Annotated in this window: 45 protein-coding genes and 1 CRISPR repeat array (1 of these 46 only partly in view); of the genes, 32 read left to right on the top strand and 13 right to left on the bottom strand. The window is 55.7% G+C overall.

From position 1 onward, the window contains the following. Together OEL83_06260 and OEL83_06255 are read left to right on the top strand one after the other, a co-directional pair. A protein-coding gene (locus OEL83_06260) for a transglycosylase domain-containing protein (protein ID MDK9706637.1) crosses the window boundary here: on the top strand, nucleotides 1-205 show its end. It extends 3,083 nt beyond the left edge of the window; 205 of the gene's 3,288 nt are visible here — the last part of the coding sequence; its start codon lies off the left edge, out of view; the stop codon is at nucleotides 203-205. Nucleotides 206-431: 226 nt separating this feature from the next. Continuing rightward, nucleotides 432-2,060 carry an ATP-binding cassette domain-containing protein gene (locus OEL83_06255; GenBank protein ID MDK9706636.1) on the top strand — a complete coding sequence of 543 codons (1,629 nt, stop codon included), beginning with the start codon at nucleotides 432-434 and terminating at the stop codon, nucleotides 2,058-2,060. Nucleotides 2,061-2,106: 46 nt separating this feature from the next. Here OEL83_06255 and OEL83_06250 read toward each other — a convergent pair whose 3' ends face one another. The 6 genes from OEL83_06250 to OEL83_06225 form a co-directional block, all read right to left on the bottom strand. Further along, on the bottom strand, nucleotides 2,107-2,373 hold the full coding sequence (locus tag OEL83_06250) for a Txe/YoeB family addiction module toxin (protein ID MDK9706635.1): 267 nt from the start codon (nucleotides 2,371-2,373) through the stop codon (nucleotides 2,107-2,109). Continuing rightward, nucleotides 2,370-2,621 carry a type II toxin-antitoxin system Phd/YefM family antitoxin gene (locus OEL83_06245; protein ID MDK9706634.1) on the bottom strand — a complete coding sequence of 84 codons (252 nt, stop codon included), beginning with the start codon at nucleotides 2,619-2,621 and terminating at the stop codon, nucleotides 2,370-2,372. Before OEL83_06245 ends, OEL83_06250 begins: the two co-directional genes overlap by 4 nt. 177 nt (nucleotides 2,622-2,798) lie before the next feature. After that, on the bottom strand, nucleotides 2,799-3,296 hold the full coding sequence (locus OEL83_06240) for a hypothetical protein (protein ID MDK9706633.1): 498 nt from the start codon (nucleotides 3,294-3,296) through the stop codon (nucleotides 2,799-2,801). 59 nt (nucleotides 3,297-3,355) lie between these two features. Further along, nucleotides 3,356-6,574 carry a CusA/CzcA family heavy metal efflux RND transporter gene (locus OEL83_06235; protein ID MDK9706632.1) on the bottom strand — a complete coding sequence of 1,073 codons (3,219 nt, stop codon included), beginning with the start codon at nucleotides 6,572-6,574 and terminating at the stop codon, nucleotides 3,356-3,358. A 20-nt stretch (nucleotides 6,575-6,594) separates the two neighbouring features. Then, a complete protein-coding gene (locus OEL83_06230; protein ID MDK9706631.1) occupies nucleotides 6,595-8,070 on the bottom strand; it encodes an efflux RND transporter periplasmic adaptor subunit in 1,476 nt (491 codons plus the stop codon). A 142-nt stretch (nucleotides 8,071-8,212) separates the two neighbouring features. Then, nucleotides 8,213-9,505 carry a TolC family protein gene (locus OEL83_06225; GenBank protein MDK9706630.1) on the bottom strand — a complete coding sequence of 431 codons (1,293 nt, stop codon included), beginning with the start codon at nucleotides 9,503-9,505 and terminating at the stop codon, nucleotides 8,213-8,215. 12 nt (nucleotides 9,506-9,517) lie between these two features. On the opposite strand from OEL83_06225, the gene OEL83_06220 reads away from it, so the two are divergent. Both OEL83_06220 and OEL83_06215 read left to right on the top strand, forming a co-directional pair. Next, nucleotides 9,518-10,573 (top strand): universal stress protein, encoded by a 1,056-nt coding sequence (locus OEL83_06220; protein ID MDK9706629.1) that lies wholly within the window; start codon nucleotides 9,518-9,520, stop codon nucleotides 10,571-10,573. 18 nt (nucleotides 10,574-10,591) lie between these two features. Next, nucleotides 10,592-11,836, top strand: a complete 1,245-nt coding sequence (locus OEL83_06215; protein ID MDK9706628.1) for a cation:proton antiporter — start codon at nucleotides 10,592-10,594, stop codon at nucleotides 11,834-11,836. 283 nt (nucleotides 11,837-12,119) lie between these two features. On the opposite strand, the gene OEL83_06210 is transcribed toward OEL83_06215, so the two are convergent. Beyond that, the gene (locus OEL83_06210) at nucleotides 12,120-12,419 is read right to left on the bottom strand and encodes a hypothetical protein (protein ID MDK9706627.1); all 300 of its coding nucleotides are present in this window, start codon (nucleotides 12,417-12,419) and stop codon (nucleotides 12,120-12,122) included. 397 nt (nucleotides 12,420-12,816) lie between these two features. On the opposite strand from OEL83_06210, the gene OEL83_06205 reads away from it, so the two are divergent. The 14 genes from OEL83_06205 (at nucleotide 12,817) to OEL83_06140 (ending at nucleotide 34,031) form a co-directional block, all read left to right on the top strand. Beyond that, entirely contained in the window at nucleotides 12,817-13,794 is a 978-nt protein-coding gene (locus tag OEL83_06205) for a WYL domain-containing protein (protein MDK9706626.1), read from the top strand. 73 nt (nucleotides 13,795-13,867) lie between these two features. Then, the gene (locus OEL83_06200; protein ID MDK9706625.1) at nucleotides 13,868-14,401 is read left to right on the top strand and encodes a Fic family protein; all 534 of its coding nucleotides are present in this window, start codon (nucleotides 13,868-13,870) and stop codon (nucleotides 14,399-14,401) included. 22 nt (nucleotides 14,402-14,423) lie between these two features. Beyond that, on the top strand, nucleotides 14,424-16,733 hold the full coding sequence (gene cas3, locus OEL83_06195; GenBank protein MDK9706624.1) for a CRISPR-associated helicase Cas3': 2,310 nt from the start codon (nucleotides 14,424-14,426) through the stop codon (nucleotides 16,731-16,733). Between the two features lie 17 nt (nucleotides 16,734-16,750). Further along, entirely contained in the window at nucleotides 16,751-17,515 is a 765-nt protein-coding gene (gene cas5c, locus OEL83_06190; protein MDK9706623.1) for a type I-C CRISPR-associated protein Cas5c, read from the top strand. After that, on the top strand, nucleotides 17,515-19,287 hold the full coding sequence (gene cas8c / locus OEL83_06185; protein ID MDK9706622.1) for a type I-C CRISPR-associated protein Cas8c/Csd1: 1,773 nt from the start codon (nucleotides 17,515-17,517) through the stop codon (nucleotides 19,285-19,287). Before cas5c ends, cas8c begins: the two co-directional genes overlap by 1 nt. Continuing rightward, nucleotides 19,284-20,234, top strand: a complete 951-nt coding sequence (gene cas7c, locus OEL83_06180; GenBank protein ID MDK9706621.1) for a type I-C CRISPR-associated protein Cas7/Csd2 — start codon at nucleotides 19,284-19,286, stop codon at nucleotides 20,232-20,234. The genes cas8c and cas7c overlap by 4 nt, the downstream gene beginning before the upstream one ends. 54 nt (nucleotides 20,235-20,288) lie before the next feature. Next, on the top strand, nucleotides 20,289-20,999 hold the full coding sequence (gene cas4, locus OEL83_06175; protein ID MDK9706620.1) for a CRISPR-associated protein Cas4: 711 nt from the start codon (nucleotides 20,289-20,291) through the stop codon (nucleotides 20,997-20,999). A gap of 12 nt (nucleotides 21,000-21,011) precedes the next feature. Further along, nucleotides 21,012-21,866: a Bro-N domain-containing protein gene (locus OEL83_06170; protein MDK9706619.1), complete on the top strand. Its 855-nt coding sequence runs from the start codon at nucleotides 21,012-21,014 to the stop codon at nucleotides 21,864-21,866. Between the two features lie 14 nt (nucleotides 21,867-21,880). Further along, entirely contained in the window at nucleotides 21,881-22,912 is a 1,032-nt protein-coding gene (cas1c, locus tag OEL83_06165) for a type I-C CRISPR-associated endonuclease Cas1c (protein ID MDK9706618.1), read from the top strand. A gap of 9 nt (nucleotides 22,913-22,921) precedes the next feature. After that, a complete protein-coding gene (gene cas2, locus OEL83_06160) occupies nucleotides 22,922-23,212 on the top strand; it encodes a CRISPR-associated endonuclease Cas2 (protein ID MDK9706617.1) in 291 nt (96 codons plus the stop codon). A 188-nt stretch (nucleotides 23,213-23,400) separates the two neighbouring features. Next, a CRISPR array of direct repeats spans nucleotides 23,401-27,401; the repeat unit is 32 nt; unit sequence GTCGCCCCCCGCGCGGGGGCGTGGATTGAAAC. A 324-nt stretch (nucleotides 27,402-27,725) separates the two neighbouring features. Beyond that, complete coding sequence (locus tag OEL83_06155) at nucleotides 27,726-29,225, top strand: DUF3365 domain-containing protein (GenBank protein ID MDK9706616.1); 1,500 nt, start codon at nucleotides 27,726-27,728, stop codon at nucleotides 29,223-29,225. Between the two features lie 291 nt (nucleotides 29,226-29,516). Continuing rightward, nucleotides 29,517-30,959, top strand: coding sequence for a diadenylate cyclase (locus OEL83_06150; GenBank protein MDK9706615.1), 1,443 nt, complete (start codon nucleotides 29,517-29,519; stop codon nucleotides 30,957-30,959). A gap of 102 nt (nucleotides 30,960-31,061) precedes the next feature. Then, nucleotides 31,062-32,615, top strand: a complete 1,554-nt coding sequence (locus OEL83_06145; protein ID MDK9706614.1) for a DUF2868 domain-containing protein — start codon at nucleotides 31,062-31,064, stop codon at nucleotides 32,613-32,615. A gap of 15 nt (nucleotides 32,616-32,630) precedes the next feature. Further along, complete coding sequence (locus tag OEL83_06140) at nucleotides 32,631-34,031, top strand: DUF3482 domain-containing protein (protein ID MDK9706613.1); 1,401 nt, start codon at nucleotides 32,631-32,633, stop codon at nucleotides 34,029-34,031. A gap of 81 nt (nucleotides 34,032-34,112) precedes the next feature. Here the strand turns inward: OEL83_06140 and OEL83_06135 are convergent, their stop codons facing one another. The 3 genes from OEL83_06135 to OEL83_06125 form a co-directional block, all read right to left on the bottom strand. After that, on the bottom strand, nucleotides 34,113-36,995 hold the full coding sequence (locus tag OEL83_06135) for a response regulator (protein MDK9706612.1): 2,883 nt from the start codon (nucleotides 36,993-36,995) through the stop codon (nucleotides 34,113-34,115). A 6-nt stretch (nucleotides 36,996-37,001) separates the two neighbouring features. Further along, nucleotides 37,002-37,481 (bottom strand): YfiR family protein, encoded by a 480-nt coding sequence (locus OEL83_06130; protein MDK9706611.1) that lies wholly within the window; start codon nucleotides 37,479-37,481, stop codon nucleotides 37,002-37,004. 88 nt (nucleotides 37,482-37,569) lie between these two features. Further along, the gene (locus tag OEL83_06125; protein ID MDK9706610.1) at nucleotides 37,570-39,594 is read right to left on the bottom strand and encodes a TonB-dependent receptor; all 2,025 of its coding nucleotides are present in this window, start codon (nucleotides 39,592-39,594) and stop codon (nucleotides 37,570-37,572) included. Between the two features lie 448 nt (nucleotides 39,595-40,042). On the opposite strand from OEL83_06125, the gene OEL83_06120 reads away from it, so the two are divergent. Further along, nucleotides 40,043-40,684: a plasmid pRiA4b ORF-3 family protein gene (locus OEL83_06120; GenBank protein ID MDK9706609.1), complete on the top strand. Its 642-nt coding sequence runs from the start codon at nucleotides 40,043-40,045 to the stop codon at nucleotides 40,682-40,684. 184 nt (nucleotides 40,685-40,868) lie between these two features. After that, on the top strand, nucleotides 40,869-41,582 hold the full coding sequence (locus tag OEL83_06115; GenBank protein MDK9706608.1) for a septal ring lytic transglycosylase RlpA family protein: 714 nt from the start codon (nucleotides 40,869-40,871) through the stop codon (nucleotides 41,580-41,582). Between the two features lie 137 nt (nucleotides 41,583-41,719). On the opposite strand, the gene OEL83_06110 is transcribed toward OEL83_06115, so the two are convergent. After that, nucleotides 41,720-44,557, bottom strand: coding sequence for an autotransporter domain-containing protein (locus OEL83_06110; GenBank protein MDK9706607.1), 2,838 nt, complete (start codon nucleotides 44,555-44,557; stop codon nucleotides 41,720-41,722). Nucleotides 44,558-44,596: 39 nt separating this feature from the next. Further along, complete coding sequence (locus OEL83_06105) at nucleotides 44,597-45,736, bottom strand: TIGR03032 family protein (GenBank protein ID MDK9706606.1); 1,140 nt, start codon at nucleotides 45,734-45,736, stop codon at nucleotides 44,597-44,599. Between the two features lie 323 nt (nucleotides 45,737-46,059). On the opposite strand from OEL83_06105, the gene OEL83_06100 reads away from it, so the two are divergent. The 7 genes from OEL83_06100 to OEL83_06070 all read left to right on the top strand — a co-directional run bounded on the left by OEL83_06100 (nucleotide 46,060) and on the right by OEL83_06070 (nucleotide 53,586). Beyond that, nucleotides 46,060-46,725 (top strand): CerR family C-terminal domain-containing protein, encoded by a 666-nt coding sequence (locus tag OEL83_06100; protein MDK9706605.1) that lies wholly within the window; start codon nucleotides 46,060-46,062, stop codon nucleotides 46,723-46,725. Next, nucleotides 46,722-47,912 carry an efflux RND transporter periplasmic adaptor subunit gene (locus OEL83_06095; GenBank protein ID MDK9706604.1) on the top strand — a complete coding sequence of 397 codons (1,191 nt, stop codon included), beginning with the start codon at nucleotides 46,722-46,724 and terminating at the stop codon, nucleotides 47,910-47,912. The genes OEL83_06100 and OEL83_06095 overlap by 4 nt, the downstream gene beginning before the upstream one ends. 33 nt (nucleotides 47,913-47,945) lie before the next feature. Continuing rightward, nucleotides 47,946-49,919 (top strand): ATP-binding cassette domain-containing protein, encoded by a 1,974-nt coding sequence (locus tag OEL83_06090; protein ID MDK9706603.1) that lies wholly within the window; start codon nucleotides 47,946-47,948, stop codon nucleotides 49,917-49,919. Next, on the top strand, nucleotides 49,916-51,049 hold the full coding sequence (locus OEL83_06085; GenBank protein MDK9706602.1) for an ABC transporter permease: 1,134 nt from the start codon (nucleotides 49,916-49,918) through the stop codon (nucleotides 51,047-51,049). Before OEL83_06090 ends, OEL83_06085 begins: the two co-directional genes overlap by 4 nt. Nucleotides 51,050-51,054: 5 nt before the next feature. Next, nucleotides 51,055-52,188 carry an ABC transporter permease gene (locus OEL83_06080; protein MDK9706601.1) on the top strand — a complete coding sequence of 378 codons (1,134 nt, stop codon included), beginning with the start codon at nucleotides 51,055-51,057 and terminating at the stop codon, nucleotides 52,186-52,188. Nucleotides 52,189-52,274: 86 nt separating this feature from the next. Then, nucleotides 52,275-52,715, top strand: a complete 441-nt coding sequence (locus OEL83_06075; GenBank protein ID MDK9706600.1) for a hypothetical protein — start codon at nucleotides 52,275-52,277, stop codon at nucleotides 52,713-52,715. A 190-nt stretch (nucleotides 52,716-52,905) separates the two neighbouring features. Then, the gene (locus tag OEL83_06070; protein ID MDK9706599.1) at nucleotides 52,906-53,586 is read left to right on the top strand and encodes a transposase; all 681 of its coding nucleotides are present in this window, start codon (nucleotides 52,906-52,908) and stop codon (nucleotides 53,584-53,586) included. Here OEL83_06070 and OEL83_06065 read toward each other — a convergent pair. Beyond that, nucleotides 53,573-54,400: a hypothetical protein gene (locus tag OEL83_06065; protein MDK9706598.1), complete on the bottom strand. Its 828-nt coding sequence runs from the start codon at nucleotides 54,398-54,400 to the stop codon at nucleotides 53,573-53,575. The genes OEL83_06070 and OEL83_06065 overlap by 14 nt on opposite strands. 436 nt (nucleotides 54,401-54,836) lie before the next feature. On the opposite strand from OEL83_06065, the gene OEL83_06060 reads away from it, so the two are divergent. From OEL83_06060 to OEL83_06040, 5 genes are all read left to right on the top strand, one after another. Beyond that, a complete protein-coding gene (locus OEL83_06060; GenBank protein ID MDK9706597.1) occupies nucleotides 54,837-55,517 on the top strand; it encodes a transposase in 681 nt (226 codons plus the stop codon). Between the two features lie 237 nt (nucleotides 55,518-55,754). Continuing rightward, nucleotides 55,755-55,952 (top strand): hypothetical protein, encoded by a 198-nt coding sequence (locus OEL83_06055; GenBank protein ID MDK9706596.1) that lies wholly within the window; start codon nucleotides 55,755-55,757, stop codon nucleotides 55,950-55,952. 385 nt (nucleotides 55,953-56,337) lie between these two features. After that, entirely contained in the window at nucleotides 56,338-56,598 is a 261-nt protein-coding gene (locus OEL83_06050) for a DUF1778 domain-containing protein (protein MDK9706595.1), read from the top strand. Then, a complete protein-coding gene (locus OEL83_06045; GenBank protein ID MDK9706594.1) occupies nucleotides 56,595-57,008 on the top strand; it encodes a type II toxin-antitoxin system VapC family toxin in 414 nt (137 codons plus the stop codon). The genes OEL83_06050 and OEL83_06045 overlap by 4 nt, the downstream gene beginning before the upstream one ends. 38 nt (nucleotides 57,009-57,046) lie before the next feature. Beyond that, complete coding sequence (locus OEL83_06040) at nucleotides 57,047-57,397, top strand: MmcQ/YjbR family DNA-binding protein (GenBank protein ID MDK9706593.1); 351 nt, start codon at nucleotides 57,047-57,049, stop codon at nucleotides 57,395-57,397. The last annotated feature ends 274 nt before the right edge of the window (nucleotides 57,398-57,671 follow it).

The following is a 57,671-nucleotide window of genomic DNA, read 5'->3' as shown; positions in this document are numbered from 1 at the left end:
TGTCAGCGGCAAATCGGCCACCGCTTTCAGCTTTACCTCCGCCCTGCCCCTCCAGGTCCTGAAGGGCATGGTGCCGGTCATCCTCCCCTATATCAACGAGACCAACAAACAAAACCAAATCGGCCAGGTGGGTTTCCCCATCAAGCCGAGTCGGCCGGACAGCGCAAACCAATCAAGCCTGCCTCTCAAGTGGCCGCCGCGCTGAATTACAATTAGCCCTTGCATCGACACCGCCTATCGTGTTAACTTCCGGCCTTTTTTGCGCCTTACTCATAAAGAACTGTCAGAAAAACAAGGAAGTGAGTCGGGAAATACTTTATTGATAACACCACCAAGGCACTTATACCACAAGGGTATAAGGGTATGACATCCCTTGGGTTACAGGGGGCAGCCCGTCTCAACACTTTCCCCCCTCACCGACACCGAGAGCCATGATTCATCTTACCAACATCCAGAAACAGCACGGCAGCCGGATTCTCCTGCAAAACGCCAGTCTGCAGATCCTCCCCGCCACCCACACCGGTCTGGTCGGCCCGAACGGCGCCGGCAAGACCACCATCTTCCGCCTTATCACCGGCGAGGAAGAACCGGACAAGGGCGAGATCTCCTGCTCGAAAAAGACCGTTATCGGCTATTTTTCCCAGGATGTCGGTGACATGGCCGGGAGAACGGTTCTCGCCGAGGTCATGTCGGCGGCCGGCGATATCGTCGCTCTGGGTGTGAGAATGCGGGAGATGGAGGCGGCGATGTCCGAACCGATGGACGACGCGGCCATGGCCGAGCTGCTGGAACGCTACGGCGAGGCGGTGGAAATATTTGAGCAGCGCGGTGGCTACGATCTTGAGCCGCGAGCCCAGGCGGTGCTCACCGGTCTCGGGATCTCCCCTGACGATTTTCAAGCGCCGGTTGAGAAATTCAGCGGCGGCTGGAAGATGCGCATCGCCCTGGCCAAGATCCTGACCATCAACCCGGACGTCCTGCTCCTTGACGAACCCACCAACCACCTCGATATCGAATCTATTCTTTGGCTGGAGGAATGGCTGCGCACGGAATTCAAAGGCGCCCTGCTGATGACCTGCCACGACCGGGAGTTTATGAACAAGATCGTCAGCCGCATTGTCGAGGTGGCCAACGGCACGACCACCACCTACAGCGGCAACTTCGATTTTTACGAGCAGGAGCGGGAGATCCGCCGCCAGCAACTCCAGGCGAGCTTCAAACGCCAGCAGGAGATGCTCGCTAAAGAAGAGGAATTCATCGCCCGCTTTGCCGCCCGGGCCTCCCACGCCTCGCAGGTGCAGTCGCGGGTAAAGAAGATCGACAAGATCGAACGCATCGTCCTGCCACCTGAGCAGCGGGTCATGAAATTTGACTTCCCCGTGCCGCCGCGCTCCGGCGACGATGTCCTGCACCTGAAAAACCTCGGCAAGAGTTGGACCGGCCACGATGGCCGGGTCATTCCGGTGTTCAGCGGCCTGCACGGCACGGTGCGGCGGTTGGAGAAGATTGCCGTGGTCGGCGTCAACGGCGCCGGCAAATCGACGCTTCTCAAGGTCATCACCGGCAATACCGAACCGAGCGAAGGCCAGGTACTGATTGGCGCCGGTGTCACGATCGGCTATTTCAGCCAGCACGCCATGGATATCTTAAGCCCTACGCAGACGGTCTTCGAGGCGGTGCAGGAGGTCATGCCTCTTGAGAACATCGGTGTCATCCGCAACCTCTGTGGCGCCTTCCTCTTTACTGGCGACGATGTCGACAAACGCATCAGCACACTGTCTGGCGGCGAAAAGAGCCGGATCATCCTGGCGCGCCTCCTCGGACGCCCCCTTAACTTCCTCATCCTCGACGAACCGACCAACCATCTTGACATCCAGTCGCGGGAGGTCCTCCTCGCCGCCCTGCAGAAATTTGAAGGCACCGTTATTCTCGTCAGCCACGATCGGCATTTCCTTCGGTCGCTGGTGACAAGGGTCATGGAGATCGACCATGGCGAAATGCGCATCCACGAAGGTGACTACGAATCCTATCGCCGCCATGTGCGAGAGCGGATGGTCTGATGTATTTCAGTGTGTCGCAAAGGGAAAACGAGGGAGGCGACGCGCACTACTCCTCGTAGTGCGACCACATCCGCAGGACGTGAATCGTTCGAGCATTTTTGTCGACGGCATAGACAAGTCTGTGCTGAATATTGATTCTTCTGGAATAGAAACCCTGGAGATTGCCCACCAATTTTTCACAGCGGGGAGGCGTGACAAAGGGATCAGTCTGCAGCAGATGCAGCAAGTCCTTCGCTGCAGAGGCAAGACCGGCCTGCTTTAGTTTCTCGATATCCTTGATTGCCTTTTTCGAAAGAATGACCGTCCAGCTCACCAGTCAATCCTTTCAAGGGGCGTCCCTTCAGCGAGCGGTTCCAATGCAGCGGCATGAATGCTTTCCACCAGGCCGGGAACCCGATTAAGATACAGCGTTTCTTCGATAGCTGACCAATCGTCCTCGCCGAGAATAACGAAATTTTCGCCGTTTTTCCGTTTTACCCGCAAAACCTCGTGGTTTTTGATACAGCTATCGACTTTTTCCTTGAGCGTTTTTCGGAACTCATTAGCGGTCGTTTCAAGCATTGTTGCCTCCTTGTCTGGAATAGTCGTCTGGTTTTACAGTACGGCTTTCCAGTACCGTTGTCAATGATGGGCAACCGCCACCTCAGGGAACAGATGGCATGATTTTTTCGGAGGGTGCGTTCCACGCACCATCATCAAAACAGATGACGTGCAAAGCCCCCTCCGACAAACTCCCGCTTACTTCACCGTATACTGAAATTTAAACTGCCGCTTCGCCCCGTCGGCCAGCTTGCTGCCGACTTCCAGGGTGTAGAGGCCCTTGCCGGGCAGACTGATGTCGGCGCCGAACTGACCGGCCATGGCCATCAGGGCCAGCGGCTCACCGGCCTTGGCCTCACCCGGTCCGGTTATCTTCAGGGCGACGCTGCCCTGGGAGATTGCCTTGCCGGTGGCTGCCTCGCTAAAGGCGACCATAAAGTGGTAGTTCTCCTTTTTGCCCATCTTGGCCATCATGGCACCGGTGTCCATCAGGTGGACCATGCCCTTGACACCATCGACGGTAAGCTCCGGAAGCATGATGGCGCCGCCGTGCATCATCGCCTCATGACCGCTCTGGGGGGCGGCCGGGGCAGCCTTACCGCTCTGCCCGCCGTGGGCGCTGTGATCCTGGGCCATGCCATAGGCCGGCAGGGTGAGAAGGGCAAGTAGTGAAAGAATCAAAATTCCGCGTTTCATGTACAACTCCTTGAGATACTTATTAAAGAAAAAACGGTTAAGGGTGCATGAAATGCACCCTACTCCTCCTGGGCGGTCGTGGCCACCGTGCTTTTCTGCAACCGCCAACCCCGCCAGATATAAAATATCACCGGATACACCAGCAATTCCATGAGTCCCGAGGTAACGACTCCACCGACCATCGGCGCGGCGATGCGCTTCATGACATCCGACCCGGCACCGTGGCTCCACATGATTGGCAAAAGACCGGCGATGATGACGGCAATGGTCATCACCTTCGGACGAATCCGCTGCACCGCCCCATAGTGGATGGCCTGCGCCAGATCGCCGCGGGTGACCATCCGCCCCTTGTCCTGCCAGCGTTTATGGGCCAGATCGAGATAGAGAAGCATGACCACGCCGGTCTCGGCATCAAGGCCCGCCAGGGCAATAAGCCCGACCCACACCGCCACCGACAGATGGTAGCCAAGTAGATGGAGGAACCAGAAGGCCCCCACCAAGGAGAACGGTACGGCCAGAAAGACAATGCCGGTCTTCATCAGACTGCCGGTGTTGATGTAGATGATGACGAAGATAATCAGTATCGTCAGCGGAATGATCACCAGCAGTCGCTCCCGGGCCTTCTCCATATATTCGTACTGGCCGCTCCAGACGATATTGTAGCCCTGCGGCAACTTGATATGGCTAGCCACCGCCGCCTTGGCACTTTGCACATAACTGCCGACATCGACATCCTTGATATCGACGTAGACCCAGGCAGTGCGCCGGCCGTTCTCGCTCTTGATGCTGTCCGGATCGCTGCTGACCGAGATACTCGCCAGCTGCTCAAGAGGGATGTGCCGTCCCCCCGCTCCCGGCACCAGGACCCGCTTCAGAGAATCGATATCGCTGCGGAAATCCCTGTCATAGCGGACACTTATCGGATAGCGCTCCAACCCTTCGACCGTCTCGCTGATCGACATGCCGCCCACCGCCGTCTGGATAATCTCTTGAATGGTCCCGACGTTAATGCCGTAACGAGCGGCACTCAGGCGGTCGATGCGGATATCGAGATAACGGCCGCCCACCGCCCGTTCGGCGATAGCCGACAGCGTCCCCGGCACGGTGCGCACCACCGCCTCCACCTCCTCACCGATGCGGCTGAGGGTCGCCAGATCGTTACCCATGATCTTGATGCCCACCGGCGTCTTGATGCCAGTCGACAACATATCGATACGGGTCTTGATCGGCATGGTCCAGGCGTTGGTGAGCCCCGGAAACTGGATGGCGCTGTTCAGGCGGTCGATCAGTTCAGGCACCGTTATCGGCCGATGCTCGGGCCACAGCCAGCGCAGGGGCTTTTTCACTGCCTCCAGCCCCTCCGGCCACTCCGAGAAGAAGCGCTTACTGGCCACCTTGCGCCACTCCGCCTCCGGCTTCAGGGTGATGGTCGTTTCGATCATCATCATCGGCGCCGGATCGGTGGCCGTCTCGGCCCGGCCGATCTTACCGAAGACGTGCTCCACCTCTGGGAACTGGCGGATAATCCGGTCGGTCTGCTGGAGGATCTCCTTGGCCTTGGTCACCGACAGTCCGGGCAGGGTCGTCGGCATATAGAGGAGATCGCCTTCGTAGAGGGCCGGCATGAACTCCGAGCCCATCTTCGACAGCGGCCAGGAAATGGACAGCATGGCGGCAAGCGCCAGCAGGAGCGTCGTCTTTCGCCACTTCAGCACCAGATCGACAAAGGGATGATAGATGGCGATCAACAGCCGGTTAAGTGGGTTGGCCTTTTCCTCCTTGATCCGGCCCCTTATAAACCAGCCCATCAGCACCGGCACCAGGGTGATCGACAGAAAAGCGGCGGCGGCCATGGCGTAGGTCTTGGTGAAGGCCAGCGGCTTGAACATCCGCCCCGACTGCTCGGTCAGGGTAAAGACTGGCACAAAGGACACGGTGATGACCAGGAGCGAGAAAAACAGCGTCGGCCCCACCTCCACCGCCGCATCAAGGATGATTCTCCCGTGCGGCTTCTTGCCGCGGTCGCGCTCCAGGTGTTTATGGGCGTTTTCGATCATGATGATCGCCGCGTCGATCATCGCCCCGATGGCAATGGCGATGCCGCCAAGACTCATGATATTGGCGTTGATCCCCTGGGCGTACATGATGGTGAAGGCCATGAGGATGGCCACCGGCAAGGTGACGATGGCCACCAGGGCGCTCGGCAGATGAAAGAGAAAGAGGGCGATGACCAGGGCAACGACGATGCTTTCCTCAAGAAGTTTTTCCCGCAGGGTAGAAATGGCCCGCTCAATGAGGCCGGAGCGGTCATAGGCGGTGTGAATCGTCACCCCCTCCGGCAGCCCGGTTTTCAGGGTCTCAAGCTTGTCCTTTACCCGCTGAATGGTTGAAAGGGCATTCTCGCCAAAACGCATGACGATGATGCCACCCACCGTCTCCCCTTCGCCGTTCCATTCGGCAACACCGCGGCGCATCTCCGGCCCCAAGCGCACCTCGGCGAGGTTTTTAACGAGCACCGGCGTACCGTCCTTGCTGCTCATGACGACGATATTGCGGATGTCTTCAAGGTTTTTGATATAGCCGTGGCTGCGCACCACAAACTCGGTCTCGCCCATCTCGATGGCGCCGCCGCCGACATCGAGGTTGGCCTTCTGGATGGCCATCATCACCTCGGTGATCGGGATATTGTAAGCCATGAGCTTGTTGGGATCGACAGCCACCTGATATTGTTTGACGAAACCGCCGAGGCTTGCCACCTCGCTGACTCCTTCCAGCGAGGTCAGCTCGTAGCGCAGATACCAGTCTTGAATGGAGCGCAGTTCCTGGAGGTTATGGCGTTTGCTCTGCAGGGTGTATTCGTAAATCCAGCCAACGCCGGTGGCGTCCGGACCGAGGACCGGGGTCACCCCCTGCGGCAATTTGCCGGAGACGTAGTTGAGGTATTCGAGGACCCGCGACCGGGCCCAGTACATGTCGGTGCCGTCCTCGAAGATGATGTAGATAAAGCTGCTGCCGAAAAACGAGTAGCCGCGCACCACCTTGGCGCCGGGGACGGCGAGCATCTGGGTGGTCAGCGGATAGGTGACCTGGTCTTCCACCACCTGCGGCGCCTGGCCCTGGTACTTGGTGTAGATGATGACCTGGACGTCGGAGAGGTCGGGGATGGCATCGACCGGGGTGTTCTTCAGTGAATACAGCCCGGCGATGACCAGAAACAGGGTCATGAGGATGACCATGAAGGTGTTGCGCATCGACCAGCTGATGATTTTTTCAAGCATGACGTTCTCCGCGGTAAACCCTACTTGAAAAGATCATCGAGTTTTTCCGGCGCAGGCGCAGCAGTCGCCGCAGCCGGAGCCGGAGCCGGAGCGGCCACCGGGGCCGCCGTCATCTTGCGCAGCGCCTCACGCAACGAACTCTCCGAATCAAGCATGAACTGGGCCGAGACCACCACCGACTCGCCTTCCGCAAGGCCGCTCTGGACATGGATAAAGCCGTTATCGTCGGTGATACCGGTGGTCACCGGCCGCGGCGCAAACTTGCCGCCCTCCAGGGCGACAAAGACCGTCTGGCCGGCCCCGGAATTGAGCACGGCGTTGCTGGGGATGGCTAAAGCGCCGCTGACTCCCTCAGTGTCGATCTGCACATTGGCGTACATATCCGGCTTCAGCTCAAAACCTGGGTTGGCAAGCTCGATGCGCGCCCGGGCGGTGCGCGTCTCATTTTTCAGGTAGGGGTAGATATAGGTGATCCGGCCGGTATAGACCTTGCCCTGGGCAAAGGGCAGTTCCACCCGTGCCGTCTGCCCGACCTTCACCCAGGGCAGTTCGTATTCGAAAATATCGGCATTGATCCAGATCCGCGAGATATCGGAGATCTGCAGCAGCTCCTCACCGGCCATGACCCGCATCCCCTCCAGGGCCTTCTTCACCGTGACGATGCCGCTGTGCGGGCTGTAGAGGGTGAGGGTCTTGGTCGTCTGCCCGGATTTTTCAATGGCGGCAATCTGCTCATCGCTGATATCCCAGTATTTCAGGCGGGTACGGGCGGCATCGAGGAGGCGCCGGGCGCTTTCCGCAACCTCCGGCACCGGATTTTCCGAAAGTTTCTTGCTGTTGCGCAGAGCCAGCAGATATTCCTGCTGGGCCGCCACCAGCTCCGGGCTGTAGATGGCCAGAAGCGGCTGGCCTTTCTTGATGGTCTGGCCTTCCTGGTTGACGAAGAATTTCTCGATCCAGCCCTCTATCTTGCTGTTCACCGAGAACTGCCGCCCCTCCTCATAGGTCATGAGACCGACGGTACGGACCGTCTTGGCAAGCGTCCGGCGAACCACCGGCTCGGTGCGCACCCCCATATTCTGGGCGGTGACCGGATCGATGGTGATCGCCCCGTCGCCCCCGCCGCCCTCAGTTACCGGCACCAGGTCATGGCCCATATAATCCTTGCCGGGTGCGTCGCGGACATAGGTCGGATCCATCGGTGACCGCCACTGTTTGACCGTGGCCGGCGTCTGGGCCTGCGGCTGCGAACCGGTGGTGCCGGGCTTGACCGGCGTCAGCTCCATATTGCAGATCGGGCAGAGCCCCGGCTCGTCGCGGATGATAAAGGGATGCATGCCGCAGGTATACTGCTGCTTCGCCCCCGTCTCAGCAACCTCCCCGGCGTGATCGTGCCCGCTTTCGGCAGGAGCCCGGCTGGGAGTTTGCTGCAGACCAAACCAGTAGCCGCCACCGAGGGCGACGATAAGGGCGACGAGAATTAGTATTGGTTTCATTATCTTCACTACAAATCTCCTCATGCTATCCAGGCAGTTGCAGGTGCACGGAGTGCACCCTACGTTTAACCATGAACGGCGGCTACAGGTAGGGTGCACTCCGTGCACCTTGTGCTTCAGCTGATAGCATTATCAATACACCCTATTCAAGGCTGCCCGACAAGGCCGTGCCGATCAGGGACTCCAGCACCGCCGTTTGCATCTGATACTCCGCCACCGCATCGTGGTATTCCCGCTCCAGATTAAAAAGGGCCATCTGGCTGTCGAGGACCTTCATAAACTCGGTCTTACCCGCCTGATAGGAGGCGATGGTGGTTTCCAGGACACTGGCCGCCTGGCCGAGAAGGCCATCCTTGTACAGGGCCGCCAAGCGCCGGTTTCGTTCAAGCCGCGCCAGTGATTCAGCCACCGCCAGGCGGATCCGGTTGCGCAGCATCTGTCCTTCCTCATGGAGCATGCGGTTTTCCGCCCCGGCCTCGGCGATCATCGCCAGCCGCCGGCCGTGCTGCACCGGCAGATTAAAAGACAGCGAGACACTGTACATATCGTCACCGGCGCTCATTTCCCCCTGCTCGCGCTGCATATATTCAAGGGACAGGTTGAAATCGGGATAGATCTCCCGGTCGGCCAGATCGCGGTTCGCCTGATTCTTGGCAAGAAGGGCCGCCTGGGCCTGCAGCAGCGGCCGGTTGGCCTCGGCGAGCTTTTCAAGAGCTTCCTGATCAAGGGTCACAGGCCGTATCGCCGACTCCGCGATGGCCGGAATGACCGTCTCCACCGGCCGGTACACCAGGGTATTGAGTACCGAGGTCAGCGAGCGGCGTTTCTGCTGCAGATCGATGCGCATCTCCTCCATCTTCGAGCGCTCCAGCTGAGCCTTGAGGACGTCCTGCTGCAGACCCTTGCCGACGCCGTACATGGTTTCAGAAAAATGCAGCAGATCATCGAGGGCACCGATGTTTTTTTCCAGGACCTCCAGCGCCCGGTCAACCGCCGAGATGCCGTACCAGGCCTCTTTGACCATTCGCCGCAATTCAAGCTTCTGTTCGGCAAGGCGCAGCTTCTCAACATCGACATCACGGCCGGCACCCTGCCGCCGTAGCTCGCGCTTGCCGTAAAAGGGGATGGCCTGACTCACTCCGATGACCTTGGCGGTTTCCGCCTCCCGGTCAAAAGCGAAGGGGTCGCGGATTAGGCCATTCTGCACCTTCAACATCAGCATCGGGTCGTCCAGGGAACCGGCCTGACCGGCCTTTTCCATGGCCATGCTCACCCGTTCCTCACCGGCCTTGATCTCCGGGTTGTCGGCCAGGGCCCTGGCCACGAGGGCCTCAAGGTCTTCGCCCGGTTGCCCCTCGGCCGCGGCAGGCGAAACACCGGCAAAGGCCAGGATAGCGAAAATCATGGCGAGGCCTGCAATTATTGGTCGTATCATGGAAAATTCCTCGTGGCCGCAGACATAATCAGTCAAAGTTACCATCCCTTACACCGACAATATGACATTGTCGAACGAATGTCAAAATTCGCTTGTCGCGAAGTGGGGGAACGACTAGTCTCTTTTCAGTACCCCAACGATGCGGCAACCTCCTGCACCACATCCCCTAACCTCATAAACGCCATGGACTCCAACAGATTAAAAGGCCGCTCTCCCTATCCCTTTGAAACCATTGCCGTGGCCCTGGCCTTCTCCCCCCGGCTCGAAGGGGTACTGAGCGAGGCGCGGCAATTAGCACATACCTTCAAGGCGAAACTGCTCCTCATCCATGTCGGCAAACGCAGTCCGGAAAAGGAGGCGACCCTCAGGGAGCTGTGCGCCAACGGGGGAATGGGCGGCGAGGTACAAATCATCTGGGGCAATGGCGATCCGGTGACCACCCTCCTGGAAATCTGTAAAGGGCATATGGTCGATCTCCTCATCCTCGGGGCCCGGCGGCGGGAAAGCGTCTTCCGCTATTACCTGGGCTCGGTAGCTCGGGGCCTCAGCCGCCGCGCCAAATGTTCCATTCTCCTCCTGACCGAACCGGAAATCAGCGGCACCAGCTTCCGCAAAGTCGTCGTCGACTGCGTCGACCACCCGAAGACTCCGCACACCCTCAATACCGCCGTCTACTTTGCCGGCGGGGTTGGCGCCCCGGAGATTCGCGCGGTCCGCGAGGTTGACCCGGAAGGACTGGCGATGGTTATGGCCGTCGACAGCACCACCGACGAAAACGACCAACTGAAGGCACATCTGGCCGAAAACGGTGAGGCAAAACTCCAGGAACTTCTCGCCGCCACCCCCAAGACCGGGCCGGTGGTGGAGACAGCCGTCCTCTTCGGCAGGCCGGGCTTTGCCATCCGCGGCTATGCCGAAGAATGCGATGCCGATCTCCTGGTCATCAATTCCCCGGACGGCCGCTACCGGCTTATGGACCGGATCTTCACCCACGACCTGGAATACATCCTCGAACACCTGCCCTGCAATATGCTCATTGTCCATAGCCGCCTCGCCGAAGGCTCCTGATTCCCCTGGCGAGTGACAATGGCAAAACTGCACCCAAACGATCTGGTCACCCTCCTCCTGGCGATAAGCACCATGCTTATCCTGTCGCGCATCGCCTCGGAATTCGGCAAAAAGATCGGCCTGCCGATGGTCATGGGCGAACTGATCATCGGCGTGGTACTCGGCCCGACGGTGCTCGGCGCGATTGCCCCCGGATGGTATGCGACGGTCTTCCCCTTTGCCGGAAACCGTGATTTTTCCCTGGCCCTTGATGCCATCTTCTCCCTGTCGGTGGTCCTCCTGCTCTTTGTCGCCGGCCTGGAGCTGCGCTTTTCCCTGTTCCTGCGCCATGGCCGGGTGGCGATAACCACTGGCATCGGCAGCATGACCCTGCCCTTTGCCTCCGGCTTTGCCCTGGCTTGGTATTTTCCCCAGTGGTTTTCCCTGACCGGCAGCGGGCCGGGCCATTTTCTTTTCGCCCTCTTTCTCGGCACCGCCATGGCCATCTCCGCCCTGCCGGTCATCGCCAGGATCCTCCTCGACATGAAGCTGCTGAAGACCGAGATCGGCGCAGTCATTATCGCCTCGGCGGTCTTCAACGATGTCGTCGGCTGGATCGTCTTTTCCTTTATCCTGTCGCTGGTCGGCAAAAGTAACGGCGGCAGCCCGCTGCAAAGCATCCTCTCCATCGCCGCCTTCGCCGCCTTTATGCTCATCGTCGGCCGCTACGTCCTCAACCGCACCTTGCCATGGATGCAGACCAGACTGTCCTGGCCGGGCGGCGTCCTCGCCTTCAGTCTCGGCCTGTGCCTGCTCTGTGCCGCCTTCACCGAATACATCCATATCCACGCCATTCTCGGCGCCTTCATCGCCGGATTGGCCATCGGCGATTCGGTGTACCTGCGCGAACAGGCGAGGGAGATCATGCACCAGTTCGTCACCAACTTCTTTGCCCCGCTGTTCTTTGTCTCGATCGGCCTGCGGGTCGATTTCATCAAGCATTTTGACCCGGCCATCGTCTTCCTGATCCTGCTCCTGGCCTTTGCCGGCAAGGTGATCGGCGCAAGCCTTGGCGCGCGCCTCGGCGGAATGCCCGGCAAAAAGGCCATGGCGGTCGGTTTTGGCCTGAACGCCAGGGGGGCGATGGAGATCATCCTCGGCACCCTGGCTCACGAAGTCGGTCTCATCAGCAACGAGGTCTTTGTCGCCCTCATCGTCATGGCCTTGGTGACAAGTATCACCAGCGCCCCGTTGATGCGTCTTTTTCTTGAAGAAAAACCGTGAAGGTATTCGCTAAAGCATTCAAGATGGCATTTGTTTTTCGTAGGATGCACTCTGTGCACCAACAAAACCAGATGGTGCACAGAGTGCACCCTACTTACGAGCCAACTTGAAAGCTCATTGCAATGAGACCTGCCGGAGAAGGCCATGACCGGCAGGGAATACGAGGGCCCGGTGGTCGGGCCCTGAGGGTGTGGGGCGAAGTGGTTCTCGCGCTGTCCGGGGCGGGGAGACAATCCCCCGGACAGCGCAGTAGTCAAACCTGAGGTTTGCTTGGAAGTTGCGTTTACTTCGCCTCGCAGCCCAATTTGGCAGGATCGGGTGATTTACTGAGACAGGCCAGGGCGGCATCCTGTACTTCCTTGCTGAGCTTGGCCTTATCGCCCATCCTCGCCACAATCGCCGGCCAATCGGCAGCCTTATCGCCTAGTTTGGCACAGATCTTCGGCAGGCCGTGGCACTTGGTGCAGTTGTTCTTAAGGGTCTGCTGACAATCCGCCGGAGCGGCAGCTCCCTGACTGAAAGACAGACTTGCAACGCAGAGGGGAGTGATGACAAGCAGGGCAGAAAGTACGAGTTTCTTCATGGTCTTCTCCTTTGGTGGTTGACGGATAAGCGACTTCGGTATTGGTAGCAGGACCTCCCTCCAACGGGGTGCAATTCCGGCCCGCAAAATACTGTAGCAGACCACGCGCCGATCGTAAAGATGAGAACATATCCCAACTGACAAAGTGTCAAAGAACGCCCACGGCCCGGAAGTTGCTCCATCGGCATATTCGGGAAGGACCTCCTCCTGCAACCGATCCAGCTGAGTTGAGCAGCTTGCCTGCTCAAACGAAATGTATGCCCTCGCGGTATCTAGGATTGCCTCCTAACACAATACCTGGTACTCTCCGGACAATTGCCGCAAGAAAGAGATGCAATTACTTCAATGAGATAGTGCTACATTGACGGATTATCCGACACCATCAAGGGAGGGAAAGATGTCCGACCGGCAGCAGTACGAACGGGTGTGTTGGTTTCATGGCCGGGTCAAGGCCGGAAAATTTCCGAATTCCGGTGACTTGACGCAAAAATTCGAAATCTCCCAGCGAACGGCCTATCGCGACATCGAATTCATGCGCGAGCGGATCAACGCCCCACTCACCTATGACCGCCCGCGCCGCGGCTTTTGCTATTCCGATACCGCCTATGAAATCCCCGGCCATTGGATCAGCGAAACCAACATCCTCGCCCTGTCGCTTGCCGTCCGTCTCGCCTCGACCATCCCCGACCCGGCCTTGAAAGATGACCTGTGCCGGATGATCAACCGGGTGACCGGCATCACCGGCAAACACGAGCAGGCCTGCCTGCAGCAGGTGGAAACGAAGATCTCGGTGAAAAACATCGAATATGCCAGGGTCGACACCGGCACCTTCCGGCAGACCATTGAGGCCCTGTTTGCAGACAAGGCCCTGCACATCACCTACCATTCCCCGCACCGGGGTGCCACCACAACGCGGACCGTCCAGCCTCTCCATCTTTTGCACTATATGGGCAGCTGGCACCTCCTCGCCTGGTGCGATACAAGCCAGGGCCTGCGTGATTTTGCCCTTGCCCGCATCCGCAAGATCGCTCCGGCGGACAGAGCAATTGCCATCCCCACCGACCTTCCCGCCCTCAAAGAACACACCCGCAAGCATTTCGGCATCATGCAGAGCGGCAATACCAGCAGCGTGAAACTCCGCTTTTCCCCCACTGTCGCCCCGTGGATTGCCGAACAGGTCTGGCATCCCGCGCAAAAGACATCCATCGCCCCGGACGGTTCCCTGCACATGGAGTTCCCCACCGCCGACTTCCACGAACTGGTACGGGTTATCCTCAGCCATGGCGCCGAGGTACGTGTCATCGAACCGGAGGAACTGCGAAACCTGGTCGGCAAAGAAATTGCGCGGATGGCTAAAAATTATTTTCTTCCCTGACACGCCACGGCAGGGTGGGTGTGGTAGGGTGGTGCAACGGACAAGACGAAAAACCAACCACGACGAGCATAATATGCATAAATCCGACAACGAAACAGCTTCCATTACCGCGATAATCAATCAATACGCCAAGACATGGACCTTCCTGCTACAATACGATGAGGACAGCCTTGCCCGCCCCAAACAACTGCAACCCGCGCGCATGGCGCTCGAATACGGGAAGGCGACACGGGCTATCGCCCTCATCAAGTCCGAGCTGACCAAACGTGGTGAAGCCGGCGACCTCTTTGGCCTGGAGCGGGAACACCTGTTAGAGGGCATCCTCGGCAATATCTGTCAGACCTTCGACGGCCAGGAGCTTTATCCAAGCGCCGAGGAAAAGGCAGCCAACCTCCTCTACTTTGTCATCAAGGATCACCCTTTTTCCGACGGCAACAAGCGGATTGGTTCTTTCTTGTTTCTGTTGTTTTTAGAGGAGAATGGATTGCTGGAGAAAACCGGGATCAATGACAAAGGGCTGGTGGCTTTGGCGCTGTTGATTGCCGAGAGTGATCCACGGCAGAAAGATTTGCTGGTGAGGTTGGTTTTGAATTTGCTTGCTTCTTAGCCCAAAAATCATTGAGAAAATAATGAATTATTTTGCCCATAGTGAAAACAACTATAAGCACAAACATCTGGCAAAAGGGCATCTTTCCAGTGTATCCGACCTTGCTGCAAAATTTGCTGCAAGCACACGATGGAAAGACGAATCATCCCTCTCCGGAAGGCTTCATGACCTGGGAAAGTATGCTGACCTTTTTCAGAAAAGGTTAAAGGGAGAAGAGAGTGGTCTTGACCATTGGTCACCGGGAATGTGGGTTGCATTGGAGTATCATGCAGTTGCCGCCGCCTTGGCGATCCAAGGCCATCACATTGGACTTCAATCCATCACCAACCTTCGAAATGCAACCCCCGCGAATCTTACAGAAAGACATCCTCTAAACTTGAGACTCAGCGATACTAACATTAATCGTCTAAAAGATAGATTTTCAGAAGATGACCTTAAGGTCAGCAAACCAGATTCTTATGCTGTCGAACCGCAAAAGGGATTTCAGAACCCTGTCGCCTCCATGTTGGATGTGCGAATGCTTTTTTCATGTTTGACCGATGCTGATTTTCTAGACACAGAAGCCCATTTTGAAGGAAATGAGCTGGGGAAGAGATATCGTGCATCCGGACCAACTTTGGATATCCCCAAAGCCATCTATGCATTAGAGCAATTTATGGTTGGCAAAGTTCGTAGCACAAGTCAATCAGATACGATAGTTCGCGACGCCAGAAATTCGCTTTGGAATATGGTTGTTTCCTCTGCGGAGCAAGAACCGGGACTTTTCACGCTCACTGCGCCAACCGGCAGCGGGAAAACACTGGCTATGCTCAAGTTTGCCTTAGATCATGCGGCTTGTAACGGTCTTAAACGATTAGTACTTGTAGTACCTTATCTGTCTATCATCGAACAGACAGCAGCGATTTATCGAGCCATTTTTCAGGAATTTCCGGAAAGCTTTGTGCTTGAGCACCACAGTATGGCTGGCCTTGGCATTGAAGAATCGAAAAATGATGCAGAAGTTATCAAGGAACGTGGCCGCCGACTTCTCTCAGAAAACTGGGACGCTCCGATTATCATTACGACAAATGTGCAATTATTGGAGTCGCTGTTTTCAAACCGACCATCAGCGTGCCGCAAACTTCACAACCTGATGGAATCGGTCATCATGTTTGACGAGGCCCAGACTTTACCTCAATCGCTCGCTGTGCCGACATTAGCAGCCTTATCTCACTTTTCCAAAGCATATCGGACAACAGTGCTCTTTGCCACAGCCACCCAACCGGCATTTGATGCTCTGGATAGTGCTGTTAGAAAATTTGTCCCTGAGGGTTGGTGTCCAATCGAGGTGGCTCCTGATCATGCCTGTCTCTACGATGCATTGCGTCGTTATGAAGTTCAGTGGCCAAAAAATGGCGAGAAGAAAGATTGGGTGACCTTAGCGGAAGAAATTCAAGGCGAAAAACAAGTGCTTTGTGTTGTAAACCTTAAAAGCCATACAGCAGCAATACTGAGGGAAATCAGAGAAACTGCCGCAGTGTTCCATCTCTCCACCAATCTCTGCGCATACCATAGGAGAGTTGTTTTAGATGAGGTCCGTGCCAGACTTAAGAACGGTGATCCCTGCCAACTCATTTCAACCCAATGTATTGAGGCCGGCGTCGATGTGGATTTTCCTGTAACCTACCGGGCGATGGCGCCACTTGATGCCATTGCCCAAGCAGCTGGCCGCTGCAATCGGGAAGGGAGGCTTATAACTGAGTCAGGAAAACGGCGAATGGGCGAAGTGCGGGTGTTTGAACCGTCAATGGAAGGAAGCTGGCGAAGTCTTTACCCGACCTTTGCCTATTATCAGGCAACTAAAGTGACGGAAACCATGCTCATCATAGCAGGTGAGACAGGAATTGACCTGAACGCTCCAGCAGTCTTTCGCGATTTCTACCATCGCCTCTATGATTTAAGTAAGCCGGAGGCCAATAACCAAGAACTTATTGAAGCCTTTTGTGCTGTTGATTTTGTCCGAGTTGCCCGAGAGTATCGTTTAATTGATAGTACAACTATCCAGGTACTTGTACCTTACATGCCGCAAATCGATTTATTTGAAGAATTGCGCCAGGAGCAGGATGTTGCCGGAATAAGTGCCAAATGGATTCGTCGAGCCCAAGGGCTGGCTGTCAGTGTCTTTCGTCCCCAACTGGACCATCCTGCCTGGGGAGTGCTGATTCCGGCAAAATTACGCTATGGAAATGGGGTGTCGGATGAATGGTTTATTCTGGAGGATCATATAGATGGATTATATGACGAAGTTTTCGGACTGTGTTTGCCGCAGTCCCATCAGATTCTAATTGGCTGATAAAAAGGAGGAAAAATGTGAACAGACGAACGCATACGCTGGAAGTCTGGGGGGATTTGGCCTGTTTTACCCGGCCGGAGATGAAAGTTGAACGGTTCAGCTATCCGGTCATTACGCCATCCGCTGCACGAGGCATATTTGATGCCATTTATTGGGAAGGCATTCGGGAAACCGACGGTATGCGTCCATATTTTCATTGGCAGGTCGAACGTATCGAGGTTCTAGAGATGCCACGTTATATTGCCCTACGGCGGAATGAGGTGAAGGACAAAGTTCCAGCAGACCGCACCATCAAAGCATGGATGGATGGCCGATCAGAACCGGAGCCCCTTTGGGCTGATGGTGGTAAAGATGATACGGGCACTGATCAGAAGGGCCGTACCCAACGGCAGACGGTAGCACTAAAAAATGTCCGCTATCGACTCACTGCTAAGATTGTTCCAAAATCCAAGTTTGCAGACCACGAGCACTCTAACAAATACGACAGCATATTCGAACGGCGCGCCAAGCAGGGAAAATGCTTTCAACAACCATACTTCGGATGTAGCGAATTCCCGGCTTTTTTTGAATATGCTAATCCTGGTGATGCGCAAAAAACTACAGCCTCTTTTGATCAGCACCTCGGCTGGATGTTATACGATGTTTTCGACCTGCGGCGAGAGGTGGTCAAGAATGACAAGCCATTTATCTCTCTTTTTGATGCTACCGTGGTCAACGGTGTGTTGGATGTTCCACCTTTTGAAAGCGAGAAGGTACGAAAACCGGAAAGTGGAGGAGTCTGATGCTGAATCAGCTTGTAACCTATGCCAGAAAAAATCTTTCTGGTTCTGAGCCAGGTTTCACTACACGGACAGTTCGGTGGCTGGTGGAAATTTCCGGAGATGGTCAACTTATAAATATCTTGCCATTGGGTGATGATAAAAAGGGTGCGCAGACTTCCAAATGTCCTGAAATGGGCAATATGAATGCCGGAGGCCGTGCCCATTTTCTCGTTGAAACACTTCAGACTGTAACCTTGCTCTGTAAACCGAATGAAGAACCAAAGAAGATTGCTGGCTCACAAGAAAAACAGTCGTTTTTCAAGGGGATGATTCGGCAGGCAGCCGTTGAAGCCTCGTCGCTGGTACCTTTGACGAAGTTTTTAGATGGTGAACAACTCGTTACGCTACGTGACCGATTTTCTCAGGAAAAGGCAAAACCTACCGATTGGCTTTGCTGGCGCATTGCCGGAGTAGACCCCTTACAGGAATCGGCTGTACTCGATTGGTGGCGCTTCTGGAGGGCGTTGGATCAAGAAAAAGGCAAGACTGAGGAAAAGCCCAAAAGAGGCAAAAAAACTGTCGAATCGTCAGCTACTACCAATTCCAAAGAAATGATCTGCTTTTTGAGTGGCGAGGTGCTCATGCCATTACCGACACAGCCGAAAATTACAGGGCTTTCTGGTGTGGGTGGTTTGAGTATGGGTGATGTCATGGCTGGATTTGACAAAGCTGCCTTTTGCTCCTTTGGATTGGAGCAGGCCAGCAATGCAGCCATGGGCGAAAAATCAGCACGCGAATTTATTGATGCTCTCAATCACTTAATCAAGAATCACTCTCGGAAATTGGCCAATACCTTGGTTGTCCATTGGTTTAAGGACACCGTCAGGGTGGAAAGTGATCCCCTGGCTTTTCTTTTCGAACCGCCCGAAATCACTGAAGCAACAGCTTACAACTCAGCCCAGCAAATCCTTGAATCCCTGCGAACTGGCCAGCGATCTGGTTTCGACAACAATCGGTATTTTGCAATAACCATTTCCGGTGCTTCGGGTAGGGTAATGATCCGCGACTGGATGGAAGGGAGTTTTGAGGAGCTGATTACAAGAATCGAGCAATGGTTTTCCGATCTGGAAATTGTTGCTAGGGATGGGAATAATCTCGCCCGTGATCCAAAATTCATGGCTGTCTGTGGAGCATTTGTTCGAGAACTTAAAGATTTATCGGCCCCAACATCAGCAATCCTCTGGCGTGTTGCTTTGACCGGGCAGCCTATTCCTCAGACCTTCGTCGCCCAAGCACTACATCGTTTTCGTTGCGACTTGATTGATGACAAACAATTCAACCACGCCCGCATGGGCTTGATAAAAGCATACTTCATTCGTAAAGGAGGAGATCACAACATGAGTGCTTATCTCAATAAGGAACATCCCGAACCCGCCTACCAATGCGGACGTCTTCTAGCAATGCTGGCTGACCTGCAACGCACGGCGCTGGGCGATGTCGGCGCTGGCGTGGTACAACGTTACTATGTGGCTGCCAGCCAAACGCCTGGGCTGACTCTCGGACGACTTATCTCCAACGCCAAGAATCACCTTAACAAACTAGATGGCGGCCTGGCCTATTGGTATGAAGGCCAGATTGCCGAAATCATGAGCCAGATTGAGGACCGCATACCGGGAACCCTTGATCTCGAAGGGCAGAGCCTTTTTGCTTTGGGCTATTATCAACAAATTGCCGCACGTCGAGCTGGGAAAACAAAAGACAACGACAAATCCACTAAAGGAGATATCCAATGAGCATACAGAACCGTTATGAATTCCTCTTCCTGTTCGATTGTGAAAACGGTAACCCCAACGGCGACCCGGATGCTGGCAATAGCCCTCGCATCGATCCTGAGGATATGCACGGCCTGGTTTCCGATGTGGCACTCAAGCGCCGAGTAAGAAATTTTGTTCAAGAAAAGTTTGGCGCTGATATCATCGCGTCGACGCCGAACGCCATCTATATACAACATGCCAGTAATCTGAACAAATATATCACCAAGGCCCATGAAGAGACGGGCGGTAAACCGGAAGGCGGAGGCAATCGTAATCAGGTAATGAGCGCACGGGACTGGATGTGCAAGACCTTTTTTGATGTCCGAACCTTCGGGGCAGTCATGAGTACCGGCGCTAATGCCGGACAGGTGCGGGGTCCCGTGCAGTTTTCCTTTGCCCGTTCAGTTGACCCAATCCTACCGTTGGATATTTCCATTACCCGTATGGCGGTGGCGGAAAAGGTCAAAGATGCAAAAACAGCTGCTGATTATGAAAGATGGGAAAATGAACAGGAAGAGGACAAACTTCGAACCATGGGTCGCAAGGCCCTTATTCCTTACGGTCTTTATGTGGCTAAAGGATTCATCAGCGCCAATCTTGCCAAGGGAACCGGATTTTCTGACACTGACTTGGCTAATTTATGGGAGGCGCTCTTGAATATGTACGACCACGACCGCTCCGCCAGCAAGGGGATGATGTCTTGTCGTGGGCTGTATGTTTTCAAGCATGTCGGCACCGACAGCGACCAAAACCAGCGGATCAAACAGGCAATGCTAGGCTGCGCACCAGCTCACAAATTACTGGACCGCAATGCTATCGTAGAAATTGTTAGAACATCATCTGGATCACCCCGTGCTTTTGCTGATTACAAAATTACGGTACATAAGGACCGTTTGCCCAGTGGCATTGAATTGCTGGCTATGTGAGGAAAAGCATGTTGGCTCGAATGAGTATGGCCTTCCAATTAAACAGGTGCTGAAGTGTATAACGAAGAAGACTTATTACCAATTTCATTGCTTCAGCATCTTCTTTTTTGTGAGCGTCGTGCCGCCCTCATACAACTCGAAGGCATTTGGGAAGACAATCTTTTCACTGTCGAGGGTTCCCACCTGCACAAGAAGGTCGATGACGATGTGCCCACAGAGTCGCGGAATGATATCCGTATATCTCGTGGGCTTTTATTACGTTCCTCTGAGTTCGGACTTTCCGGCAAAGCCGATGTGGTGGAATTTCACCGGATGAGCGATAAGGCAATTATTTCCTCAATTACAACTGAGGAAAGAGCCATTTCAATTCCGCTGGCAGGCACTGGCGGACTATGGAAACCTTATCCTGTAGATTACAAGCGCGGCAGGATGCGACATGAAGAAGGTTTTGAAGCCCAGCTTTGCGCTCAGGCGATCTGTCTTGAGGAAATGCTTGGCTGTTCCGTGCCGGAAGGGGCAATCTACTACGGCAAGCCCCACAGGCGGTTGGTGGTGCTGTTCGACGACACTCTGCGGAGCAAAACCATTAAAGCAGCCAACCGACTCCATAAATTAGTGACAAGTGGCCGTACGCCACAAGCTCGATACGAAAAGAAATGTGAAAGCTGTTCCCTGCTGTCGGCATGTATGCCAAAGGTAACGGGGTCGAAACGGAGCGCAAAGAGCTACCTGACCACAGCCCTCGATCAAGTGTCGCAACAATAATGAGGTATTGAGTTGGAAACAAAACTGGTTGTTTTTAAAAACAAAGAAATCCGCAGAATCCTACATAACAATGAATGGCATTTTGCCGTCGTTGATGTGGTCGCGGCCTTGACTGACAGCGATAAGCCCCGAGATTACTGGTATCGCATGAAAAAACGGGAGCAGGCTGCAAGCGGAATTGAGTTGTCGACATTTTGTCGACAACTCAAGTTGGAAGCAACAGACGGCAAGAAATATCAAACTGAAGTGGCTGATACCGAAGGGATTTTTAGAATTATCCAGTCGATTCCTTCTCCCAAGGCCGAGCCCTTCAAGCGTTGGCTGGCCAAGGTCGGTCATGAGCGGGTTCAGGAGATTGAGGACCCGGAGCTGGCTACCAAACGGACCAAGGCTCTCTACCGGGCCAAAGGCTATTCGGAGGCCTGGATCGAGAAACGGATGCGCGGCATTGCCGTCCGGGCCGAACTTACCGACGAATGGAAAAATCGAGGTGTCAACGAGGAACCGGAATATGCAATACTGACCACTGAGATTTCAAAAGCTGCGTTCGGCCTGACACCTTCAGAATACAAGGAGTTGAAAGGGCTGGAGCGGGAAAATCTGCGCGATCATATGACCGATCTGGAGTTAATCTTCTCCATGCTTGGCGAGGCGGCCACTACTGAGATTGCCCGAAAACAGGATGCCCAAGGCTTTGGCGAAAACAAAATTGCTTCCCACAAAGGTGGAAGAATTGCCGGCGAGGCGAGAGAGAAACTGGAGAAAGAAACAGGCGAGAGGGTGGTTAGCCGGGATAATTATCTAACTGAGCCGGAGAGCCAGAAACGTTTAACGACACAAAAGACTGCGAGCGCACTAAAGAAATAACACGAGACCAACTTATGCGACATTTGCTGAACTCTCTTTATGTTACAACCCAAGGCGCCTATCTGGCACGGGATGGCGAGACTGTCGCTGTCCGCGTTGAACATGAGACGCGACTTCGAGTGCCGATCCATACCCTTGGCGGCATTGTCTGCTTTGGCCAGGTTTCCTGCTCACCACCGCTTATGCAGTTATGTGCCGAACGGGGCGTAAGGATTGCTTTCTTAAGCGAATACGGGAAGTTTTGGGCGAGGGTTGAAGGACCGGTTTCCGGCAATGTCCTTTTACGAAGGCAACAATACCGGTGGGCCGACGATACCGACAAATCCGCCGAAATTGCTCGTGCCATAGTCATCGCCAAGGTGGCCAACCAGCGAACGGTTCTTCTGCGGGGGGTGCGTGATTATCCGGAAGCGGCTGGGAATCAGGATATGAAAAGTGCGGCCGACTACCTGGAGAAGCAGCTGGGTGTGCTCCGGCAACCGATGTCCCTTGAAAGTGTACGGGGTGTAGAAGGAGATACGGCCAAATGCTATTTTTCAGTACTCGATCATCTGATTGTCGCGGGTAAGGATGAGTTCTTTTTCAATGGACGGAACAGACGCCCGCCACTCGACAACATGAACGCCCTTCTCTCCTTTCTTTATACCCTTTTGGTGCATGATGTCCGCTCTGCGCTGGAAACGGTTGGCCTTGATCCAGCTGTCGGATTTCTCCACCGAGACCGACCGGGCAGACCGAGTCTGGCACTCGATATCATGGAAGAGTTGCGACCGGTGCTTGCCGACCGGCTCGCCCTCTCTCTCGTCAACCGGCGACAGATCAAGGGTAAAGGCTTCAAGACGACGGAAACAGGCGCGGTAGTCATGGATGACGAAACCCGCAAGGAAGTGCTGGTCGCTTACCAAAAACGAAAGCAGGAGGAATTGCAGCATCCGTTTATCAACGAAAAGATTGCTCTCGGCTTGCTGCCCCATGCCCAGTCTCTGCTATTGAGCCGCTATATACGGGGCGATCTGGATGGATATCCACCATATTTTTGGAAATAGGAGACTGAGATGCTGGTACTGGTAACCTATGATGTAAACACGGAAACATCGGAAGGACGAAGACGATTGAGGCGCGTTGCCAAGGCCTGCGTGAATTGTGGCCAACGGGTGCAGTTTTCAGTTTTTGAGTGCCTGCTTGATCCAGCTCAATGGTCCACCCTACGGGCGCGTTTGATCGATGAAATTGATGAGGAATTAGACAGTCTACGTTTTTATTTTCTCGGCAGTAACTGGAAAAATAGAGTGGAGCATGTCGGAGCGAAACCCGCTTATGATCCTGAAGGCCCTTTAATCATCTAAAAAGGAGGTGCGCGAACCCAAAGCAGACACAATTTCCCCGTTCCTTTCGCGACAAGAATAACTACTTTAATTTACGATTAAATTTATCATTCATCTCTATAAGAACGGTTGTTTAAAGCATAATAATTACCTCTTTCGCGCTAAAGGGATAATTATTAGCTGATATGATAAAGCTTTATTGAAGAACAGTCGCCCCCCGCGCGGGGGCGTGGATTGAAACAATAAAAATTGCACCTAATATAATGTTTTAATACGTCGCCCCCCGCGCGGGGGCGTGGATTGAAACTTTACCCCGCTGGTTGGTGGCGCAATCGTTGCCGGTCGCCCCCCGCGCGGGGGCGTGGATTGAAACATGTGATCCATGTCGGCATAGATATAGAGATTAAAGTCGCCCCCCGCGCGGGGGCGTGGATTGAAACTTTCATGCTTCGGCCTCCCTCTCAATTGTTAGCGCGTCGCCCCCCGCGCGGGGGCGTGGATTGAAACGTCCAATTGGTGCCCCAGTATCCCGCCACATGGGTCGCCCCCCGCGCGGGGGCGTGGATTGAAACATCACTACCATCCCAACATTTTTCCGGTGGTGGTGTCGCCCCCCGCGCGGGGGCGTGGATTGAAACTTGCCTTCCAAAACGATGGCGGTAAAATCAAACTGTCGCCCCCCGCGCGGGGGCGTGGATTGAAACCCATTTCATTTATTATTGCAACTACTCCGCTAGGAGTCGCCCCCCGCGCGGGGGCGTGGATTGAAACTAATCAGGATTTATCGGGTGGAGTATGGACACAAGTCGCCCCCCGCGCGGGGGCGTGGATTGAAACTTTAAAATCGTTGGCCGAGGTAACGGCAACAAAAGTCGCCCCCCGCGCGGGGGCGTGGATTGAAACGAGGAACATCTTCGGCACGTAGAGCGGCAGATCATGTCGCCCCCCGCGCGGGGGCGTGGATTGAAACAAATGTCTCGCCGCTTGGGGGATTTATTTCAATTGTCGCCCCCCGCGCGGGGGCGTGGATTGAAACGGATCTATGGTCTGCGCACTTTTAGATACAGAAGGTCGCCCCCCGCGCGGGGGCGTGGATTGAAACGAAAAATACCGCCTTGGTTGGAATCCAGCCCACGTCGCCCCCCGCGCGGGGGCGTGGATTGAAACGATTGCTGGCGTAATGTTGGATACGGCTACTGGCGTCGCCCCCCGCGCGGGGGCGTGGATTGAAACATGCCTTCCGGTACCCAGATCGATTCGTTTACCGTCGCCCCCCGCGCGGGGGCGTGGATTGAAACTGGATAAACGAGCAGGTTAGAAAGCAAACAGGCGTCGCCCCCCGCGCGGGGGCGTGGATTGAAACATATATTGCTACGTCTTTCGTCATCCTTCTGTAATGTCGCCCCCCGCGCGGGGGCGTGGATTGAAACGGATTCAATAGCGATAGTACGAATTTCATTAGACGTCGCCCCCCGCGCGGGGGCGTGGATTGAAACTTGTTGCTCATGCCGCCACCTCCTCAACCGCCAAGTCGCCCCCCGCGCGGGGGCGTGGATTGAAACCCAAAAAGAATCAACGGCCTCGCGAATAACCTCCGTCGCCCCCCGCGCGGGGGCGTGGATTGAAACCGGACGGCAAAGCAAATCATTATTGGGATTGCGCGTCGCCCCCCGCGCGGGGGCGTGGATTGAAACGGTAGTTTTTGGATGGTAGTGGAGTTCAGCTCGAGTCGCCCCCCGCGCGGGGGCGTGGATTGAAACCAGAGGGTTCTGGTGCCGTTGAGGGAGCCCTCCAGTCGCCCCCCGCGCGGGGGCGTGGATTGAAACGCATTTCATATCCTCGAACACCACCCCGGCGACTAGTCGCCCCCCGCGCGGGGGCGTGGATTGAAACGAGAAAATAAATATCGCCTCGATATCGGGGTTGAGTCGCCCCCCGCGCGGGGGCGTGGATTGAAACACCAACAGTCGCTATCATACCGAATACAACAAAAGGTCGCCCCCCGCGCGGGGGCGTGGATTGAAACTCTCTAAGGGCATCAAGATCGCCATGTCCCGCCAGGTCGCCCCCCGCGCGGGGGCGTGGATTGAAACATGAATAAAGAAACTATCCGGTACTTCCTCAAAGGTCGCCCCCCGCGCGGGGGCGTGGATTGAAACACGGATAGTCAGTTGTCTGCCAATGGTGGCACTGTGGTCGCCCCCCGCGCGGGGGCGTGGATTGAAACAACATTCTTTTGCCCGATTTCACTCGTCCATGTTGTCGCCCCCCGCGCGGGGGCGTGGATTGAAACTTGGCGCTTTTAACGGGTATTCTAGTCTATGGTGGTCGCCCCCCGCGCGGGGGCGTGGATTGAAACAGAACGGCCATTCCGTTCTTGTATGAATAAACTGGTCGCCCCCCGCGCGGGGGCGTGGATTGAAACAATACTGTAAGTACAAAATTTTTATGTCTGATAAGTCGCCCCCCGCGCGGGGGCGTGGATTGAAACTGATTCCGGCCTGGCCTGGAATGCCAGCACGAAGTCGCCCCCCGCGCGGGGGCGTGGATTGAAACGATATCGGGGCTGAACATAACCATCACCAATCTGTCGCCCCCCGCGCGGGGGCGTGGATTGAAACATAATCCTGCATGTATTTTTCGTCAGTTGCTGCCGTCGCCCCCCGCGCGGGGGCGTGGATTGAAACCCTTTATCATTCCGCACATCCCCTATGAGGACCAGTCGCCCCCCGCGCGGGGGCGTGGATTGAAACGGCGGAGTCGGCAACTGTGCCTATCCGGTATATGTCGCCCCCCGCGCGGGGGCGTGGATTGAAACTCTGGTATCGACACCGGCAGCACGAACCGCGGCAGTCGCCCCCCGCGCGGGGGCGTGGATTGAAACCCAACAATTTCCCCGGCGAAATCACCGCCCCCGCTGTCGCCCCCCGCGCGGGGGCGTGGATTGAAACAAACGGAAGAACGGCGTTGACGCCTCAGCCTGGGCGTCGCCCCCCGCGCGGGGGCGTGGATTGAAACCAGATCTTGAGCAGCAGATCACCGAGGTGTCAGGGTCGCCCCCCGCGCGGGGGCGTGGATTGAAACCTGTTCCGGGTGGTTCTGGCTGAACATCTACGCAGTCGCCCCCCGCGCGGGGGCGTGGATTGAAACATTCGACGTAAGTATTACGGTCTTGGCCCTGGTTGTCGCCCCCCGCGCGGGGGCGTGGATTGAAACAAACTCTCGCTCTGCTCGACCCGCTATGCTATAGAGTCGCCCCCCGCGCGGGGGCGTGGATTGAAACAAGTTCTCCTATACTCATTTCGAAAACCCGTTCTGTCGCCCCCCGCGCGGGGGCGTGGATTGAAACACTACCAACGGCGGGGCAATCACCGGGCGATGGGTCGCCCCCCGCGCGGGGGCGTGGATTGAAACCGCAATATATATTTAATGATACTGATGGTAGTTGTGTCGCCCCCCGCGCGGGGGCGTGGATTGAAACGAGTGGCAGGTGGAGCGGGCATCGGTGCTTGGTGGTCGCCCCCCGCGCGGGGGCGTGGATTGAAACAAAAGATATTTCATTCAATACACCTACATTTTGCGTCGCCCCCCGCGCGGGGGCGTGGATTGAAACAAACAAAATTGTGAGCGAAAATTTACGTGAGTATGTCGCCCCCCGCGCGGGGGCGTGGATTGAAACATTTTTTGTCATCTGTTTCACGTTTGGGCGGTGGGTCGCCCCCCGCGCGGGGGCGTGGATTGAAACAGGTTGCGGCAAGGGGGTGTGGACATTGCCATTGGTCGCCCCCCGCGCGGGGGCGTGGATTGAAACAAAAGGCAGGCCGGACGGTTGGGAAACCAAGGCCGTCGCCCCCCGCGCGGGGGCGTGGATTGAAACGGTTTGCGGTTGATCGAGATAGGGTAAGCCATGTGTCGCCCCCCGCGCGGGGGCGTGGATTGAAACTACAATGAGTTACCTGAGCCACCAAAGCAGGGCAGGTCGCCCCCCGCGCGGGGGCGTGGATTGAAACACTCCGGGAAGTCATGATTCAAGCTTGGATGGAGAGTCGCCCCCCGCGCGGGGGCGTGGATTGAAACTTACTCTTCTTCCTCTCGTTTTTCACCGGTGATAGTCGCCCCCCGCGCGGGGGCGCGGATTGAAACGGCGAGATCGAACAAGGCCTGTGCACCCTTAAAGTGTCGCCCCCCGCGCGAGGGCGACTATTTAAACAACCCGCGACAGATTGTCACGGAGTGCTGCGGGCCACCGCCACCTCCCCGTACAACCTCAACACATTCTTGCCACCAACCATTTTTTGCCTTGCACTCGACTTGAAAAAAGTCGAACATACCCTTACATGGATACATGAGGCGTGACTGTCCTCAGTATTGATGGCTTCTTTTCTCTTTGGGAAATGATTCCGGCAGAATACAGGTAGAGAGATATTTTACCGCAAGGACATACGTTCCTTGTAAGGCAGGCAAACTGCTCAACGCAGTTCCACAAGAAACCATGACAACCACTGCCGCCCGTGGCATTTTTTAAGACTGACCAATGACTGAGACACCTGCCAAGAATGTCGAACAATCCGTGCTGATCCGCAACTGCCTGATCTCCGCGGCGGCCTGGACGATTATCTGCGTTCTTGCAAGCACTTGGAATGTCATGGAAATTATGGACAAAAGCCTGGGGCTAGCAGAGAAAGAGGCCCGGACAATCATCGACAAGGACCAGGCCCTGCGTTATTGGGCCACCGATCATAACGGGGTGTACGTACCCGTCACTGAAGAAACCCCTCCGAATCCGTACCTCAGCCATCTCCCTGAACGGGATATCGTCACCCCGAGCGGCCGGCAGCTGACCCTGCTCGACCCGGCCTCTTTCTTGCGGCAGGTAAGTGAACGTTTCTCGACGCTTTATAAAGGCCAGGGCCACATCACCAGTCTGAAACTGATCAACCCGCAAAATGCCCCCGATGACTGGGAAAAGGCCATGCTCAGGGAGTTCGAAGCCGGCAAGCAAGAGGCACGGATTTTTACAAAGATTGACGGTGAAGAATATTTCCGCCTCATGATACCGCTGCCCGCCAACCAGGGCTGTTTGCAATGCCACGCCCAACAGGGGTTCAAAGAAGGCGATGTCCGCGGCGGTCTGAGCGTTACCGTCCCTCTTGCGCCGTACCGCAATATGGAGCGGCAATCGCTCCGTCACCTGCAATATACCCACCTGTTTTTCTGGGCGGCTGGGCTTCTCATCATTTGTCTCAGTTTTTACCGCAGCTTGAAGCGCCTGATATTTCGCCAGGACTCCGAAAATCTGCTACGCGAGCAGAGTGAAAAGATCGAGCTCTTCGCTTACTCGGTCGCCCACGACCTTAAAAATCCGGTTATCGCCATCCATGGTCTGGCAAGAATACTCAACAAAAGGCACCTCGAAGGCATGACGGAAAAGGGCCGGCAATACATCGTGCAGATTGAAGAATCGGCAAGACAGGTATCTGCCCTTGTCGATCAGATCAACGCCTTTATCTCTTCAAAAGAACAGCCCATTTATAAAGAAACTCTGAATCTGCTCGATATCTGCCATACGGTCCGGGCAGAAAGCAGCCAGCGGCTCAATGCACGCAATATCGCCTGGTTCGAACCTGAAGAGCCGGTGATTTTTGAGGCCGACAAGATGGTCATCCTGCGGATTCTCAGAAACCTTGTCGACAATGCCTTGAAATATGGTGGCCCGGGCCTTAGTAAAATCACCATCTCCCACGGCGAATCGACCCACTTCCATACCATCATGGTGGCCAATGACGGCAAGGCCATCTCCAAGGAGGATTGCCGCAATATCTTCCTGAAGTTCAAGAGAAACTGCATTGACCACAAGGTCGAGGGCACCGGTCTCGGCCTGGCCATAGTCAAGGAACTGGTAAGCCTGCACGGCGGCCGGATCTGGGCAAGCTCGGATGGCAAGCAGGGGGTGTCCTTCGCCTTTTCCATTGCCAAAAAGACCGACGACGAGGCGGGCCGGAAAAGCCGCTTCGCCCCGCGACAGTCTCCTTGACGGGGGCACTCACTCCCCGTACCTGCCTTTTTGATGGGTGCCGCGCCCGGCATCTTTTTTTTACCGTAAAACTGAGTTGGGCTGCAGGCCTGCGCAAACGAAACCTGCCCTTGCCGTGCAAGAAACACATCACTCTTTGCCCCATGCAAATAATGCTGGGAGAACCCCCCTGGTAGCGAGTATGATCCGCAACGCACCATCTGCCGGACCCCCGCCACAAGGTAGCTCGAAAACAGCCACGCGGGCGGCAGCAAGAACCATTTTTCCCTGTCCCAAGAGGGCGTGCGCCATATGAACAAGATAGCCTTTATCCTCCGCGAATTTCTCACCTGGCAGGCGATGCTCGATATCGCCCTCATTGCCATCGGCCTGTTTTTTCTGTACCGGACCCTGGTGCGTCTCGGCACCTGGAAGATCCTCCTGGGGATCTTCGCCGCGCTCATGGTGTTCACCCTGGCCAATATTCTCAATCTGGAGGGCATAGAGTGGATCTTCCAGAACCTCAGTCATGTTGCGGTCATCGCCATGATCGTCATCTTCCAGCCGGAACTGCGCAAGCTCCTAGAAAAGGTCGCCTCACTGCAGCAGAAAAAGACCCTCTCGGTTGACGACAGCCTGGTGCAGATGGTTGCCATGAGCCTGTGGCAGCTGGCCAAACTAAAGCGGGGGGCGATAATCGTCTATCCCGGCAAGGAACCGATGCAGGAAAAGTTGTCCGGCGGCCACAAACTGGCGGCGGAACCGAGCCTGCCGCTCATCATGAGCATTTTCGACCCCAACTCCCCCGGCCATGACGGGGCAATGATCATCGAGGAAAATCGCCTGACCACCTTCGGCGTCCGTCTGCCGATGTCGCAGACCTCCCGGCTGCCGGAGGAGTACGGAACCCGGCACCACGCCGCCATGGGGCTTGCCGAGCAGACCGACGCCCTGGTCCTGGTGGTGTCGGAGGAGCGAGGCGTCGTTTCGTCTTTTCGCAATGGCGTCATGAAGGCCCTAGGCTCGGTTGAGGAAATCGCTGAGGAAATCAAAAACCACAATATCCAGGAAAACTTTCTCGATATCGAGCGGCTTGCCCTGCTCGACCGCAATACCTTCGTCCCCATGCTGGCCAGCCTGCTGGTCGCCGCGATCTTCTGGACTTCCTTGATGATCGTCAATCGCCAGGTGGTAACAAGAACCCTGTCCCTGCCCCTTGAATACAGCCAGCCCGCCGAAAATCTTCTGCTGGTCGGCGACAAGGCCGAAGAGGTCCGGGTGCAACTGGCCGGCCCGAAGTCGGAGATCGACAGCTTTGTCCTTTCCCAGCCGACAATGAAGGTCGACCTGTCGAACATGGTTGAGGGCAAGCAGACTATCCTCCTCACCGGGGAAAACCTGCAGTTATCGCCGAAGCTGTCCTTCCTCGACAGCAGCCCGGCCCAGATCGAAGTGCATCTCGCGGTCATGGTAAAACGGTCGGTACAGGTCATCCCGCAGCTGGTGGGCACCCTCCCACCCAACCTGAAACTCAAGCAGGCAAAGGTTCTCCCCAAAGAGGTGCAGGTGATGATGCCGCCGCCGAAACGCGGCGACAAGCCATTGACCCTGTCCACCACCCCGGTCTACCTCAACGCCATAGAGGAAGACACCCGGCTCTTCTGCAAGATCATCGCCCCGCCTTCTGTCCACCCTGCCGTCAAACCGTGGCAGGAGGTTGTGGTAATCATCGAAGTAGCCGATTCGGGAAAATAACCGGCTGAGGAAGGAGAGGCGGGGCAAGTCCCGAACGGGCGATTGCCGCCCACGGTCTCGCCCTCTCTTGCCCTGCCGTGGCATTCTGGTATAATGGCGCCCATGAAAACGACCTGGAATTATCAAGACATCATTAATCTCGAATACTTCTTCCACCGGGACAAGGATGGCGAGGAGACCGATTTGCACCGCCGGGACCGGCAGATCTTCCTCGACCATCAGCAGCAGACCGCCGCCAAGGAGCGGCTTTCCCGCCGGGAGATACTCCGTCTGTGGCTGCATGCCCGTATTGCCGAGGAGTTTCCCGGCCCGGAACGGAAAAGCCCCGGCGCCCTGCTGGGCGATACCCTCCGCCTTGCCAAAGGCCTGGCGATTGTTCTGGGAATCCTGCTTGGCGCCGGTACCGGGCTGACCTTCTTCACCTACACCGGAACGACGCCGGTCAATGTCTTTCACTTTCTTCTTTTTTTTGTTCTGTCCCAGCTGCTTCTGGCCGGCCTGGTCTTTGCCACCTGCCTGCTGCGCCTCCTTGTTCCGGCGATGAGCCCGCCGTCCTTTTACTCCCTGCTGTTTAAAAGAGCGGTCGGCCGGCTGGCCGGTGTCCTGCACCGGTCCTGGCTGCAAGGCCTTGACGCCGACAAACGGACCTCGATCGTCTATGCCCTGGACACCTTTCGCACCGGCAATGCCGTCTACGGCGCGCTGTTTTACTGGCCGCTGTTCGGACTGGTGCAGCTCTTTGCCATCTTCTGCAATATTGGCCTGCTGGCGGCAACCATGCTGAAGATCGCCACCAGCGACCTGGCCTTTGGCTGGCAATCGACCCTGCAGATCAGCAGCGACATGCTGCACCGGGGAGTGCAGCTTGCCGCCCTGCCCTGGTCGTGGTTTGTCCCGAAATCTAGCAGCTACCCGTCACTTGCCGAAATTGAGGGCAGCCGGATCATCTTGAAAGACGGCCTGCACCACCTGGCAACCGGCGACCTTGTCGCCTGGTGGCCCTTTCTCGTCCTCTGTCTGGTTTTTTATGGCCTGCTGCTGCGCCTGGCCTTTGCGGTGCTCGGCAGGCTCCTTGAAGAACACGCTTTGGCCCGCCTGGACCTGGGCACCGCCTCCTGCCTCAACCCGATCCGCCGCATGCGCACCCCTCTCGTCACCACCCAAGCGGCCCCGGAGCCGGACCGGCCTGCGGCCCAGGCGACGGGTGGTGGCCGGGACCAAGCCCCGGAGCAAGGGCTCCAGCTCCTACCGCAGATCGTGCTGGTGCCGGATGACATCTTTGGCCTCTGCCCGACCGACAAGCTCACCCCGCTCCTGCAAGAACGCGGCTTTGCCATAGTCAGTGTGCAAAAATTCATGACCGGTTATGATGAGGATGAAGAGCTGAAGGACAACCTCGCCCTGCAGTGCCGCAATCCGCAGGTCGGCCTCTTCATCCTCATGGAGGGCTGGATGCCGCCGCTGGTCGCCTTTCTCACCTACCTGCGGGAGCTGCGCGAGGTCCTGCCGGAGAAGACCATGATCCACCTCGGCCTGGTGGGCCGGCCGGTGCTGCTCGGCTTTGCCCCACTTGCCCCGCAGGACCTGGCAATCTGGCGGAAAAAGCTGGCGGCGGCGCGAGACCCCTACCTGCAGATTCTTTCCCTCCTCCCCTGACCAGAGGAACCAACCATGATACCGGAATTCGCCATACTCGGACACCCCAACGAAGGCAAATCATCGGTGCTCTCCACCCTGGCCGAAGACGACTCGGTGCGCATCAGCCCCATCCCCGGCGAGACCACCGAATGCCGGTCTTTCCCAGTAGTTATCGATGGCCGCGAGGTGCTGCGTTTCACCGATACCCCTGGTTTTCAGAACCCGGGCCGGGTCCTGGTCGAGCTGAAGAAGCGGGTTAAAGGAGGAGACGACAACCCCTTGCGGCAGTTTCGTGAATATGCCGAGGGGGTCCCGGAACTGCACGACGACCGGGAACTCCTCGGCCCGGTCGAACGCGGGGCGGGGATCATCTACGTGGTCGATGGCTCGCGGCCGGTGCGCAATGTTGACAAGGCGGAGATGGAGATCCTCCGGCTCACTGGCAAGCCGCGGATGGCGGTCATCAACTGCAAGGACCAAAGCGACGAATTCCTGGAGGATTGGAAAACCGAATTCCGCAAGAATTTCAACAGCAACCGGGTATTCAACGCCCACCGGGCCACCTACGCCGAACGCCTCCTCCTTCTGGAGGCACTGAAGTCAATCGATCAGGACTGGCACCGCCCGCTGTCGCTGGTGGTGGACGCCTTTCGCAAGGATTGGGCGGCGCGCAACGACACGGCGGTCGAGATTATTACCGGCCTTCTGACCGACAGCCTCGGCCTGCAGCTCAGCGAGAATATCGGCGCAGGCAGTGATGCCCAGTCCTGCCGGGACCGGTTGTTCACCATCTACAGCGACACCCTGGTGCAGAAGGAAAAAATCGCCCACCAGCGGATTCGCAGCCTCTTTAAACACAATATCTTCCAGTATGAGCTGCCGCCGCACTCGGTGCTGCATGCCGACCTTTTCGACGAGCGGACCTGGCAGCTCCTCGGCCTCACCAAGAAGCAGGTGGTGATCGCCGGCGGCCTGAGCGGCGCTGCCATCGGCGCCGGCCTGGAAATGGCGACCCTTGGCCACAGTCTGGGCATCTTCACGGTGGCCGGCACCGTCGCCGGGGCCCTTGGCGCCCTGTTCGGCGGCGAGACCTTCTCCGGCCGCGCCGAGTTCATGGGCATTCCGCTTGGCGGCGAGGTGGTACAGGTCGGCCCGGCCAGGTCCATCGACCTGCTCTTTGTCCTCCTCAACCGGTCGCTGCTCTATTACCGCCACACCATCAATTGGGCGCACGGCCGCAGGGACTATGCCAAGGCCCTGCAACCGGTCCTCCAGACGACGCCCCGACAGGCCTTCACCGACCGCTGGCCTACCGGCAACATTAAGATATGCCAAGAATTTTTCAAATCAATCAGCAAAAAAGACGACGACAGCGCAGCCAGGCGATTTAGAGATTTGCTGCGCTCCACCTTGCAGGAGATATCCGAGGAGTAAGATACTTTTTCTTGGTGGGGATCGAGGCGGCGTAGAGCCGAAAGGCTTGGTTACTGAAGGCAAGCTGCTCCCTTGCCGGAATCAGTGATGGAAACCCTCGATAGCCGACTTCAGTCCCTCGATTGAGAACGGCTTATTCAGTACGCCCTTAAAACCGTAGTCCCGGTAATTGAGTACCACCGGATCCTGCGAGTTGCCGCTGGAAACCAGGATACAGGCGGCGGGATCCATGGCGAAGATCTCCTTGGCCATCTCACAGCCCCCCTTCCCCTTGGTCACCTGCAGATCGGTGATAACCAGCCAATAGGGTGTTTTTTCCTGCAAGGCCTTGCTATAGAGCTTCACGCCTTCTTCACCATTGCCTGCAAAATCAGCTTCATAGCCAAGATATTCAAATAAACCGACAAAAATATCCCTGATTAACGCCTCGTCGTCCATCACGAGGATTTTACCTTTCATCGTTGTCTCTCCACCGTCACGTTGCCAAGCCGCAGGTGTTTGTTCCGTCGGCCCGGCATCCGCGGTTCTTTCCTGCTCATCGACGAGCAGGGCAGTCAATCCAGCCCGCAATGCCGCCAGTTGTTCAGCGAGGTTGCCGGGGGCCTCGCCGCCCGCCTGTTCACAGATCTCCTGCGCCAATTCCGCCCAACCCGAAAGACCGCATTGCAGCAAGGTCCCTTTCAGGTTGTGCACCAGTTTTTCCAACTCCTGGTATCTTTTTTCTCGCAAGGCGAGTTCGCATTTTGCTAGCGATATCGTGATATTCCTGCGGGAGGACGCCAACAGCTGCTCGGCCTGTTCCCTGGTGAGGTGCACCATACGCAGAAGACCTTCCAACACCTCGCTGTCCGTTGCCGGACTTCTTGAGGTCGAAGCAGGAGCAGGTGATGCGGCCGGCAGCGGATTGTTCTTTAGATGCCGCGAGGGCTTATATTTCTCTTGAGCAGACAAACGGCTCAACTCAGCTATATGCGGCCCTTTGATATCGCCAGCGTCGAGGAGGCTGAACAAAATGCTGATCAGTTGTTCGGGCTGAAAAGGTTTTGTTAAATAATCATCCATACCGGCCGCGAGACACATCTCCTGATCGCCGCCCATGGCATGGGCGGTCATGGCAATTACCGGGATATGTTGTCCAAACAGCTTTCCAGCGAGACGCCGTACCAGGCCATCGTCCAGGGCAAAAGGGAGTGCCTCGCCGTTTTCAATGGCGCGAATGATTCTCGTGGCCGACAAGCCATCCATTCCCGGCATCTGTACGTCCATGACGATAACATCAAAATCCCCTTGCCCCGCCAAAACTTCAAGGACCTCCAGCCCGTTCCCGGCGATGGTAACCCGGTGGTCGACCTCCAGCACCATCCTGGCGAGATCACGGTTCACTTCATTGTCATCGACCACGAGTATGGAGAGGCCGTCGAGCTGCTGCAATCCCGAATCGTATACTCTCTTGACCGGCGGGATCATGTCTTCCGTCCCCTCCGCCAGCTGAACGGTGAAATGAAAGGTACTGCCAAGCCCCGGAGAACTCTCGACCCAGATCCTCCCCCCCATCATCTCGGTCAGCTGTCTGCTGATGGTCAAACCCAAACCGGTGCCGCCATATTTGCGAACGTAGGAGTTGTCCGCCTGCTCAAAGACGTTGAAGATCCGCTCCTGCTGCTCCGGGGTTATTCCGATCCCGCTGTCTCGAACGCTGCAATTGAGCAGGCAACACCCTTCCCCAGGGAGGTTGTCCCGCAGCCGTTCGACCTTTACGGTGACCGCGCCGCTCGTGGTGAACTTGATGGCGTTGCCGATCAGATTGAAAAAGATCTGCCGCAAGCGAAGATCATCGCCGACGAAAACCGACTTGTTATCGAAATCATGCACCAGCTCAAGGCACAAGCCCTTCTCGTTCGCTGGTACTGTCATGGTTGAGATGATCGTTTCGAGGAACTGCTTCATCAGAAAGGGTTTATGGCTCAATTGCAGCTGCCCGGCCTCAATCTTTGAAAAATCAAGGATATCGTTGAGAATGCCGAGCAAGCTGTCGGAGGAAGTTTTAACCGTCTGCAGCAGCTTCTGTTGTTTGGGGTCCTGCTGATTTTCAAGAGCCAGCTGCGTCATGCCGATGATCGCATTCATCGGCGTGCGGATCTCATGGCTCATGTTGGCAAGAAAGGAACTTTTGGCCTGGTTGGCGGCCTCAGCCGACTCTTTTGCCTCAAGAAGGTCGCGGGTACGTTTTCTCACCTCATCTTCGAGGGAGGCATCGCGCTGCTCTATCTGGGCAAGCATATCGTTGAATCCAGCCGCTAACAAGCCCAACTCATCCTTACTGTCGACATGACAACGCAGGTCATATTTCTTTTCCTTAGAGATACGATTCATAATCGCCGACAATTTGTCGATGGGGTGAATAATCACCTCCAGCATTTTCCTGGAAAAAAACAAGGTGCTGGTAATGCCGAGAATCAGCATGACGACCATAAACGATCCGAGCAGCATGAGGTTGCGATTGATTTCCGTGAGACTGACCGTGAGGAACAGGAAACCGATGGTTTCGTTATTCAAAATTACGGGTTGCAGCACCTCGACGTGCTGACCATGAAACTGGTACCCTTTTTCCTTCAGACCCTCCGGCAGCGTTTCATGGACATCCGATGAACCATTCCCCTGATATTTGGCATATAGTTGCCCCTGGGCGTTGTAAATCATCCCGGAAACGACATTCGGCTTAGCTGCCAAGGACTTGAGGATCGTTGACAGGGCCGGCCTATCCTCAAAGGCAATACCGGCGCTGCAGCTTTCGGCGATGACCATGGCCAGGGTGCGTACCTCGTCGGCAAGCTGCTTGCGAACGAGAAACCACTGGCTGCAAAACGAGGCAAACATCACTAAAGTCAAGGCAACCGTACAGGAAAGCAGGACAATGGCGTGCAGTTTGTAGCGAATGGGTAAATGGCGAAACCAATTTCTCATGACCAATTACAGTACCTCAATGGCAAGCTTAAGAAGCGATGAATTGATATGAATGCCACTCTGCCTGGCCTTGCTGTTGTTAATGATAAAGGAGAGATGGTCATCTTTTCTTTTAAATTCAAAAATGCCGCCGGCAGCAGCAAATCCCTCAATATCGCTAACAGTGACAATTGGCTTACCTTCAGTAAAACTGAGAATCCCCCGTAAGTTGTCTTTTTCCGATTTGCTGACAAAAACAAGCTGGCAATTTTCTAGATCGGCAGATGGGGTGCCGGCATACTGCAAGCGGATGGATTTCCCGTAGATCTGTTTCTGATCTACACCCTTGAGGGCCAAACCAAAGGGATCGTCACCGATGATTGCCAGAATAAAATCCGAGCGGTCAGCAGGCCAGAATACTTCCGGCCAGGCAGTGAATTTGGCAAAGTTCAGTAAAAAAGCTACCTTAACCTTCTGCTCCAGATCTTCGTCCGCTGCTCGCACCACCAATGGCCTGCCCAAAAAGCAGATAATCAACAAGGAAAGAAAAATGTGGAAGAAGATAGGCATGATCAACCGCTGCATTTTCAAGTGGCTAAAAACGCCAGGTCAGCTTGCAATAGACACCGCGCTCGATCTCGGTTGCCGGTGTTGAATACTCGGAGATATATTGAAAGCTTTGACCCTTTGTCAGATTCTGACCGGCGAGCATGACCTCAAGATCCTTGCGCGGTGTCCAGATAAGGTTGAGATCAGTTATCAGGTACGCATCTATTTCAGCCGGCCCTGCAGATGCCTGATCGGCCCTGTTGAGGCCCTGTATGCTGTCGACATAGCGAAGCCAAAGGTTCACCTGCCAATTCTCGGCAAGGGACAGTGAGGAACGCATTGAGCCCTGGTGCCGTGGACTCGAATCGTTTAACAGGTAGCTGCCGGCCTCGCGCGGAATGCTGGCGTCTTCAGTCAAGTCCAGTTCGAGATAGGAATAGGTAAGCACGAAAGATAACCGCGATGTTGCCTTCCAATCGACCGCCACCTCAATCCCCTGCCCGGTACCACTGACCGCATTGACGAATACATAATCGTAGCCGGTCGGCGACGGCTGCGGCATAGCAGTATATATTTCTTCGTAATCATTATAGAAAACCGCCACATCAAAGGACAGGTTGTCGCGCGCCTGCCAGCGGTAACCAGCCTCATAGGCATAGAGGATTTCCGATTCGAAATCCGGGTTGCCGGTGAAGGTGACTGTGCCAATGCCCATGGCTGTCGGGAAAACCCCCATGGTGACCCGTCCGTATCGCTCAACGATGGACGGCGTCCGTACTGCCCGGGCAACCGAGGTCCACAGGGAGTGCTGCTCCGCCGGCTTCAACAGCAGCCTGGCGCTAGGCTGCCATTCACTGCCGGTGTAGCCGTTATGTTCGTATTTACTGCCAAGAGTCAACCACAGGGTATTGGCCAGCAGGTTGATTTCATCCTGGAGAAAGGCGCTGTACAGATGATCGGTTCGGTCGGGGAGAGACACCTGAAAGCTCTGATCGAAATCACCTTGAACAACACGATAGCCCGTCCCCATCATCAAATTCTGCCGTTGCCCCCATTTGGTTTCATACTGCAGATCGATATCAAAGGTATTGAAGGCGAGCTTGAATACAGCGTCATCGCGCTCATTGTTATCGTAATAAACCTTCAAGGCAACAGCACTCTCCGAGTCGATTTCCTGACGATACCGGCCTAGCAGATTTCCGCCTTTATTGTTGACCTCATCGTAGAGGGTCGTCATAAAAGGCGGCTGGCTGATCCAGAAAGGCGAGAAGGTCTGGTCGCCGGTGTTTTTGTAGAGATCACCCTGGAGGGTCCATTCCTTGCCGTCGTTTGGCTTGCCGTCCATGCGAAATCCCCCCTGAGCGGACTGCCATTGGTCCCCTGCGTCGGTATCACTGCTCTTCAGGACATTTTCGCCATGATCATTGTAGGTCAAATAGGCACGCCCGTACGCCGTGTCGCTGATTTTGCCGCCGTAACGGGATCCGAACATAAAGGGTTCCTGATTGCCCGCGCCGAGCCTGGCCAGACCACCCTGGGTCTGATCAGCCTTTTTGGTGATGATATTTATGACACCATTCACCGCATTAGCACCCCAGAGGGTGCCGCCCGGGCCACGGATAACCTCGATCCGGTCAATATCCTCCAGCAGGGTATTCTGTGCGTCCCAGAAGGTGCCGCTATACGCCGGTGAGTAGACCGAGCGGCCATCGATCAAAACCAGCAGCTTATTCGAGGTATACCCGGCAAAGCCGCGCGAGGAAACCGACCACTTCGAGGCGCTGATCTTGGCAACCTGCAATCCCGGGGCCATGGCCAAGGCATCGGGAATGGTAGTCACCCCTGACCGGCGGATATCCTCCTGGGTGATGACGAAAACGGCAGCGGCAGCATCGGCCAGCGACTGCTCCTTTTTCGCCACCGAAGTCACTTTGATGTTCATCAACTGAGTAATATCCAGATCCAGATATTCATTGCTTTCGCCGCTTGCGGCATAAATGTTACCCAAACAGCCAAGCCCCAGAACCACGGGCATCATCGCCATAACGATCCTCAATCCACTTTGACTCATAAATGCTCTCTTCAATAAAAAGGGAAACAACCTTCCTGTCCAGGTTTCAGTAACCACCCTCAACCATCTTATACCGCAAGGGCATAAGTTTCGTAAGAGCAGGCAAGCTGCTCTACTCAGCTTTAGAACGCCCTAGATATGGGATACAGCACTCCGTTCCACCAGGACAAGGCACACCCTGCTGAACGTATCAAATCACCCATCCTCTTAATCTATTTATATCAAAAATCTTTCCAGTAAAGCAAATGACCAGACTAGAGACCAGTGGTCATTGCAGGGTTGCGGTAGTCGTTGGCACTGTCAATAGATATAGTGTCCCCCTATTTAAACGGGAAATTTTACCTGCCCACCTTTATTTCCGGAAAGGAGTTGGTATTGTTTTGTCAGGTTTAGGCGGCACCAGCCAAGACATCGCAACTGCAATGTAAAAACGGAAAAAGGAGAAATTATGGCACAGGTGATCAATGGGCTCTTCCCAAAGACCTCTGCAAAGGAAGCTAAAAAAGACGAAAAACCGGTTGCCAGCTACGTCCTCCATATCTCCATCGCCTTTTCCGATCCGCTGATCTGGCGGCGCATCCAGGTGCCCGGTGAATTTACCCTGGCGCAGCTGCACGAGGTCATCCAGAAAAGCATGGGCTGGAGCGGCGACCATGTGCACCAGTTTCTGGTCGGCAAGATCTGCTATGAACCAACTCTGAATCCTGCTGCCTTGCGTGAGGCAAAGCGTTTTGATGAGCACCGGTATAAACTCCACACCCTGGAGGACGACATGGGCTTTCTGTTTACCTACCTTTACAGTGCCGGTGAGGGCTGGGAGCACCTGATCGACCTGGAAGAGGTCGTGCCGCCGACCAGGGAACTGAAATACCCGGTTATCATGGCCGGGGAAGGCGCCTGCCCGCCGGAAAACGTCGCTGATATCCACGAATACCAAGCCCTCCTCGCCACCCGGACAAATCCCGGTAGCAAAAACCATGACAAGCTGTACCAGCTGACCGGCCGTCCCGATTTCGACCCGGACTTTTTTGACTTGGAAGCGGCCAAGAAACGGCTTTGTCCACCCTCCCGGGCCAACGGCCGCAGGTAAAATTGCACTTCGACAGTTTTTTGCCGGAAGCAGCGCATGATTTATCGCCAGGCGCTGCCGGGAAAGATTGGCAGGGAACAGTTCCCCTCAGGATAGCCTTAAAGCTTCGCGAGGCTTCTGCCGATACCCATGATAAAGAACCTCCGAAGATGGCTCTCTAAAAAAAGTACTGGCGGTGTGAATCATGGAATACCAGATACGACGCAGCGACACCATTGCCTACGTCAACAAAATGATGGACAACAACTGGCGTGCCGGCAAGAAGGACAACACGCAGGCGGCCGGCCGTATAGCCGTTACCGGCAACAGGTCAGGCAAGAAGGACAGCCAAGTCACCGGCCGGCAAAGGCCATCATTTGCCGACACCCTGCAAACCACGGAAAACAAGACGGTGGCCAAAAGGAAGGAAGCCTCTGCCGCCACCCGGCAAGAAACGCCGGCCGCCCAGGAGCGGACCCACACCCTCAAGGCGGGGGAAACCGTCTGGGGTCTGGCGGTCAAGGTCTACAAGGTCAATCCGCAGGAGATTCTCAAGCTGAATAATATCACCGACCCCCGGTCACTGCAGATCGGCCAGACCCTGCGCATTCCCGAAGCGAGAAAGCCTGCCGGTAAAGAAGAGGTGGTGGCAAGCTGGTACGGCAGCCAATACCACGGCAAAACCATGGCCAACGGCGACCGCTTCAACATGCACGCCGCGACCATCGCCCACAAGGAACTCCCCTTCGGCACCAAGGTCCTTCTTGAGAATCCCGACACCGGCCAGAAGGTCACGGCAACGGTTACCGACCGTGGTCCCTTCATCGAAGGCCGGGATGTCGACCTGAGCTACAAACTCGCCCAGGCCCTGTCCCTTGATAAACGAGGGGTGGGCAACCTCACCATGGAAGTCCTGTAAGACTGCCGGTCAACACCCTTCGCGGGGTGTTATCCCCTCCCACAGCAGAGGGGACTCTTTTTCGTGCCCCCTTGAGGGGGTGTAAGTACCTTCACGAAATTCATCCTCTGGACAACAAGGATTGAATTTCTAAGGTACTAAAACTTCCAGGCAAGACCGCCGGACAACAGATGGCCGGTTTCCTCATCGGCCAGGGCGGCGGAATAATCCAAATAGAGTTGCAGGTTTACGCCATACTCCACCGCAAGCCCCAAGCCGACCAGGGCGGAATTTTCAACAGGGTCGAGTCCGGTGGCGGTAAAACTCGCCGCCGGATAATCAACGAAACTAGCGCTCATGTCCACCGCATCGTCCTTGAATTGATGGAGGAAATGCAGCCCACCATGCGGTAGAAAGCGCCACTGGCCACTGCCATAGGAACCCAGCAGGCGGGCACCGATTGCCGCGGTCAGCGACTCGGCATCAACACCGCCGACACGCAGGCTGAAATCTCCGGCACCGTTCTCGGTAAAGCCATCTTGATCGAGATATTGATAACTTATAGTGGCGATCGGGCCAAGGCGTGTCCCGGCAAAGGCAAAGTCGTAGCCGCCGGTCAGGGAACCGTTCAGCACGGAGGAATCAAAGCTTCCAGCCGCAGAGGCGGTGAAGGCCGAGCTATCGATGTACCGCCTGCCGCTGTTTTCCAGGCTGGTGAAACCCGCCGAGCCGTCGAGATAGGCGCCATCTTTGCGGATATCGCCATAAACGCCGATATGCCTGCCAGTCACCGTGCCGCTGTGGCCGGGATCATCCCAGGACAGGTCGCTGTCGCTGTAGCCGAGGAGCATTCCGGCCCGGGCAAGGGAACCGATGCGGCGGTCCATGCCGAAGACGACGCCGCCGCTCTCCTGGGTATAGCCGGAGACACCGTTTGCACCGTCGCGGTCCAGCCAGTCCGCAAGGACCCTGCTCCAGACGTTCCAATGCCGCCCGCCTTCGTCATCGGCAAGGATGGTGCGCAGGCCGATTTCCTGCTGCCGCAGCGCCACCACCTCGCCAAAAATCCCCGCCGCCGCAAGCCCCGCCGCCGGGAAAGAGGTGTACATCTCCGGGCTGAGCTCCCTGAGGGTGGCGGCGATCTGCCGCCTGTCCATGGCAAAATCCATATTGATCAGCAATCCGGCCATGTCCCCTTCGGCCACGGGCAGTATGCTATCGAGGGCCGCGCCGACGGCCGTGCCGTTTTCCGTGTCGCCGAAGGTGACGTAGGGAGTGCGTGACAGGATCAGGTCCATTTTACCGCCGTAGACCTGCTGCCGGAAGGACAGGGTCTCGGAGGTGAAGGTGGTATCGATAGAGGAAAACCTGCCATGAATTCCATCCCTTGCCTCAAGGATCCGCCAGCGGTCGCCGGTTGCATATAAAGCCCGCCTGAGAGAGACTAGCAGCCGGGCATCGTCGATCGTCACCTCGCCATTAACCCGCAGCAGGTCGCTGATCCCCCCCGGAGCAAGCTCAACCGCATAGGTGCTGCCGGGCATGAAGTCCACTGAGCCGTTGACCGTCAGGGTGCCGATGGAATGGCCCGGCGAGATCGTGCCGTAGACGATTACATCGCCATAGATATCGCCATTGCCGCCCAGCAGCCCGCCGCGGTTGACGGTAAGCGTGGTGGTCTGCAGGCTGCCGTCGACATAGAGGTTGCCGCGGTAGATTGTCGTCGTACCGGGGGAGACAACCCAGTCGCCGGTAAAGGTCGTGCTGCCGCCATAAATCCCAATATTTTCAAAGTTGATATAATTGCTGCCAAGAAAACTGGCATGTACCGTTCCCATATTGTTAAAACCGAGAGTATCGCTACCGGGCCCGCCATCGGCAATACCGCTGAACGACGAGCCGCCTACCCGGATAAAGGTGTCGCTGCCGTCTCCCAATGCCACCACGTCACTATTCAGCGTACCGGCCAGATTGACCAGATCGTTTTCAGGGCTGAGGATAATAAGGCCAGTAACCGTCGCTCCACGATCGATATTGACTGTAGTCGGAGACATGAAGGCTGCAATGGCCATAGCTCCGGGCGACCCGGAAAAGTTTTGCACCTGCCCTTTGATGTTTATGGTCGATGGCGCGCCGTAGAGGCCGTAGGCAACAATGCCGGCCGCTCCACCACTGACCATCCCAGAGGTGGTTATGGTGAGCGGACCGCTGCCTTGGTTTATGGCTTGTATACCGAACTGGCCTCCCGATACATTGGCGGCGGTAATGGTGAAAGTGGTGCCCGAATTTATTCCAATGATACCACCGTATGCTCCGGTGACCGTACCGTTGGCGGTGATTTCCAATGCCCCGCTGCCGAAGTTGGCCCCACCTATCCCAAGTGCCCCTCCCGATACGTTGCCGGCGGTAATGGTAAGGCTGGTCGCCATAATATTATTCTGTGCGAAAATGCCGTTGCCTGCACCGGTAGTAACCGGGCCGCCAGCGGTGATTGTCGTGGCCCCGCTACCGAGGTTCATTGCTTCTATACCACCGGTTCCGCCAGAGACGCTTGCCGTTGAGATAGTCAGATTGGTCCCGGTGGTAATCGCTATGATTCCTGGGTCACTGATACCCGTCACAGCTCCACTGGTGGTAATCGATAGCCCGCCGCTGCCTACTGCCTGGGCTACAATGCCCGCTTCGGCACCGGTAATATTCGAGTGGTTGCGATCGATGAAATTCAGATTGCCGGTGCTTTGCAAAAACATGGCGTCACCGCCAGTTATGCTGGTATCGATACCGAATCCCGGCAGTGTTTTTACCGTCAAAGACGTGAGTAGGGTGCGAGTGATGGTAAGATCATCCCCTGGTTGCGCCGTCCCGCCGCAGAGATAGCTGCCTCCGGCACCGGTGCAACTCCCCGCCAGGGCGCGACCATAGCCTGAGGATAAACTGACCAGAAGGACGCCGGCCTTAAGACATACATCTAGCGATTTCTTTGGTGTTTTCAGCATGTAAAACCTCTCTTTCTCGTTGACAGCAACTGCTATTTGTTACTCCGGATTGCCGGCGACAGATACCAACAAATCATCTTCAGCATCATGGGTGACCAGGGCGGCGGCATCCGGCGAACTCGGGCTGACCGCCATAGGACAGCGGCAGCCGGGGATGACGGCGACGTCGAACAACTCTCCCACCGCCCCGTCGATGCGCAGCCAGTCGACGCAACAACGTTTTTGCAGGTCGATGACCTGCACCCCGCACCACGGTTCGGAATCGGCGGCCTTCAGGCGCCGGTCGAGGTCAAGCCCCTCGAAGCGTTTGTACCTCGGCTTCGACAGACCGACAAAGGCGAAGTTGTCATGAAAGGCCAGGCCACGGAGAAAACCGGGGCAAAACACCCGGGGTTCAAACCGCCCCATGCCGGTGCCTCCGGCGCTCGGCTGAACCACCCCCAGCTCCCCGGTCCCGGCATTAACAATCCACAGCTCGCCACCATGCAGTCTCGGTGAGTGCGGCATGGACAGGCCCTCGCAGATGATCCGGTTCGATCGCACATCGATGACGACGCCACCGTCACCACGGCGGTCACGCCAGCCATCAATGGTGTCGGAGCGGCTCACTGCGGTGACATATGCGGCACTGCCGCCTTCCATGGCAAGGCCATTGAGATGACAGCGGTCTTCACCCACCAGGCTGGAGATAAAGGCGGGCTTCCACACCATCTTGAAACTATGTTTTGCTGACAATGTGGCCAGGCAGTTGTAGCGGGTATTGACAAAGACGATCCGTCCGTCCGCTTCGACGCCGACGTCATGGGCATCAAGCTCACCGGTGATATGGATGGTCCTTGGCATATAACAGGCGTCGAAGCTCTGATTGACCAGTTCATGGGGTTGCAGGACATTCGACAATTCGATTATCTGAAAACCAGCCGCCAATACCAGCCCGCCCCTGCCGTTCCGGGCCAGACCCATCGGTTTGATTATGGCGCTCTGGTGGAGATGGGCGCCGCCGCCGGGCAGGACTCCCAGCATGTACAGAAGATTGGATTGGTATGAGGTAAAGGCGAGGGAAAGGTTCAGCTGTGCCAGGCGCGCCGCCATCCCGGCCGAAAGGGAGTATTCGACGGCCGGCGCCTCTGTGGTTGGTGGGGTCGATTCGGGTGGCTGGTTTGCCGGTACGTTCTTCATGGTATGCAAGAGATCATCGTCGGCCGCCGCCCTTTGGCACCCGGAAAAGGTTATGAAAATACCACATTGCCACCCTCTTATAATTTGAAAACAATATTTTCACTCATACAAAAATCTGTCCGTATTATCAAGGAGTTTTCCACGTCAACCGGTAAGCTCCCGGACTGGTTTCTGGTGGAATTCATACTACACTGCAATCGAACCGAAGGGTGTCCAGACACCCGATTGCTACCGCCGCTGCATCTCATGGATAAATTCCCCTTGCTGCATTTAAACAAATGTTTTAGTCTTCTGTTTTAATCAACCCCAGCAAAAGGAAGACTATGAGCGACAACACTGCCACGACCAAGGAACGGATTCTCCTTGCCGCCAGCGACATCTTCGGTGCCAAGGGCTTCAAGAATGCCACCATCCGCACCATCGCCCAGGCCGCCGAAGCGAACATTGCCGCCATCAACTACCACTTCCGGGACAAGGAAGGCCTTTACGGCGCCGTTCTGGAAGAGGTCTTCCATCAGGGCTTTACCCGCTTTCCGGCAACCATGAATCTTGGCCCGGAGGCCAGCCCGGAAGAGCGCCTGCGGGCCTTTATCCGCTCAATGTTCTACCGCCTGCAAAGTAAAGAGGGCTGGGGTGGCATCGCCGGAAGGGGTAAGCTGATCGCCCGCGAACTCCTCGATCCGAGCCCGGCCTTCGAGGCGATTCTTGACCGCTATATCAAGCCGCACCGCAACCTGCTGGTCAGCATCATCATCGGCATCATCGGCGGCAACCCCGGCCCGGAAAAGCTCCTGCCCTGCGCCATCTCCATCATCGGCCAGTGCATTTACTACGCCATGGCCTCGCCGGTCATCCGCATAATCAGCGTCGACAACGCCCCCACCGAGGACAACCTTGACCGGCTGGCCGACTTCGTCTGGCACTTCTCTTTGGGTGGCATCGCCGCCATCAGCCTTCCAACTCCTGCCGCGACCAAGGAGGCAGTATGAAAAAGCGTCTACGGATCATCATCCCCCTGATTTTGTTGGTTATCATCGGGTTCAATATCTACAACTACCTGAAAGACCGTAAAGACGCGACCACCCTGCGCTTCTCCGGCAATATCGAGGTGACCGAGGCGCAGATGAGTTTCCGCATCCCCGGGCGCCTGGCCGAACGGACGGTAAACGAGGGCGACACGGTGCACCAGGGACAGGTGCTCGCCCGGCTCGACAAAAACGACCAGACCATCACCCTGGCCCAGGCCGAGGCCAACCTGGCCTACGCCGATGCAGTACTCGCCGAACTGGTCGCCGGCAGCCGCAGTGAAGACCTCGACCGGGCGGCCGCCCGGGTCAATCAGGCCAAAGAGAGCCTGACCGAACTGCAGCGCGGTAACCGCAGCGAAGATATTGAGCGGGGCAAGGCTGAGCTGGCCAGCGCCAGGGCCGCCGAACAGTCGGCCATCGTCCAGGTCAAGCAGGCCAGGACCGACTTTGACCGCTACGACAAGCTCTTCAAGGAGGGCAGCGTCAGCAAGACCGTCTTCGAAACCTATCAGAACGGATTGGAAACCGCGGAAAACCGCATGAAGGAAGCGGCAGCCAGAACCAGGGCGGCAAGCGAACAGCTCAGTCTTCTCAAGACCGGGCCGCGCGTCGAGCAGATCGACCGGGCGGCGGCGGCCCTCAGGCAGGCCGAGGCGGAATACGCCCTGATCAAGGCCGGAGCGCGCCAGGAGAGCATCGACCAGGCGCGGGCCAAGGCCAAGGCAGCTCAAGAAGGCGTTAATCTGGCCCGGCAGCAGCTCAGTTACACCGAACTCCTCGCCCCCATGGACGGCGTCGTTCTCAGCACGGCGACCGAGGCCGGCGAATATCTCAATCCCGCCTCGCCGGTGGTGACCCTTGGCGCCACAGGCAATCCGTGGCTGCGTGCCTATATCCACGAAAAGGATCTGGGACGGATCAAGCTCGGCATGGATGTAGCGGTGCATACCGACTCCTTCCCCGACAAGACCTATCCGGGCAAGGTGACCTACATCGCCGGCCAGGCGGAATTTACCCCGAAGACCGTGCAGACCTTTGAGGAACGGGTAAAGCTCATGTACCGCATCAAGGTGGCCCTTGCCAATCCGGATGGCGAGCTGAAGCCCGGCATGCCGGGCGACGGACGCATTGACATGTCCGGTCGCTAACGCGGCATCGCTGCGCCCATAACGAGACCTGCCATGATGCCAGAATCCGACCACAATCAGGCCATCCCGGCCATTATCGCCGACACGCTCACCAAGAGCTTTGCCACCAATGTCGCAGTCCACGACCTGTCACTGACCGTCCACCCCGGCGAGATCTTCGGTCTGGTCGGCCCGGACGGTGCGGGCAAATCGACGAGCCTCCGGATGCTGGCAACGATCATGAATCCGGACTCAGGAACCGCCAGGGTGGCGGGTTTTGACATCACCACCGAGGCGGCGCAGGTCAAGGATCACCTCGCCTATATGAGCCAGAAATTCGGTCTGTACCAGGACCTCACCGTCGGCGAGAACATCGATTTTTATGCCGACCTCTACGGCATGAGCCGCAAGGGCAGGCAGCAGCGAACCATGGAACTCCTTGATTTCAGCCATATGCGGCCCTTTATCGACCGCCGCGCCGGCGACCTGTCGGGCGGCATGAAGCAGAAGTTGCAATTGGTCTGCGCCCTCATTCACACCCCGAAGGTGCTGCTGCTTGACGAGCCGACCAACGGCGTCGACCCGGTCAGCCGCCGCGATTTCTGGCGCATCCTCCATCGCCTGCGCAAAGATGGGGTGGCGATCCTGCTGTCCACCGCCTACCTCGACGAGGCGGAACGCTGCGACCGGGTCGGCCTCATCGACCACGGCCGCCTACTGGCCACCGGCACGCCGCTTGAGATCAAAAAACTCATGGAAGGGCGAATTCTTGCGATCAAGAGCAGCAAGGCCCGCCCCGTCGTCGACGCCCTGCGCGGCCTGCCCTTTACCAGAAGTGTCAACCTCTTCGGCGACACCGTCCACCTGGTCTGCAGGAACGTGGAGGATTGTCAGGAGGAGATTACCACCCTGCTTCACCAGACCGGCGCAAAGTACCAGCAAATCCGCGAGATTGAGCCGTCGCTTGAAGACATCTTCGTCAGCCTCCTCGACAGCGATGGCGAAGAGGAACAGGGCACGGCCAGGGAACAGTTGATCATCGGTACCGGCGCGGTAAAGGACGACCAACCGGCAGTGCGAGTCGAACACCTCACCCGCCGCTTCGGCAGCTTTACCGCCGTTGACGACATCAGCTTCACCGTCCAAAAAGGCGAGATCTTCGGTTTCTTAGGCCCCAACGGCGCCGGCAAGAGCACCACCATCCGCATGCTCTGCGGCCTGCTCGGCCCGACCTCCGGCAACGGCACGGTCGGCGGCTGCGACATCCGCCGGGAGGCGGAACAAATCAAGCAGAACATCGGCTATATGAGCCAGAAATTCTCCCTCTACGAGGACCTGAAAGTCAGCGAGAATATCGACTTTTACGGCGGCATCTACGGCCTTACCGGCAAGAAACTCGCCGAGCGCCGTGATTGGGCCCTGGCCATGGCCGGCCTGGTCGAACACCGGACGACCATTACCGCCATTCTCAGCGGCGGCTGGAAACAGCGACTGGCCCTTGCCTGCGCAATCCTCCACGAGCCGCCGATCATCTTTCTTGACGAGCCGACCAGCGGCGTCGACCCTCTGAGCCGCCGGCGTTTCTGGGACCTCATCTACGCCATGGCCGAACAGGGCATCACCGTCTTCGTCACCACCCACTATATGGAAGAGGCGGAATACTGCGACCGCATCGCCCTGATCTACGGCGGCAAGATGATCGCATCCGGTTCGCCCCTGGACCTGAAGACCAGGGCAATGCACGACAAGATCATCGACCTGCGCTGCGCCGACCCGGAGGGGCTGATCGGCCCCCTGAAGGCCCTGCCGGAGATCCGCGACGCCTCGCTGTTTGGCGCGGGCCTGCACCTCGTCACTCCGGACGCCCCTGCCGCCGAGGCTGCGGTACGGGCACTTCTTGCCGAACGCGGCATAGGCAACGCGGTTATCGAGACCATCATGCCGAGCATGGAGGATGTCTTCATCTCACTCATCGAAGAGGTCGACCGGCAAAATGCCGAAGACCCGGCCGGAGGGTCCAGGTCATGAAATTCACCCGCCTGACCGCCGTCGCCCGCAAGGAAACCCTGCACCTCATCCGCGACTGGCGCAGTTTAACCCTTGCCCTGGCAATCCCGTTACTCCTCATCCTCCTCTACGGCTACGCCTTGACCCTTGATCTGCGCAATGTCCCAACCGCCGTTTGGGACCAGTCACGCAGCCCGGAAAGTCGCGAGTTGCTCAGTCTCTTCACCAGTTCGCCCTATTTTTCCCTGAAGACCAGCCGCGACAACTACCAGGAACTGCAGAAGGACCTCGACAGCGGCCGGGTCATGGTCGCCGTCGTCATCCCCGGCGACTTCGCCGCCAAGGTCCAGGCGGCAAAGCCGGTGCAGATCCAGATCATCGGCGACGGCAGCGACGCCAACACCTCGCGCCTAGCCATGAATTACGCCAGTAACATCGGGGCAATCTACGCCCGCACCGTCGCCGCCGAGCAGATGCTTCTCAAGGGGCGCGGCAAGCTGAAGCAGCCGGTCGATCTCGAACAGCGCTCCTGGTATAACCCAGGCCTCCGCAGCCAGAACGTCCTCATCCCCGGCATCATCGCCCTCGTTATGATCGTCGTCGCAGCACTCCTCACCAGCACCACCGTCGCCAAGGAATGGGAAACCGGCACCATGGAGCAGCTCATCTCGACGCCCCTGCGCGGGCCGGAACTGATCTTCGGCAAGGTCGTCCCCTATTTCGCCATCGGCATGATCGACGTTGCCATGGCCGTCGTTATGGGCAAGTGGGTCTTCAACGTGCCGATCGTCGGCAACGCCGCCCTGCTCTTTGCAATGTCGTCGCTGTTTCTGACCGGCGCCCTGTTTTTCGGGCTCTTGTTGAGCATTAAACTAAAATCCCAGGTCCTCGCCAATCAGCTGGCGATCATCACCGGCTTTCTGCCGACCCTGCTGCTCAGCGGCTTCGTCTTCGCCATCGAGAACATGCCGATCCCCCTGCAAGGCCTGACTTATATCTTTCCGGCGCGCTATTTCATCGCCATCCTCCGCGGCATCTACCTCAAAGGCATCGGCCTTGAGATCCTCTGGCTGAACGCCCTGTTTCTGGTGATTTACGCGCTGATCATGATGGTCGTCGCCAACCGCAAATTTTCCTTCAAGCTGGAGTAGCGACCATGGAAGCGATGTGGCGACGCCTGTTGTGCATGCTGGTCAAGGAATTCCTGCAGATGCTCCGCGATCCGCGGATGCGGGTGGTGATCTTCGGCACGCCGGTTATCCAGATGACCGTCATGGCCTTTGCCCTGACCACCGACGTCAACAATATCCGCATGGCGGTCCTCGATATGGACAAGACGCCGGCCTCGCGGGAGTTCATCAGCGCCTTTACCGCCGGCAAATATTTCCGCATCTCAGCGACCTTGACCGGTCAGGACGAGATCACCCCCATCCTCGATCGCGCCGAGGCACGGGCGGTGCTGCACATCCCGGCGAGGTTCAGCAAGGATCTGTACAACGGCCAGACAGCAAAGGTCCAGCTCCTCACCGACGGCACCGACAGTAACAGCACCGCTATCGTCCAGGGCTATGCAGGCTATATCCTTACCGACTACAACGACCGGATCCAGAAAAAGCGTCTGGCCAGGAAGGGCATCGACCCGCCGGTACAGATCGACACGGTTAGCCGCGCCTGGTACAACCCCAACCAGGAAAGCCATTACTATTACGTGCCGTCGCTGATCGCCACCATGCTCTTTATCTTCAGCCTGCTGCTGACCAGCATCGGCATCGTCCGGGAAAAGGAGATCGGCACCATCGAGCAGGTCATGGTGACGCCGATCCGCCGCACCGAGTTCATCCTCGGCAAGACCATCCCCTATATGATCACCGGCTATATCTCCATGACCTTTATGCTGATCGTCGCCTATCTGGTCTTCGGCGTCCATGTCCGCGGCAGCCTGCTGCTGCTCTACGGACTCACCGGCGTCTACCTCGCCGGCAATATGGGCATCGCCCTGATCATCAGCGGCAGCGCCCATACCCAGCAGCAAGCCCTGCTCACCAGCTTCCTCGTGCTCATGCCCTCGGTCATGCTCAGCGGCTTTCTCTTTCCGGTCACCAATATGCCCGAGTCGATCCGCATCGCTACCTTCGGCAATCCGATGCGCTGGTACCTGGAGATCCTCCGCGGCATCGTTATGAAGGATGTCGGGGTGACCGCCCTCTGGCCGGCGATCCTCATCCAGGCCGGTTTGACCGTGACTTTTCTAACGGTTGCAGTGGGGAGGTTTAAGAAGACGTTGAAGTAGCGAAGTGATAGAAATACTGTTCCCAGAACCAGTGGATTTCTCCTTGCAGAGAAGATAAACGGCCCCCAGAATACGAAGGTGAAAAAATGTTAAATTCAATGGAAAATTGGCATGGCAAGGGGGTTAGAATTTGGTTGATGTCTTTGTGTTTTCTATTTTTAACTTTTCTCACTCAGGATGCTGTGTCTGACAATGCTTCTGGGTTTGAATTTAATGCAGTTACGGCAGAAAAATATGCGCAGGGAGCTTTGATAGAATGCTTTAAAAACCCACCAAGACCTACAGAAGTTGATGCAGCTATAAAAACAAAGCCTATTATCCTTAGTGGAATTAATAAAGAAGGGAGAAAACTGGTCTTAGTTCTATACCGAAAAAATAGTGGTGCCTTTGCTGTCGGATTATTTATTAATAAAGATGGATTTCTGGAGATTGACTCCCGAGCTGAAACAAAACAATCTATCGAGGAACTAAAGGATCAATTTAACATAGAACCTTTCACATGGGGAGGAATGGAAGGCGATGAATAAATTGAGTTCTTCAGTCCCGCTGTCCGGAGATCCGGGAGTTCCGAAGAGTTCCGGGGACCACAGAGTTCCGCAAGTTCCGGGGACAGTCCCAAGTTCCGGGGACAGTCCCAAGTTCCGGGGACAGTCCCAAGTTCCGGGGACAGTATACTTATCATTGACAATAATTGCCTCATTTTGATATACCCTAAACATGGCAAGAATAGCGCGTGCAGTAGCCCCTGGCTATCCACATCATATCACCCAGCGTGGCAACCGTCGTCAGCAGACTTTTTTCTGCGACGACGATTACCTGGCGTATATCGAACTGATGACACAATGGTGCAGCGTGTATCATGTCGAGATCTGGGCCTGGTGCCTGATGCCGAATCACGTTCACCTTATCGCCGTACCGCAAAATGAGGACGGCCTGGCACGTGCTATCGAGGAAGCCCATCGCCGCTACACCCGGCTGATCAATTTTCGTGAGAAATGGCGAGGACATCTGTGGCAAGAACGATTTTCCTCGTATCCCATGGATGAATCGTATCTCTTGGCAACAGCCCGATATATTGAAATGAACCCGGTTGCTGCAAAACTTGTGCAAAACCCCGAGGATTACCGATGGAGCAGTGCTCGCACCCATCTCGCTGGAGAGGACGATCAACTGGTAAAAGCCATGCCTCTGCTCGAGTTGGTTCCCGATTGGCGCAATTTTTTAATGCTTACACCGCAAAATGAAGTCGATGGGATTCACCGTCATGAGCGGACAGGTCGACCGTTGGGAAGGGAGGGTTTTATGGAACAAATGGAAATTGCCCTCAAAAGAATTTTAAGTCCGCAAAAACCTGGGCCTAAGAAAAACACCATGCCACCGCCCCTTACCAAGGGTTAGATATACTGTCCCCCGAATACACAGGTTTTGTTTTGCGCAGATTGTCACATGGACAAACCTGTTTCTCAAGTTTATGGAACTTACAGACCTTGATACATTCTTCATAAGAATTCATGGAGCTAACGTTGAATCCAACCCAGCCGTCTTTTCCATTAGAAATCATTTCCGGGCAACTCACAATTGAGCTCTTATATGTCTTTTTTACAGGCACTGGCTCCCGTCGAATAGTCTGATATTCTGGTTGTTGTAAAATTCGATTCAATTTTTTAACCATCTCAGCAGGCACCAGTCCTTGCTTGACCAGCACCTCCTCTTCACCTTTTGTTTCAATTGTTACATTGATATCTTTAAGCTCGGCTGGGAACTCTTCCAGCGGAATCCTTTGCCATACTGACCCATCGTATTTGAAAAACACATAAGGCGGGTTTGGCCGGCCCCATTTGTTATAAGAAAGGCAAAGGTTTGGAACGGTTACGACATAGGGCGTATCATATAAAACATGTAAAGCCAGCAATTTAAAATTGGCTCGCCCAACATCCTGGCTGTATTCACTCTTCCAAGTAACGACCCTAACTGAACCCGGCAGAGTAAATGAAATTACATGCTCATTAATTGGTGAAGATTGACCAATCTCGTGCCTTCCCCCATAGCTTTGGGAACGCTCAATAATAATTTTGCTGCCATCGTTTTGTAAGACCTCTTCCTTCCAACTCGCCGAATTTCCAAGGCCGAGTAACGCGCAACCGTTCAAAACGGTAATCGTAAAAAGGAAAAACGAAACGCTCAATAAGTGGTTTTTCATCTTGTAATTCATGTAGAAATCTCCGCTAATTAAGGCCTCGTTCTCACAGAAGTCGCGCCCACCGCTGAGAAAGGCCAAGCTGTTGTTGACCAACAGCAGAATGCTAACAAAACAACAGAGCCATGGATAACAGACAACAACCAGCTAGTATCAAAAGAGACAGGCAAATGCTTGCTCCGAACGCCATAGCATTTTTAAATGCTCCTATATGCGGAATTCTGCGAATGTCTAACAAATTCCAACTACTTTCTCAATAGGTATAAATACCTATCTTGCCTCCTGTACCGCCCTGGCCATCCCGCTGCTCCTCATCCTCCTCTACGGCTACGCTCTGACCCTTGATCTGCGCAATGTACCCACCGCCGTCTGGGACCAGTCACGGTTCCGAGTTCCGGGGACAGTATACTTATCATTGACAATAATTGCCTCATTTTGATATACCCTAAACATGGCAAGAATAGCGCGTGCAGTAGCCCCTGGCTATCCACATCATATCACCCAGCGTGGCAACCGTCGTCAGCAGACATTTTTCTGCGACGACGACTACCAGGCGTATATCGAACTGATGACACAGTGGTGCAGCGTGTATCATGTCGAGATCTGGGCCTGGTGCCTGATGCCGAACCATATTCACCTTATCGCCGTACCGCAAAATGAGGACGGCCTGGCACGTGCTATCGGGGAAGCCCATCGCCGCTACACCCGGCTGATCAATTTTCGTGAGAAATGGCGAGGACATCTGTGGCAGGAACGATTTGCCTCGTATCCCATGGATGAATCGTATCTCTTGGCAACGGCCCGATACATTGAAATGAACCCGGTTGCTGCAAAACTTGTGCAAAACCCCGAGGATTACCGATGGAGCAGTGCTCGCGCCCATCTCGCTGGAGAGGACGATCAACTGGTAAAAGTCATGCCTCTGCTTGAGTTGGTTCCCGATTGGCGCAATTTTTTAATGCTTACACCGCAAAATGAAGTCGATGTGATTCACCGTCATGAGCGAACAGGTCGACCTTTGGGAAGGGAGGGGTTTATGGAACAAATGGAAATTGCCCTCAAAAGAATTTTAAGTCCGCAAAAACCTGGGCCTAAGAAAAACACCATGCCACCACCCCTTACTAAGGGTTAAATATACTGTCCCCGGAATAACGTGGTTCACTCAAAAACACCGCCCATTTTTCATGTTTACCAAAAGTTGCCGATTTCTTAGCACAGCCAAGCAATTTTGAGAATCACTCTTAATTAAAATGAACCATTCACCGATATAAAGCTACATACAAGCAAGAGGAGAACATCGCCCCACCGAAGGTTCTTCCCGATCGCAACATGAGCAACCAAGTCAAAAAGACAAAATACGAGGGATATCATGACAACTCAAAAAAGCTTCCCCGTGCTCTCTGATGCCATGTACAATTACCGCTTCGTCACCATTACCCTGACCAACAGTCAGTCGGCCAGAGGCTGGATCACACACATTTCCGATACCGGTTTCGTCATCGGAACACCCCCAACAAAACGGAACCGAATCAATTTCGACCGTGTCGAATCGGTGAAGATCTACTAACCTTCCTGCACTGCCCTCGCTTTTACCTAACAAATACAGCCGCCCATGACAAGAATAAACTGCGTGGATGGGTGGTATGCTTTTCATTGTCATTTTTCGCACATTTCTGATTTGCCATTGGCAACTTGGGCATCTTCCATGGCATCGTCATGAAAGACGTCGGCGTCACCGCAATCTGACCGACGCTCATGGCCCAGACCCGCCTGTCTGTGATTTTCTGACGATAGTAGTGGATAGTTTTAAGGAGACGCCGAAATGACACGGGTAATTGGGTACTTGCGACCTCGGTGTTTGCGAGCAGACCTTTTGACTCTTGACAAGATCGTATATGAATGCATAAAATGCAATCATAACGAAGGCATTTATTGCACACAAGGAGACGGACATGGGATCACTATCTATCCGCGGAGTTGACGAGAATCTATCAGCATTACTAAAGGAAGCGGCTTCTTTGGAACATAAAAGCATCAATCAGTTTGTTCTCGATATCATCAAGAAGCAGGTGGGGATGCATAAGGAAAAACGCTTCACCCAAGAATGGCATGATTTGGACAAGCTGTTTGGTAAATGGTCGGAGGAGGATTTTCACCGTATCCAGGGCAAGATCGCCAACGAGCGGCACATAGACGAAGAGCTGTGGAAATGAACAAAATTCTTATAGATACCAACATTTACTCCTATGCCATGCGGGGTGATTCGAGGGCAGTTGAGGTGCTGCGCAAAGCTGTCCATATCGGGATCAGCGTTATTTCCATCGGTGAACTCTTCTCCGGTTTTAAGGGTGGCAGCAAAGAAAAGGAAAACCGTAATGAGCTCGGGATTTTTCTCGACTCACCACGGGTGTCTCTTTACGCCGTCGATGAATACACCGCGGAGTATTATTGCGCCATTCTCAACCAGTTGAGACTCTCCGGCACCCCCATCCCTACCAATGATATCTGGATCGCAGCGGTGGCATTTCAGCATGGGCTGCCACTCTACACACTGGATAAACATTTTTCCAATGTCGAGGGCTTGCTGCTGCGCTATTGCCACGACGAAACTGAAAACCCCTGACTGGTGGGCAACAACCAACATTACATGAAAAGGCCGGAATGGATACAAACACACTGGAGAAGTTTCTAGAAAGCTTTAAAGCCGCGGAACGAAGTTTCCCTTTCGGGCCGGAGGCACTGGTTTTCAAGGTAATGGGCAAGATGTTCGCCCTGGAGTCGCAGGGCGAGGAGACGCCGCGGGTGACGCTGAAATGCGATCCGGTCGATGCGGCCAATCTGGTTGACCAGTTTGCCTCTATCGTCCCGGGCTACTATATGAACAAGAAGCACTGGGTCACTATCTCGCTGACCGGCGAGGTGCCGGAGGAAATGATTCTTGACCTGGCGGGTGAATCCTATCGGCTGGTGGTGGGAACGCTCAGTAAAAAACACCGGCAAGAGCTCATTTGAGTTTTCATCCGGTCACGGGGTGTTGCCTTGGCGGGACACTTGCTAAGACGCACAGTGTGAAATCCCGGTTGCCGACTACCGAACTGTTCTTATTGTACCGCAAGGGCATAAGTTTCGTTTGAGCAGGTAAAACTGCTCAACTCAGCTATATACCGCAAGGGCATAAGTTTCGTTTGAGCAGGTAACGCTGCTCAACTCAGCTATATACCGCAAGGGCATACGTTTCGTTTGAGAAGACAAGCTGCTCAATTCAGCTTTATCATCTGAGTAGCGC

Source organism: Desulforhopalus sp., assembly GCA_030247675.1.
GTDB lineage: Bacteria > Desulfobacterota > Desulfobulbia > Desulfobulbales > Desulfocapsaceae > Desulforhopalus_A.
This window is presented reverse-complemented; position numbering and strand designations above follow the sequence as displayed.

Excerpts from the sequence above, each read along its gene's own strand:
- OEL83_06255 (MDK9706636.1), top strand. The coding sequence starts at position 432 with ATGATTCATCTTACCAACATCCAGAAACAGCACGGCAGCCGGATTCTC.
- OEL83_06245 (MDK9706634.1), bottom strand. The coding sequence starts at position 2,621 with ATGCTTGAAACGACCGCTAATGAGTTCCGAAAAACGCTCAAGGAAAAA.
- OEL83_06240 (MDK9706633.1), bottom strand. The coding sequence starts at position 3,296 with ATGAAACGCGGAATTTTGATTCTTTCACTACTTGCCCTTCTCACCCTG.
- OEL83_06235 (MDK9706632.1), bottom strand. The coding sequence starts at position 6,574 with ATGCTTGAAAAAATCATCAGCTGGTCGATGCGCAACACCTTCATGGTC.
- OEL83_06230 (MDK9706631.1), bottom strand. The coding sequence starts at position 8,070 with ATGAAACCAATACTAATTCTCGTCGCCCTTATCGTCGCCCTCGGTGGC.
- OEL83_06225 (MDK9706630.1), bottom strand. The coding sequence starts at position 9,505 with ATGATACGACCAATAATTGCAGGCCTCGCCATGATTTTCGCTATCCTG.
- OEL83_06215 (MDK9706628.1), top strand. The coding sequence starts at position 10,592 with ATGGCAAAACTGCACCCAAACGATCTGGTCACCCTCCTCCTGGCGATA.
- OEL83_06210 (MDK9706627.1), bottom strand. The coding sequence starts at position 12,419 with ATGAAGAAACTCGTACTTTCTGCCCTGCTTGTCATCACTCCCCTCTGC.
- OEL83_06205 (MDK9706626.1), top strand. The coding sequence starts at position 12,817 with ATGTCCGACCGGCAGCAGTACGAACGGGTGTGTTGGTTTCATGGCCGG.
- OEL83_06200 (MDK9706625.1), top strand. The coding sequence starts at position 13,868 with ATGCATAAATCCGACAACGAAACAGCTTCCATTACCGCGATAATCAAT.
- cas3 (MDK9706624.1), top strand. The coding sequence starts at position 14,424 with ATGAATTATTTTGCCCATAGTGAAAACAACTATAAGCACAAACATCTG.
- cas8c (MDK9706622.1), top strand. The coding sequence starts at position 17,515 with ATGCTGAATCAGCTTGTAACCTATGCCAGAAAAAATCTTTCTGGTTCT.
- cas7c (MDK9706621.1), top strand. The coding sequence starts at position 19,284 with ATGAGCATACAGAACCGTTATGAATTCCTCTTCCTGTTCGATTGTGAA.
- cas1c (MDK9706618.1), top strand. The coding sequence starts at position 21,881 with ATGCGACATTTGCTGAACTCTCTTTATGTTACAACCCAAGGCGCCTAT.
- cas2 (MDK9706617.1), top strand. The coding sequence starts at position 22,922 with ATGCTGGTACTGGTAACCTATGATGTAAACACGGAAACATCGGAAGGA.
- OEL83_06155 (MDK9706616.1), top strand. The coding sequence starts at position 27,726 with ATGACTGAGACACCTGCCAAGAATGTCGAACAATCCGTGCTGATCCGC.
- OEL83_06150 (MDK9706615.1), top strand. The coding sequence starts at position 29,517 with ATGAACAAGATAGCCTTTATCCTCCGCGAATTTCTCACCTGGCAGGCG.
- OEL83_06145 (MDK9706614.1), top strand. The coding sequence starts at position 31,062 with ATGAAAACGACCTGGAATTATCAAGACATCATTAATCTCGAATACTTC.
- OEL83_06140 (MDK9706613.1), top strand. The coding sequence starts at position 32,631 with ATGATACCGGAATTCGCCATACTCGGACACCCCAACGAAGGCAAATCA.
- OEL83_06135 (MDK9706612.1), bottom strand. The coding sequence starts at position 36,995 with ATGAGAAATTGGTTTCGCCATTTACCCATTCGCTACAAACTGCACGCC.
- OEL83_06125 (MDK9706610.1), bottom strand. The coding sequence starts at position 39,594 with ATGAGTCAAAGTGGATTGAGGATCGTTATGGCGATGATGCCCGTGGTT.
- OEL83_06120 (MDK9706609.1), top strand. The coding sequence starts at position 40,043 with ATGGCACAGGTGATCAATGGGCTCTTCCCAAAGACCTCTGCAAAGGAA.
- OEL83_06115 (MDK9706608.1), top strand. The coding sequence starts at position 40,869 with ATGGAATACCAGATACGACGCAGCGACACCATTGCCTACGTCAACAAA.
- OEL83_06110 (MDK9706607.1), bottom strand. The coding sequence starts at position 44,557 with ATGCTGAAAACACCAAAGAAATCGCTAGATGTATGTCTTAAGGCCGGC.
- OEL83_06105 (MDK9706606.1), bottom strand. The coding sequence starts at position 45,736 with ATGAAGAACGTACCGGCAAACCAGCCACCCGAATCGACCCCACCAACC.
- OEL83_06100 (MDK9706605.1), top strand. The coding sequence starts at position 46,060 with ATGAGCGACAACACTGCCACGACCAAGGAACGGATTCTCCTTGCCGCC.
- OEL83_06095 (MDK9706604.1), top strand. The coding sequence starts at position 46,722 with ATGAAAAAGCGTCTACGGATCATCATCCCCCTGATTTTGTTGGTTATC.
- OEL83_06090 (MDK9706603.1), top strand. The coding sequence starts at position 47,946 with ATGATGCCAGAATCCGACCACAATCAGGCCATCCCGGCCATTATCGCC.
- OEL83_06085 (MDK9706602.1), top strand. The coding sequence starts at position 49,916 with ATGAAATTCACCCGCCTGACCGCCGTCGCCCGCAAGGAAACCCTGCAC.
- OEL83_06080 (MDK9706601.1), top strand. The coding sequence starts at position 51,055 with ATGGAAGCGATGTGGCGACGCCTGTTGTGCATGCTGGTCAAGGAATTC.
- OEL83_06075 (MDK9706600.1), top strand. The coding sequence starts at position 52,275 with ATGTTAAATTCAATGGAAAATTGGCATGGCAAGGGGGTTAGAATTTGG.
- OEL83_06070 (MDK9706599.1), top strand. The coding sequence starts at position 52,906 with ATGGCAAGAATAGCGCGTGCAGTAGCCCCTGGCTATCCACATCATATC.
- OEL83_06065 (MDK9706598.1), bottom strand. The coding sequence starts at position 54,400 with ATGAATTACAAGATGAAAAACCACTTATTGAGCGTTTCGTTTTTCCTT.
- OEL83_06060 (MDK9706597.1), top strand. The coding sequence starts at position 54,837 with ATGGCAAGAATAGCGCGTGCAGTAGCCCCTGGCTATCCACATCATATC.
- OEL83_06055 (MDK9706596.1), top strand. The coding sequence starts at position 55,755 with ATGACAACTCAAAAAAGCTTCCCCGTGCTCTCTGATGCCATGTACAAT.
- OEL83_06050 (MDK9706595.1), top strand. The coding sequence starts at position 56,338 with ATGGGATCACTATCTATCCGCGGAGTTGACGAGAATCTATCAGCATTA.
- OEL83_06045 (MDK9706594.1), top strand. The coding sequence starts at position 56,595 with ATGAACAAAATTCTTATAGATACCAACATTTACTCCTATGCCATGCGG.
- OEL83_06040 (MDK9706593.1), top strand. The coding sequence starts at position 57,047 with ATGGATACAAACACACTGGAGAAGTTTCTAGAAAGCTTTAAAGCCGCG.